Genomic DNA, 57671 nt, shown 5'->3' with positions numbered 1-57671 from the left:
GTTCTCGACGACCTCCGCCTTGTGGAGGAACACGAGCCCGACCGCGCGCTCGACGCTGCACACCGAGAGCGCTTGGTAGTCCTGGTTGAGGACCAGGACGTGCCCGGCAAGCGCGCTCATGACCGCCCCGCCCTGGGCGGGGAGTCTCCTCGGAGGAACGCGGTGGGGGACGACGTTGGGAAGGCGCGCGTCGGCTGCGGGCCGGCACCGTCGCCGACCGCCCGCATAATACGGCGGCGCCCCCCGCACTCGTGTGCCGGGGGCGCCGTCGGGGACGTAAAGCGGGGCGCTACTGAACGCGCTCCCAGTACTGCGTCCGCCGCGTGAGTGGGGAGTCGAACCCGACGAAGCCCCACACCTTGAGGCGCCCGTCGCGCTCGACCTCCATCTTCGCCTTGTACGTCTTCCCGCTCTGGGGGTCCGTGATCCGGCCGCCCTTCCAGGTGTCGCCGTCGCGCTCAAAGTCGCGGAGGATCTCGACGCCCTTCATGTCGCTCCCGCGGTACTCCTCGTCACAGTCCTCGCAGACGCGGCCTTCGGGGAGGAGGCCGGCGATCTCGCCGTAGAGCTCCCCGTCGCGCTCGTAGATGCGGACGAGCGACTGAGGCTCGCCAGTGTCGTCGTTGATCGTCCGCCACGTGCCGACAGGCGTCGTCTGCGCGAGGGCGGGGAGAGCGAACGCAAAGAGGGCGAGGGCGCCGAGGGCGCGGAGGGAGAGTCGGGTCATTGTGTGAGCGGGTGGATGAGGCGGGGCGGCCGGACGGCGGCCGGCGAGAGAGTATCAAGAGCCGTTCCAGACGTTCGTCCCGGCGTTGCCGGCCTTAAACGAGTCGCAACCTGTGTTCGCATGTGCCGCCCCGTTCGGCCGCTGTCGCACGTGTGGACGGGGACGCCTAGCGATTTGAAGCGCCTTCGGGCTCGTCCTACACCGCCCCGCTCGGGCGGGCGGGGCGGGAGCCCGTGCGGGCGCGTGGCGCCGCCGTTCCTGACGCCGCGCCAGCCGCAGGCGTGCACGCCTGTGCTCGCCGCTGCCCTCATCACAGGACGGAGCGCCGCGAGGCGGCCGCACGAACTCGGGGGCGGTCCGCGTTCGCCGGCCCGAGCGATCTTGCCCCATGCCCCTCCCCCGCCCCGCCCTCCTCGCGCTCGTCCTCGGCGCCGCCGGGGCCGCCGCCGCACAGCCCCGCGACGCCGCCGAGCAGCGGGCCTACGTCGAGGGCCGGTTCGTCCGCGCGCTCACGTTCCACGCCGTCGGCGACGACGGAGCCGCTGCCGCCGCGCTCGACGAGGTCCTCGCGCTCCGCCCGGACGACCCGGCGGTCTACGACGCCCGCGCCGAGGTGGCGCTCGCGCGCGGCGAGGCCGCCGACGCCCTGTTCTACGCCGAGCGCGCCGCGGCGCTCGCGCCCGCCTCCGCCGACGTCCGCCTCGGGCTCGCGCGCGCGCTCGACCGGGCGGGGCGGCCGGTCGAGGCGGTCGAGGCCGCCGAGGCGGCCCGGTCGCTGGCGCCTGACGACCCGGCCGTGTGGGAAGAGCTCGCCGGCCTCTACGCCCGGGCGGGGCGGGGCGACGCCGAGCGCGAGGCGCTCGCCGCCGGGGTCCGCCTCCACGACACGGCGGCGGCCCGACTCCGGCTCTCGGCGCTGTACGAGCGGGCCGGCGACGCCGAGGCCGCCCTCGACGCGGCCCGGGCCGCCCAGCGGCTGGCCCCGGACGACCCCACCGCGCGCCGCCGCGTCGCCGCGCTCGCCGCCCCGCCCCGCCCCGACGCCACGGCGGACGCCGCCCCGCCCGCAGCCGAGGGCGGGGCGGTCGGAGGCGAGGCCGCCGTGGGCCAAACCGCCGAGGGCGGGGCGGAGTCCGTCGACGCGCTCCTGGCCACGGTCGAGGCCGACCCGCGGCGGCTCGACGTCTGGGCACGGGCCTTGCAGGCGCTCGCCGCGTCGGGCGACCCGCGCGCGGGCGCCGTCGCCGACGACGCCCTCCTCCTGTTCCCCGCCGTCCCCGCCGTCGCCACGCCGGCCGCCGAGGCGTACTTCGCCGCCGGCCGCCCCGCCGACGCCCGCCGCGCCGCCGAGCGCGCTCGCGCCGCCCTCGACGCGCAAGGTGATGCCCCCGACGCTGACGACCTCCGCGCGCGGCTCGACCGCGTCCTCGCCGCGACCGACGGCTAGCCCATGCCCCACGTAGCGCCGACCGTCGGGGTCCGCCCCGCCCTCGTCCTGCTCGCGCTCGTCGCCGCCGGCTGCGGCCCGACGGGGCCGCTCGTACGGGACGCTCCCGACGCGACGGCCGCGGGCTACCCCGACCACTCGGTCGACCAGGTCATCGGGGCCGTCGCCGCGTCCGTGGCCCCGGTCCAGAGCGCGGCGGCCGACGGCGACCTCGTGGTCGACGGCCCGGACGGGAGCCAGAGCGCCTCGTTCAGCTTCCGCGCCCGGCTCGCCGACAGCGTCGCCGTGGTCGTCCGCGGGCCGCTCGGCGTGGTCGCCGGGCGGGGCCTGGCCACGCCCGACTCGTTCTACGCGGCCGACCGGATCAACCGCCAGCTGTTCTACGGCCCCGCCGCGGCCGCCGAGCGCTACGTGCCGGGGGCCGGGTCGTCGGAGCGGCTGGCGCAGGCGGCGCTCGGCCTCCTCGTGCCCGACGCCGGCGTGGCGTGGTCGCTCACGGCGCAGGACGGGCTCTACCGGCTCGTCGGGCGCCTGCCGAGCGGGGCCGCCCGCGAGATCACCGTCGACCCCGCGCTGTGGCGGGTCGTTCGCGTGCGCGAGTTCGACGGGGCGGGGCGGTCGGTGGGCGGCGTCGAAGCCGAGGCGTTCGACACGGTCGACGGCGTGGTCCTCCCGCGCCGCGTCCGCCTCCGGGGCGGCGGCACCACGGTCACGCTGGAGCACCGGCGCCTCGCCGTCAACCCGCCCGACCTCCGGCTCCGGTTCGAGCGGCCGGCGGACTATGAGGCGTTCCCCATTCAGTAACCGGGCGGGGTGGAACGGGAGCGTCTCCCCCGCCCCGCTCGCTAGATTCGGACGCCGCCCCGCCCCCCGATGCGCCTCGCCCCGCTCCTCCTCCTCACCGCGCTCGTCGCCGCCCCGGCCTGGGGGCAGAGCCGGGCCGAAACCGAGGCGCGACTGTCGAGCCTCCGCGAGCAGGTCCGGGGCGTCGAGGGGCAGGTCCGGCAGGCGCGGAGCCAGGAGACGTCCGAGCTCCGCGCGCTCGAAGGGCTGGACGCTGAGATCATTCTCCGCCGGCAGCTCGTCGACGGCTACGAGACGCAGACGGCCTCGATCCGCGGCGAGACCCGCGAGCTCCAGCGGTCCATCGAGCGGCTCGAGTCCGAGATCGACGCGGCCAAGGCGTCGTACCGAGCGCGCGCGCGGCACGCCTACATGCACGGCCGCCGGAACAGCCTCGCGCTCATCCTGGCCGCGGGCTCGGTGAACCAGATGATCGTCCGCGCCCGGTACCTCCAGCAGTTCGCGAAGCAGCGGCGCGGGGAAGTCGAGCAGATCGGCCGGAAGACGGCCGTTCTCCGGTCGCGCGAGGAGGACGTGCGCGCCTCGCTCGCGGCGACCGAGCGGCTCCTGGAGCAGGGCCGCGCCGAGCGCGACCAGCTCGCCGCGAGCCGCCGCGAACGGGCTGGCCTCGTCGCCGAGCTGCGGACGCAGCGGGGCCGCCTCGAGACCGAGTTGGACCAGCGGCGGAGCGACGCCGACCAACTCGCCGGGCTCGTACGCGACCTCGTCGCCCAGGAGCGCGCACGCGCCGAGGAGGCCCGGCGTCAGCGCGAGGCCGCCGAGCGCGCCGAAGCCGAGCGCCGCGCCGAGATCGCCCGCCAAGCCGAGGCAGCCCGACAAGCCGAAGCCGCCCGCCAGGCCGAGGCCGAGCGCGTCGCCGAAGCGGCCCGCCAGGCCGAGGTCCAGCGGCGCGCCGACCAGGCCGCACGCCGCGCCGCTGAGGCCGAGTCGTTCCGCCGCCGCCCCGCCCAGCGCGCCGCCGAGCCCGCCGCCCCGCGCCCGGCGCCGCCCCGCCCGCAGCCCGAGGCCGCCCGCCCCGCCCCGACACCGGCCGCCGAGCCGTCGGCGCCCATCGCCGAAGCCCGCCCCGCCCCGCGTCCTGCGCCTCGGCCGGCGCCCCGCCCCGCCGCGCGGCCTGCGCCCCGCCCCGAGCCCGCCGCCGAGCGGGCGGTCGACCTGACCGGCTCGTTCCGCCAGAACCGCGGGCGCCTCCCCCGCCCCGCCAGCGGCACCGTCGTCGGCGCGTTCGGGAAGCGGACGGACCCCGTCTACGGCACGGCCGTGTCCTCGATCGGGATCGACATCGCCACGGCGCCGGCCGCGCCCGCGCGCTCCGTCTTCGACGGCGTCGTCGAGCGCGTGGGGACGATGGCCACCTACGGCACGTTCGTCATGGTCTCGCACGGGGGCTACACGACCATCTACGGCAACCTTTCCGGCGTCTCGGTCCGCCAGGGCCAGCGGGTCCGTGCGGGGCAGGCCGTAGGCCGGGCGGGGACGGCCGGCTCGCGGCGCGGGAGCCAGCTCTTTTTCGCGCTCTTCGAGGGCGGGGAGGCCGTCAACCCCACCCGCTGGCTCCGCTAGGCCGCCGGGGGCGGGGCGGACACTTCCTCCACCCCGCCCGGACGCGCGGGCGGGGCGGCACGGTCGACCGCGACGGCGTCAGCGGCCCTAGCCAACGGCGAGGAGGACAATCACCGCGATCACCAGGAGGGCGAGGAGGATCCATCCGAGCATCGCCCAGGCGGGCTTGCGCGCCGTTGCAGGCGCTTCTTCAGCAGCGGGCGGGGCGGCGGGAGCGCGGTCGGCCGCACGTTTGCGGTCCGCCGCTGGCTGGGGCTCGGGGGCGGGCTCAGCCACGGGCGGCTCGGCCACGGGCGGAGTGGGCTCGGCCACGGGCGGGGCGGGCTCGACGGGCGGGGCGGGCGGCTCCGCGGCCACCGGCTCTACGTCCACGGGCTCCGTGGTCACGGGCTCTGCGGGCGGCACCGTTTCGGAGTCCACAGGCGGCGCGGTCTCCGCAGCCGCTCCGTCGCCCGCGGGCGGGGCGGCGGCCTCGCGCTCGGCGAGCTCCCGCTCGACCCGCTCCAGGCGTTCCCGCTCTTCCTGCTCGCCGTGGCTCTCGTCCAGCGAGTACCGGAGGAGCGCGGCCACCCCGCCCGCGTCGGTGAGCGCGGGGAACGGGTCGGTAAAGTCGACCTCGGCCCCGGTGCGGACGGCCTGCTCGGTCATGGCCTCGACGAGGTCGACGCGGAACACGTCGCTCGAGCCGCACACGCCGCAGGTGTCGGGCGTCCCGTGCGCGACGTGCTCGCAGGTCCGGCACTTGGTGCCGGCGATCTCGGCCTCGCGGTCCACCAGCACGGCCTCCACGCGGGCTTGGCGGAGCGCCTCCATCACGTCGGTCGCCCCGAACGCGGCGAGGCCCGGCCCCACGCCCTGCTCGCGGATCGCCACCCACAGGTCCTCCTCGTCCTGGCGCTCGCCGGCCTCGGCGACCTCGGCGGCCGTGTCCAAAAGCTGGTCCTCGCTTGCGTCCGCCGACACGGCCCGCGTGCCGACGAGCTTGTCCTGGAGCGGGGTGGCGAGCGCCTCCTCGACGGCGCGCACGGGCTCGTCGGAGCCCAGGAGCACGAGGCGCGAGAACGGCCGCTCGTGGTCGAGCGCCTGGAGGTCGCCCGCGATCTCGGCGGCGTACTGCTCGATCTGCTTTTCGCGGCGCCGCGCGTAGCGCTTCTGGCTCCACCCGCCCTTTTTGACCCGGTTCTTGACGTCGCCCCGCACGCTCCCCTCCTCGTCGACCTCGTCCGGCGCGACGTAGTAGATCTTGGCCGACGTGTTGTCCACGACGGCGACGGCGAACGTCTCGTGCTCCTCCAGGAGCTCGTACGCCGGGCGGACGTACGGCGCGTCGCCCATCCACACGCGCGTGCCGACGGGCTCGGGGAGCGGGTACGCCTTGGCGAGGTCGGCGGCCCACCCCGCGAACGCGACGACCGCCCCGCCCGCCGGGGCGCTCTGGCCGTCCAGGAGCTTGCCCACGACGGCCAGGTTCTGCTCGAAGTGCTCGGTCTCTTCGGGCTGGTCGGCCAGCAGCGAGCGGACGCGCGCGAACCGCTCGTCGAGGACCGAGCGCTCGTCGTCGGCGTCGAGGTAGACGGTGAGGAACGCGCGCTCGGGGCCGGCAAGGTCGGAGAGGGCGCGGAGGTGGTCGGCGTCGAGGGTCAAGGGCGGGGCGGGGGGAGAGCCGCCTCCTACGCCGAGGCGCGGCAGGGGCTCCCCCACCTGGAGCCGCTCCGCCCCAGCGCCGCCACGACGGAGGGCGGGGCGGGACGACGCCCACCCCGCCCGGGGCGCTCGTAGGGATACGGCTCGCCGTGTCCGGGGCGGGCGGAACGCCGACGTTCCGGCACCACCCCGCCCGCCGAGCGCGCGGGGGCGGGGCGGCCTGCGACGCCACCCCGCCCCAACAAAAAAGCGGCGGCCCCCGGAGGGGCCGCCGCCGTTCCGACGGGCGGGGCGGGGCGGTTACGCCTTGTCGTCCTCGTCCGTGTCCTCGCCGCGGAGCGCGTCGAGGTCGCCCTCTATGGTCGCGGACGCTCCGCCGAGCTCGGTGTCCGGCTCCGGCGCGTCGTCGGTGCCGAGGGCGTCGGCGACGACCTCGCCGGCCGGCTTCTCGAGCACCTCGGGGACGTCAACGTCGTCGACCGAGTCCACGTTCGGGCCGACAAAGTCGGGCTCGGTCGTGACAGCGGTCGTCGGCGTCTCCTGGCCCGTGGCCGTCTCGACGGCGCTCGCGAGCGAGCCCTCCGCCGGCTGGCCGCCGGACTTGAAGGTGGCCTCCGAGTTCTCGGCCGACGGCAGAGCCGCCCCCTTGGGCTGGCGCTGCGACGTGACCTCGTCAGACCCGCGGGGGGCCGTCTCGTCGGTCTGCTCGACGACGCGGTTGGCCTCGCCGACGGTCCCTTCGAGCTGCGACGTGGCCTTGCCGCCCACGACGGGCGGCTCGTTCGTGTCCTCGTCGGAGACCGCGTTGGCCTCGGCCTCCGCCATCTGCTGGCGGAGCGCCTCCAGACCCGAGATCTCGCCGAGCGTGGCGGGGCCAGACTGGCGGCTCCCGTACGACTCGACCTGGCGGCGCTCCTCGCGCTGCTGGGTCTGGCGCTCCCGGTTCTCGGCGCTGCGCTCGGCGCGCTCGGCCGACCGGACCTTGGCCGTCTCGGACATGACCAACTCGCGGTCCTCGCGGTCCATGCGGATCACCTGGAGCTCGAGCTCGTCGCCGATCTGGTACGAGTCCATCGGGCGGCCCGAGCGCTGGAGGTGGCTCGCCGGGACGAACGCCTCGACGTCGAGCGGGAGGTCGACGACGACGCCGCCGTCGTTGATCTCCGCGACCGCGCCGACCGCGTCGGCGCCCTCGGTGTACACCTCGGCCACCTTCGCCCACGGGTCCGTCGAGACCTGCTTGTGGCCGAGCGAGATCCGCCGCTGGGCGATGTCGATGTCGAGGACGATGACGTCGAGGTCCATCCCCTTCTTGACCACTTCAGACGGGTGCTTCACGCGCCGCGTCCAGCTCAAGTCCGAGACGTGGACGAGGCCGTCGATGCCGGGCTCGATCTCGACGAAGGCGCCGAAGGTCGTGATGTTGCGGACCTTGCCGCGCGTGATCGTCCCGACCGGGAACCGCTCCAGGAGCCCCTCCCACGGGTCGGGCTCGAGCTGCTTCATGCCGAGCGAGATCTTTTTCGAGTCCTCGTCGACCTTGAGCACCTTCACGTTGACCGTCTGGCCCAGCTGGACCTTCTGAGTCGGGTGCTTGACGTGCTCCGTCCACGACATCTCGGAGATGTGGACGAGCCCCTCGATGCCACGCTCGACCTCGACGAAGGCGCCGTAGTCGGTGACGGACACCACGCGGCCCTCGATCTCCATGCCCTCGACGAGGCGCTCGGCGAGGTCGTCCCACGGGTGCTTCTGGAGCTGCTTGTAGCCCAGCGAGATCCGCTGGCGCTCCTTGTCGTAGTCGAGGACGACGACGTTCAGCTTCTGGTCGAGCTCCAGCACCTCGGACGGGTGGCCGACCCGGCCCCACGAGATGTCCGTGATGTGGAGGAGCCCGTCGACGCCGCCCAAGTCGACGAAGGCGCCGAAGTTGACGATGTTCTTGACCTGGCCCTCGAGCACCTGGCCCACTTCGAGCGAGTCGAGGATGTGCTCGCGCTGCTCCTGGAGGTCCTTCTCGATGAGCGCCTTGTGCGAGATCACGACGTTCCCGTTGCCCGGGTTCGTCTTGACCACCTTGAACTCCATCGTCTTGCCCAGATAGACGTCGAAGTCGCGCACGGGGCGGACGTCGACCTGGGAGCCGGGAAGGAAAGCCTCCGAGCCCAGCAGGTTGACGATCATGCCGCCCTTGATGCGCTTGACGATCTCACCCTCGATCACCGCCCCGCTCTCAAGAGCACCCTCGAAGATGTTCCAGCGGAGCTTGTCGTTGGCCTTCGCGTAGCTCAGCGTGAGCTGCCCGCGGCGGTCCTCCAGGCGGTCGACGTAGACGTCGATCTCGTCGCCCATCTCGGGCACCTCGCCGAACTCGTTTTTGGCGACGACGCCGTCCGACTTGAACCCGATGTCGACGACGACCTCCTTCTCGGTGAGGCCGACGACTTTGCCGGTCACGATCTGATCCGCCTCGACGGCCGACATGGACGACCCGTAGAGGGTCTCCATCTCGTCGGGCTCGGCGCCGCGGTCCATGACCTTGGCCGAGGCCCCGATGCCGGAGACGCCAGCGTTCTTAGCGTCGGCGGCGTTGAGGTCGTCGATCGAGATGGTCCGGCCGAGGTCCTTGCCGGTGTAGCCGAGCACGGGCGCGCCCATGGCGCCGTCGCCGGACGCGCCGTCGCCGGACGGGGCGCCGCCCTGCGGGGCGTCCTCGTCGCCTTCGACGAGGTCGGTGACGACGTCGGCCACGGTGTCGGCGACCGTCTTGGCCGCGTCAGCCGCGGTCTCCACGGCCGACTCGACGGCGTGCGTCACGGTGCTGAGGAGGCCGCCGCCCTCGCCGTCGTCGGAGGCGGGCGGGGTGACGTCGGGGGCCGCCTCGGGGGCGCCGTCGGCCTGGGGGGTGGAGGCGTCGTCCGACGTCTCGGGGGTGTTGGGTTCGTTAGCCATAAAGGGGAGCAACGGCGACCGCCCAGACGGGCGAGAGGCGAGGGGCGCCGCGGTGGGGTTTAGGAGTGAGAAAAACGTCCCGCGTCGCGGCCTCTCGTCGGCAAGCCGACGCGGCGCGGGAGGGGATAAACGGGAAAACGGGTCGGATCGCCTGCGCTAGCGGTCGCGGACGGCGCGAAGCACCTCGTCGACCTGGTCCTCGACCGAGAGCGCCGTCGTGTCCAGGCGCCGGGCGTCGGGGGCGGGGCGGAGCGGGGCGAGTGCCCGGCTCTCGTCACGCCGGTCGCGCTCGGCGATCTCGGCGCGGACCTTCTCGAACGCCGCGGGGTCGCCGCCGGATCCCGCCCCGCCCGCGTCGGACGCGGCAAAGTCGGCGAGGCGGCGGCGGGCGCGGGCGTCGAGGTCAGCGACCAGAAAGAACTTGACGTCGGCGTCGGGGAACACGACCGTGCCGACGTCGCGGCCCTCGGCGACCACCCCGCCCGCGTCGGTCTCGCGGGCGACGGTCCGCTGGAGCGCCACCATGGCCTCGCGGACGGGCGCGAGCTTGCTCACGCGGCTGGCGTCCTCGGCGGCCTGCGCCGTCCGGATCCGGTCGGTCACGTCGACGCCGTCGAGGGCGACGCGCGTGCGGTCGGGGGCGGGGCGGAGGCGGACGTCGAGGGCGGGCAGGAGGTCGCGGGCGGCGGCGGCGGTAAACGGGAGGCCCCGGTCGCGGAAGGCGACCCCGACGGCCCGGTACATGGCGCCGGTGTCGAGGTAGAGCCACCCGAGCCGCTCGGCCACGCGCCGGGCCGTCGTGCTCTTGCCAGACCCGGCGGGGCCGTCGAGGGCTACGATCACGGGCAGAACGGGGGCGGGGCGGCGGGGAGCCCGTCAAGGTAGGCGCCCGCCCCGCCCCGCCCTAGCGGCGGGGTGGGAAGACGGCGTGGAACGTGGGCGGGGCGGGCGCTACTCGCCCTTCCAGGCGGCGTCGCACCGCTCAAAGTCGCCGGTCGTGTTAAGGCACTCGATCATTTCTCGGACCGCCGCCGCCGGGCGGATGCCCCACCGCGCTCGCTCCTCGTCAGAGACGGCGTCGAGGTCCGCGTTCCCGAGCGACCACACAAGCTCTGCCCCGCTGTTGTCTGTTGGGTCGTGGTCCGTCGTGTCTCGGGGAGAGCCGAACGCCTGCGTGCCGTAGACTTGGGGCCGGCCAATCGACTGCTGCCATCGATCGTACGCACGGGGCACCAGCCATCGAGCATCCTCGTTGCCATCCTCTTCGTACGCCCGCCGGGAGAGCGTGTAAGCCCGGTAGAGGCTGTACGGCGTGATGTCGTGCTGGAACACGAGCGCCGCGTGGTAGAGGTCGGCGCCGGTGCGGAGCCGCCCCGCCCCGGTGAGCGCTTCCACACGTGCGAGGCGCATGGAGTCCGCTGCCGCGACGACGCTCCACGGCATCGTCCCATCCATGTTCGCCTGCCGGTCGGCCTGATCCGCGTCGGCGAGCGCTTTCAGTTCGGCGCTCACGGCGCCACCCGACTGCGCCAGCGCGGGCGAGGCAAAGACGAGGAGGGCGAGCACGAGCGGACGTCTCATAACGTACCGGCCGTACAGGCTGGTGAGGGACGTCACAGACGATCCGCCGCCCCGCCTGTTCCCAGCGGGCGGGGCGGCTAGCGCTGCGCCACCGGCCCCGCCCCGCCCAGCGACTCGGCGAAAAAGTCCGTCAGCAGCGTGTACAGGTGGAGCCGCGTGCCCCCGCCGTAGATGCCGTGGTTCCGGCCCGGGTAGATCATGAGGTCGAACTGCTTGCCGGCCGCCTGGAGCGCGTCGACCATCGCGTAGCTGTTCTGGACGTGGACGTTGTCGTCGGCGTCGCCGTGGACGATGAGGAGGTCCTGGCCCGGCGCGAGCCGGTCGGCGTAGGTCGTGGGGCTGCCCAGGTCGTAACCCCCGGGGTTCTTCTGCGGCGTCGAGAGGTAGCGCTCGGTGTAGATCGTGTCGTACTGGCGCCACGACGTGACCGGCGCCACGGCCGCGCCCGCGTGGAAGGTCTCGGGGCCGTCGTCATAGGTCATGGCGAGGAGCGTGAGGTATCCGCCGTAGCTCCACCCCCAGATCCCCATGCGGTCGGAGTCCACGTAGGGCATCGCGCCGAAGTGCTGGGCGGCGGCGATCTGGTCCTCGGCCTCCAGGATCCCGAGCCGGTTCTGCGTCTCCGTCTTGAACGCCTTGCCGCGGCCGCCCGTCCCCCGGTTGTCGACGCCGGCAACGAGGATGCCGTGGGTCTCGGCGAGGTACTGGTGCCACAGCCGCTCCGTGCCGGCCCAGCGGTCGGTCACCTCCTGCGAGCCCGGCCCGCCGTAGGTGTGGATGAGGAGCGGGTACTCGCGCGACGCGTCGAAGTCGCTCGGGCGGATCACGTACGCGTTCAGCGGCTCGCCGTCGGCGCCGGGGACCGTCGTGAACTCGGGGGCCGGGAGGCCGTAGGCCGCGATCCGCTCGGCGAGGTCCTCGTTGTCGATGAGCACCGCCACCTCCTCCCCGCTCGTCCGGTAGAGCGTGGTCGTGGGCGGGGCGGTGGCCGTCGAGTAGGTGTCGGTGAAGTAGTCGAAGTCGCGCGACAGGTCGACGCTGTGCCACCCCGCCCCGCTCGTGACCTGCTCGGGCTCGCCGCCGCCGAGCGGGACGCGGTAGAGGTGGCGCTGGAGCGGCGACGCCGCCGTCGTCGTCACGTAGGCGACGCCCTCGGCCTCGTCGACGCCGTGGAAGTCGGTGACGTCCCAGGGGCCGCGCGTGACCTGGCGGACGAACGCGCCGTCGTTGTCGTAGAGGTAGAGGTGGCCGTAGCCGTCGCGGTCGGAGCGCCACACGAAGTGGTCGCCGTCGTCGAGGTAGGTGATCGTGCCGGTCGCGACGTCCGAGAAGCCGGTCTCGACCTCGATGTAGCTGTCGTTCTCCTCCTCCAGGACCTGCTCCACGTCGCCCGTCTCGGGGTCGCCGTAGAGGAGGTCGGCGTGGTTCTGGTCGCGGTTGAGGCGGAGCATCCAGACGTCGGCGCGGCCGTCGTCCAGGGCCGGCGTCCAGCCCATGCCGGCGAGGTACTCGGTCTCGTCGCCGCCCTCGAACCAGGTGTCCGTGTCGAAGAACGTGGTCTCGCCGGTCGCCACGTCGACGACGCCCACGCGGACCTCGGCGTTGGCCTCGCCGGCCTTGGGGTAGCGGAAGCTCGTGGTCTCGGGGTAGAGCGTGCGGAAGTCGGTCATCTGGAAGTCCCGCGTCGCGCTCTCGTCCAGCTGAAAAAAGGCGATGTAGCGGCCGTCGGGGCTCCAGCGGAACCCGTCGCGGAGCCCGAACTCCTCCTCGTAGACCCAGTCGAACGTGCCGTTGATGACGGCGCCCGGGCCGCCGGACGTCGTCAGCGCCCGCTCATCGCCCGTGGCGAGGTCGACGACGTAGAGGTTCCGGTCGCGGACGAACGCGACGCGCTGGGCGGCGGGGTCGAACTTGGCGAACATCTGGAGCCCTTCGGAGCGGTCGGCGACCGGCCGGAGCGCGTTCGTCTCCAGGTCGAACACGTAGTAATAGCCCTTCGTGTTGAGCCGCCACACGCGCTCCGAGTCGGTGTAGAGGAGGGCTTTGGAGCCGTCGGCGGAGTAGGCGTAGTCCTCGATCTGGACGAGCCCCTCGCCGTCGGGCTTAGCGAGCACGCTCCCGTCGATGAGGACGCGGCGGCCGTCGTTCTCCAGGTCCATCTCGACCAGGTTCGAGGTGCCGGCCTCGCGGTCCTGGTCCACGTAGAGGAGGCGCGCCCCGCTCTCGGCCCACCGGCCGCCCTGGAACGACTCGGCCGCGAACTCCGGCGACGCGAACAGCTTCTCGAGCGTGAGCTCGGCGGCCGCCGTGGCCCGCGCCGGCACGCGGCTCTCCGACACGGGCGGGGCGGCGGCGGGCGGGGCAGCGGGCGCCGCCGGCTCCGTGGACGCGCAGCCGGCGATGACGAGGAGGGCGACGAGCAGGAGCGAAGGGCGCATCGGGCGGGGCGGGGTGGGGAGAGGCCGAACGGGACCGCGAGGTCGCAAAGTACGCGGACGGCCGCCCCGCCCGGCGCGGGAGGAGAAGAGGACTGGAGGAGAAGAGGGCCGGATGAGAAGAGGACTGGAGGACACACGCCCCGCCTCTTCTCGTCTTCCCCCTCTACTCCTCTTCTCGCCTCTCCCCCGCCCCGCCCTACTCCACGCCGGGCAGCGGGTAGTCGCGCGGGGTGTGCTGGACGGACACCCACTGGACGGTCGAGAAGGCGTCGAGCGCCCACTGGCCGCCGAACCGGCCGAGCCCGCTCGCGCCCCGCCCGCCGAAGGCCACGTGCGGCTCGTCGTTGACCGACATGTCGTTGACGTGGATCATCCCCGTCCTGACGCGCCGCGCGAAGGCCACGCCGCGCTCGATGTCGGCCGTGAACACGGCGCCCGAGAGGCCGTAGTCGGTCGCGTTCGCGATCGCCAGCGCCTCGTCGTCGGTCTCGAATGAGAGGACCGGGGCGACGGGGCCGAAGATCTCCTCCTCGGCCGCCGGCATGTCCTGCGCCACGCCCGTGAGGACCGTCGGCGGGACCACGCGGCCCTCGGGCTCGCCGCCCAAGGCGACCGTGGCCCCGGCGTCGACCGTCCGCTGGAGCACGTCGAGCACCGACTCCAGCTGGTCGTCGTCGATGATCGGGCCGACGAACGTGGCCTCGTCGCGCGGGTCGCCCGCCTGCAGCTGGCGCACGACGTCGAGGAAGCGCTCGACGAACGCGTCGTGGACCGACGCGGCAACGGCGATCCGGTTGATGGCGATGCAGATCTGGCCCTGGTGGAGAAACTTCCCGAACGCCGCCGCGCGCGCGGCCTGGTCGAGGTCGGCGTCGTCGAGGACCACGAATAGGTTGTTGCCGCCCAGCTCCAGCTCGACCCGCTTGAGGTGCTTGCCGGCCAGCTCGGCGATGCCCCGCCCGACGGGCGTCGAGCCCGTAAACGAGATCACGCGCGGGGCGGGGTGGGCCACGAAGGCGTCGCCGATCTCCGACCCCTTGCCGGGGACCACGCCCACGAGCCCCGGCGGCACGCCGGCCTCCTCGAAGATGGCCCCGAGCAGCGTGCCGCCCGTGACCGGCGTGTTCGAGGCCGGCTTCAGCACGACCGCGTTGCCCGCGCCCAGCGCCGGCGCCACGCTCCGCATCGAGAGGTGGAACGGGAAGTTCCACGGCGAGATCACGCCGACGACGCCGACCGGCACGCGGTAGACGCGGTTCTCCTTGCCCGCGACCGTCCCCGGGAACAGCGAGCCCTCCATGCGCAGCGGGAACGTCGCGGCCTCGGTCGTGATGCCGACCGCGTTGCCCAACTCGGCGCTGGCCTTGACGTGCGTGCTCCCGGACTCGGTCACGAGCCACTCGATGATCTCGTCGTGGCGGTCGCCCATGACCTCGACGGCCTTCGCGAGCACCGCCTGCCGCTCCGTGGGGAGCCACCCCGCCCACTCCTCCTGCGCGGCGGCGGCGGCCGTGTAGGCGTCGTCGACGTCGCTCTCGGTCGCCTGGGCGACGTCGAGGAGCGTCTCGTCGGTGTACGGGTTGGCGGTCGGGGCGGTCTGGCCGTCAGAGCCATCGCGCCATTCGCCGGCGACGAAGAGCTGACCGAGGTGACTGTAGCGGGACATGGGCGGGGTGGAGTCGGTGGGCCGGGCTCACGGGTCCGGCGGGCCGTCGTTCCCGCGGAGCCCCCGAGCGCCGGTCCGGCCTCGCCCGATGCCGCCCCCGCCCCGCCCCGCGAGGCACGTGCGGGTCCGCCCGGCTACTTGTAGACCGCGTCGGCGTCGAAGACCGGCGCGTCCGTCTCTTCGAGGGCCCCGTCCTCGACGCGGCGGTAGAAGCACGAGCGGTGGCCGGTGTGGCACGCCGCCCCGCCCGCCTGCTCGACGCGGAACAGGAGCGCGTCGCCGTCGCAGTCGACGTAGGCCGACTTCACGGCCTGCGTGTTCCCGCTCGTCTCGCCCTTGACCCAGACCTTCTGGCGCGACCGGCTCCAGTAGGTCATGACGCCGGTCTCGAGCGTCTGCCGGAGCGTGTCGCGGTTCATGTAGGCGAGCATGAGCACGTCGCCGGTCGCGTCGTCCTGGGCGATCGCGGCGACCAGGCCGTCGTCGTCGAATTTTGCGGCGTCGAGGAGGGGCTGGAGGTCCATCTGCGTAAGGGTGCGTGGGCGGGGTGGGCCGCCCAAGGTGCGCGGGCGTGGGCGGCGGGCGGGGAGGATAACGCGGGAAAGATCTCCGCCGGCCGGCGTACACCGCCCATGCTGGCTCACCCCGCTCTCGCCCTCGCCGTTCTCTTTGCCGCCGCCTCGGGCTGCGAGCCGGGCGGGGCCGCCCCGCCTGACCTCCCCGTCTACCGGGGCGACTTCGCGCCCGTCGACGACGGGGCCGACGCGCCCGCCTTCGCCGCCCTCCGCGAGCACCTCCTGGACGTCGTGGCCCGGCGCGACACGGCCGATCTGCTGGCGCTCGTGGCCCCGGGCGCCCGCGTCGCCTTCGACGACGGGCCGGGCGGGGCGGACGCGTTCCGGCGCCTCTGGTTCTCGGGCGACTCGCCGGCCGGCGCGCCCGTGTGGAGCGTGCTCGGCGCCGCGCTCGGCGCGGGCAGCGTGGAGGAGGACGGCGCGTTTACGGTCCCCTTCGTCGCCGGCCTCTGGCCCCACGACCTCGACCCGTTCGCGCACGTAGCCGTCGTCGGCCAGGACGTGCTGGTCCTGGACGCGCCGGGCGGGGCGCCGATCGCGCTCGCCAGCGAGATCGTCCTCCCGGTCCTCGCCCCGCCCCTCGACGGGTGGTGGCAGGTGGGGCTGCCGGGCGGGGCGGCCGGGTTCGTGCCGACGGGCGAGGCGATCAGCCCGGTCGGCTACCGCGCCACGTTCTGGGACGACGGCGACGGACTCCGGCTCCAGTCGTTCCTGGGCGGCGACTAGCCGCCCCGCCCGCGCCTCCGTCCGCCCCCGGCCGCCGCCCCGCCCTCAGGCCGCGGCGGCGGCCGGTTCGGGGTCGTAGGCCAGCACCGGCCCGAGCCACCGCTCGACCTCGTCGACCGGGACCGCCTTGCGCGCCGCGTAGTCCTCGACCTGGTCGCGCCCGACCGGCCCGAGGTTGAAGTACGCCGCGTCAGGGTGCGCGAGGTAGACGCCGCAGACGGCCGCCGGCGGCGTCATGGCGAGGTGCTCCGTGAGGTCAGCGCCGGTCCGCTCGCGGGCGTCCAGCAGGTCGAAGATCGTCACCTTTTCCGTGTGGTCCGGCTGCGCCGGGTAACCGGGGGCGGGGCGGATGCCGCGGTACCGCTCGCGGACGAGGTCGTCGTGGTCCAGGCGCTCGCCCGGCGCGTAGCCCCAGGCCTCGCGGCGGACGTGGGCGTGGAGCCACTCGGCGCAGGCCTCGGCGAGCCGGTCGGCCAGCGACTGCGCGAGGATCGCGCGGTAGTCGTCGCCGTCGGCACGGGCGGCGTCGGCCAGCGCCTCGGCGCCGTGGATGGCGACCACGAACGCGCCGGCGTGGTCGCCCGCCCCGCCCGCGTCGGGCGGCGCCACGAAGTCGGCGAGCGCGCGGTTGGGCTTGCCAGGCGTTTTTTGGGTTTGCTGCCTCAGGGTGTGGAGCACGACCGCCCCGCCCTCGCCCGCCGCCCCGCCCTCACCGGCGGGCGGGGCGGGGTGGAGCACGATGTCGTCGCCGTCAGCGTGGGCGGGGAACAGGCCGAACGCGCCGCGCGCCGTGAAGAGGCCGCCCCGCTCGATCTCGTCCAGGAGGTCGTTCGCCTCCTCGAACAGCGTCCGCGCCGCCTCGCCTTTGTCCGGGTCCTCGAGGATGGCCGGGTACGACGCGCCGCGCATCTCCCACGCGATAAAGAACGGCCCCCAGTCGATCCACTCGCGCAGCTCGGCCACGGTCGGCGCGACGGAAAAGACGCCGAGGCGGGCGGGGGCGGGGCGGTCGACGGCTTGCCAGTCGGTCTCGAAGGCGTTCGCGCGGGCGTCCTCCAGGGGCAGCAGCGCCTGCGACCGCTGGCGGGCCGCGTAGCGCTCGCGCGTCGTCTCGTAGTCGGCGGCGACCTGGGCCAGGAACCCGCCCCGCCCGTCGGCCGAGGTCAGCGCTGAGACGGCGGGGACGCTTTTCGAGGCGTCGAGGACGTGGACCGTCGGGCCGCCGTACTGCGGCGCCACCTTGACGGCCGTGTGGACCTTCGACGTCGTCGCGCCGCCGATGAGGAGCGGGAGCCTCAACCCCGCCCGCTCCATCTCACGGGCGACCGCGACCATCTCGTCCAGGCTGGGCGTGATGAGGCCGGAGAGCCCGACCACGTCGACGGCGTGCTCGCGGGCGGCCTCGACGATCTGCGCCGACGGGACCATGACGCCCAGGTCGATCACCTCGTAGCCGTTGCACCCGAGGACCACGCCCACGATGTTTTTGCCGATGTCGTGGACGTCGCCCTTGACCGTCGCCATGAGCACGCGCGTTTTGGCCGTCGCCTCGACCTGCTCGGCCTCGATGTAGGGCGTGAGCACAGCGACGGCCCGCTTCATCACGCGGGCCGACTTGACCACTTGCGGGAGGAACATCTTCCCCGCCCCGAACAGGTCGCCCACGCGGTTCATGCCGTCCATGAGCGGCCCCTCGATCACGTCGAGCGGGCGGTCGTAGGCCTGCCGCGCCTCCTCCGTGTCGGCGTCCACGTAGTCCGTGATGCCCTTGACGAGCGCGTGGGCCAGGCGCTCCTCGACGGGCGCGTCGCGCCACGCCTCGGCCTGCGCCTCGCGCTCTGGGCTCGTGCCGCGCAGCGTTTCGGCGAGGTCGACCAGGCGCTCGGTCGCGTCGTCGCGGCGGTCGAACAGGACGTCCTCGACGGCCTCCTTCAACTCGGGCTCGATGTCGTCGTAGACCGCGAGCTGCCCCGCGTTCACGATCCCCATGTCCATGCCGGCGCGGACGGCGTGGTAGAGGAACGCCGAGTGCATGGCCTCGCGGACCACGTCGTTGCCGCGGAACGAGAACGACAGGTTCGACACCCCGCCCGAGACGCGGGCGTGGGGCAGGTGCTCCTTGATCCACCGCGTCGTTTCGAGAAAGTCGATGGCGTAGCGGCGGTGCTCCTCCAGGCCCGTCGCCACGGCGAACACGTTGGGGTCGAACACGACGTCCTCGGCCGGCACGCCGACCTCGTCGACCAGGATGCGGTAGGCCCGCTCGCAGACGGCGATCCGGCGCTCGACCGTATCGGCCTGGCCGTCCTCGTCGAACGCCATCACGATGACGGCGGCGCCGTAGTCGCGGGCGCGCTCGGCCTGCTCGCGGAAGGCGTCCTCGCCCTCCTTGAGCGAGATCGAGTTGACGACCGGCTTGCCCGGCACGCACTTCAGCCCGGCCTCGATGACCGCCCACTTCGACGAGTCGACGACGACGGGCACGCGGGCGATCTCGGGCTCGGACATGGCGAGGAGCAGGAACCGCTCCATCGCCGCCTCGCCGTCCAGCATCCCCTCGTCCAGGTTCACGTCGATCATCTGCGCCCCCGCCTCGACCTGCTGCCGCGCGACCGCGAGCGCCTCGTCATAGTCACCCTCCAGGATCAGGCGCGCGAAGCGGCGCGAGCCCGTCACGTTCGTCCGCTCGCCGACGTTGACGAAGTTGGTGTCGGGGCGGACCGTGAGCGTCTCCAGCCCGGCCGCGCGGAACGTGCGGGGCGGGGCGGCGGGCACGCGCGGGGCCGCCCCGCCCACGGCGTCAGCGATGGCGCGGATGTGCTCGGGCGTGGTCCCGCAGCAGCCGCCGACGAGGTTGAGCAGGCCGTCCTGGGCGTAGGCCCGCGCCTGCTCGGCCATGAACGCCGGCCCCTCGTCGTAGCCGCCGAGCTCGTTCGGGAGCCCGGCGTTGGGGTAGAGGCTCGTGAACACGGGCGCCACCCCGCTCAGCTCCTCGATAAACGGCCGCATCTGGGCGCTCCCGAGGGCGCAGTTGAGGCCGACCGACAGCAGCTCCGGCGCGTGCGCGAGCGAGTGGTAGAACGCCTCGACCGTCTGGCCCACGAGCGTCCGCCCCGACTGGTCCACGACGGTCCCCGAGAGCATGACCGGCGGGAGCGAGCCGTGCGCGCGCCGGTGCTCGCGGAGCGCCACGACGCAGGCCTTGGCGTTGAGCGTGTCGAAGATGGTCTCGACGAGGAGCACGTCCGCCCCGCCCTCGACGAGCCCGGCGATCTGGGTCGCGTAGGCCGCGCGGACCTCGTCGAAGGTGACGGCGCGCGAGCCCGGGTCCTCGACGTCGGGCGAGAGCGAGAGCGTCCGGTTCATCGGCCCAATCGAGCCGGCGACGAACCGGGGGCGGCCGTCGACGGCGGCCGCGTCGCACGCCTCGCGCGCCAGCCGCGCCGCCGCTTGGTTCAGCTCGTGCGCGAGGCCGCCCAGGCCGTAGTCGGCCAGCGAGACGGCCTGCGCGTTGAACGTGTTCGTGGTCACGACGTCGGCGCCGGCCGCCAAGTACGCCGCGTGGATCTCGCGGACCACGTCGGGCTGCGTGAGGACGAGCAGGTCGTTGGCGCCGGCCAGCGACTCGGGCCAGTCGGCAAAGCGCTCGCCGCGGACGTCGTCCTCGGTGATCCCGCGCGCCTGGACCATCGTCCCCATCGCGCCGTCGAGGACGAGGATGCGGTGGCGAAGGGTCTCGCGGAGGCGGTCGAGCGGGGTCATGCCGGGGCGGGGCGGGGTGACCGAACGTACGGAGCGGCGGCGGGCGGAAGATGCCCGCCCCGCCCGCAGCCAGGGGCGGGGCGGCCTGCGTAGCGCCGTTGCATGCAACGGCGTGGCACCGCGGCGCACTGCGGGCGGGGCGGTCTGGGAGGGAGCCGCCCCGCCCGCAGAACGCAGGGGCAGACGCCGCCCCGCCCACGCGTCGTACGGGACCGCGGGCGGGGCGGCCGGGCGGGGCGGGCTACTCGCCCCGCTCGAACACGAGGGCCGCGCTGTCACCCGTGCGGAGGCGGAGGCGGTCGCCGTCGACGGCGTAGCGCTCCGTCTGGCCCAGCGTGGCCAGGAAGCGGCCGCTCAGCGACGGCCCCGGGCACGCGGCGAGCGTGGCGGCCGTCTGCTCGAAGCCGATGCGGCCGCCGTCTTCGGCCTCGTAGCGGCCGGAGTAGGCGTTGCAGTCGGCGCGGCCGTTGAAGCGACCGTCCGCCCCGAGCGTGAGCGTGAGCGTCTCGTCGGCGCCGGGCGCCACCGCCCCGCCATCGTGCGCCTCGATCTGCACGAGCCGCCACGTCGGGCCGACGAGCGCGCTGGCGACCGCCGAGGAGTCGGCGGCCCCCGCCTGCACCACGCGCACCTTGAGCCCGTCCGCCGACGCCCCCTGCGTGAGGGCGGGCACGTCGGGGTCCGTCACCCACTGGAGCGCGCCGCTGCCGTCGCGGATCTCGGCGTGGACGACGTAGCGGCGGCTGGAGTCGATGCGGGCGGGGTCGTAGCGGAGCGTGAACGAAACCGGAACCGACCGCCCCTCGACCGCGATCGTCTCTTCGGCGAGCATCTCGGCGGCGCCCGCGTCGTCCAGGCGGACGTGGACGACGGCGTCGGGCGGCAGCGCGATGCGGGGGAGGTAGAACACCTCGCCGGTGAGCACGGCGTCGGACTCGGCCGCGCCGGGCTCGGCGGGCACCCGGCCGTCGGCGCACCCGACCAGGGCGAAGAGAAGAACGGCGACGCAGACGGAGAGCGGGCGCATGGCGGTAGAGCCGGAGAGAGGGCACTCGGGGAAGCAGAGCAACGGGCGGCGTCCGCCGAACGGTGCGCCGCCCCGCCCGGACCGCGTGCGGGCGGGGTGGCCTCGCCGGTCCGCGACCGCCCCGCCGCTACAGTCCGAGCGCCTTCGCCAGCCGCGCACCGCGGAGCGTCACCGACGGCACGACAACGACGTTCTCCGTTCCCCGGAGCGGGGTGGGGCTGTAGAACACGCCGACTTCGGGGCTGACCGCGAGGTCGGGCCACCCGAGCCGGGCGCCGAAAAAGCCGCCGACCGCCGGCTGCGTGTTGAGCGCGTCGCCCGAGAACGGCGTGAGGTCCTGCACGCGGGCGCCGAAGTACGGCGTCACGCGGCGGGCGAACGACAGCGGCCCCGGCGAGGCGACGACCGTGCCCTCGATGTGGAGGTGGCTCGTCCCGACGACGCCGCCGCCGACGATGAAGGCCGCCCCGCGGTCGGCGCCGGGCGCTCCCAGAAACTGGCGCTGGTACGTCGCCACGATGCTGCCCAGGCCGAGGATCTGGAAGCCCACGTCGGAGCGGTCGTCGAGCCCGAGGCGCGCGCCGTTGCCGATCATGAGCTGCGCGCCGCCCGGCCGGTCGTCCTCGTCGAGCGAGCGGTCCTCGGACGCGATCTGGAACACGACGCTGGGGCGGACCTCGCGGGCCGGCGTCGTCGCCGGCGTCGTCCCGACGGCGTAGGGGACGCACGCGGCGAGCGCGGGCACGAGGCAGGCGAGGGCAAAGAGGCGAAGGCGCACGGCGGGGCGGTCCGGGGGGAGGCCAAGCTACGCCGCCCGACCGCCCCGCCCCGCCCGCGCGTCGAGGAGGAGAGGACGGGGACGCCGAGCAGCGCCTCCGCCCCGCGCTACGACCGGAAGCGGCGGACGAGCGCGTCGATCTCGCCCTCCGGCAGCGGCAGCGCGTCCGCCCCGCCCCGCTCCTCCGGGCGGGGCGGCCCCTCTCCCACCCCGCCCCGCTCGGCGCGGGTAGCTGCGCCATCCTGACGGGTGGCTGCGCCCACCTTTCGGTTGGCTGCGCCGACCTCCTGGTTGCCCGCGCGGGCGACGAGCCGCGCCTCGATCTCGTCCATCCACGAACCGTCGCCGGACGGGTGCGCGGCCGCGCCGTTCGTGCGCTCGGGGCGGGGCGGGGTGGCGCGGGCGGGGCGGGCGCGCTCCGAGCGGGCGCGCTCGGAACGGGCGGCCGAGCGGGGCGGGGCGGCGCCCTCGGCGAGCGGCTCGCCGTGGTCGTCGTTGAGCGGGGCGGTCTCGAACGCGACCCGCTTCAGGTTGACGAGGTGGAGCGGCGTCACGTTGTCGCTCGTGATCGAGCCGCCCAGCGTGCCCGGCCCGAGCGTCATGGCCGGGAACAGGTCGGTCGTCATGCCGACCGAGCCCAGCGCGGCGACCGTGTTGACGACGATGCGCATGGACGGCTTTTTCAGCGCGAACTGCTCGATCACGCGGTCGCTCGTGGCGTGGAGAGCGAGGGTGTGGCCGATGCCGCCGAACTCGAGCACTTCGAGGCACCGCTCGCACCCGGCCTCCCAGCCGTCGGCGACGTAGAACGAGAGGATGGGCGAGAGCGTCTCCATCGAGAGCGGCTCGTCCGGCCCCACGGCGTCGACCTCGGCGACGAGCGCTCGGGCGCCGTCGGGGACCGAGAAGCCGGCCATCTCGGCGATCCGGCGCGGGCTCTGGCCCACGAGGTCCGTGTTGAACCGGCCGCCGGGCTTGATGATGGCCCGGAGCTTCCGGGTCTCCTCGTCCGAGCACACGTGCCCGCCCCGCTCGCGGAGCGCGTCGAGCATCCGCGAGCGGACGGGGCTGTCGGCGACGACCGAGCGCTCGGTCGAACACAGCGTGCCCCAGTCGAACGAGGTGCCCGTGAGGACGTCGGCCGCCGCCTTCTCGACGTTCGCGCTCCGGTCGACGTAGACCGGCACGTTGCCCGAGCCCACGCCGTAGGCCGGCTTCCCCTTCGAGTACGCTGCGCGCACCATGGCCCCGCCGCCCGTCGCCAGGATGACGTCGACGTCCGGGTGTTCGAGGAGCGCGTCGGTCCCCGCGATCGTCACGCCCGCGTCGGTCCGCCCGAGGCAGGCGAGGAGGTGGGGGGGCGCGCCGGCGTCGGTCGCGGCCTGGGCGATCACGTCGAGCGCCTCGGCCGTGCAGCGTGCCGCGCGCGGATGCGGGCTCATGACGATCCCGCACCGGGCCTTGAGCGCGATGAGTGCCTTGTAGAACGCCGTCGCCGTCGGGTTCGTCGACGGCACGAGCGCCGCGACGACGCCCATGGGCGTGGCAACGGTCCAGACGTTGCCGTCGTCGCTCTTGCCGACGATGCCGGCCGTCCGCATCCCGTCCATCTGGGCGGCCAGCGTGCGCGTGGCGAACAAGTTTTTCTGCTCTTTCGACTCGGGCCTCCCGAACCCGGTCTCGTCGTGGGCCAGCTGGCCCAACCGCTTCGCCTCGGCAGCGCCGGCCTCGACGCACGCCGCGACGATGCGGTCCACGTCGTCCTGCGTGGCGGTCTTAAATTGCTTCTGGGCGGCGGCGGCGGCCTGCGCGGCGTCGCGGGCTTCCTGGATCGAAACGAGGTCGGCGTCCATCGGTCGCAAGGGTCGGGGGCGGGGCGGTGAACGTACGGACGGCGGCGCTGTGCCGGCCGCGTTACGAAGTCGCCCCGGCATCGGTCGAAGGTTCCCGCCCCACCCCACCTCCCGCGCGCCCGGGCGCGGGTCCACCCCGCCCCGCCCGGCGGTACGGCGTTTGTCGTCGGTCACGCGGACCCCTCCCCTGCCCATGTCCTCCGTCCTCACACTTTCGCCCTCCGGCCTCCCTGCCGTCGACCGCCAGTGGGGCGGGTTCGACGCCGGCGCCACGTACCTCCTCGTGGGCACCGGCGGGGCGGGGCGGTCCGCGCTCCAGGCCGCCCGGGCGACCGTCGACGGGGGGGGCGCGTGCCTCCTCCTATCGCCCCGCTCGCCGGACGAGCTCGCCGAGACCGGCCGGGGCGTCGGGTTCGACCTCGCCGCGGCCCACGGCTCGGGGCTCCTCCACCCCCTCCGCATCCCAACGGCCGCCGCGCTCGCCGAACGTGGGTCGGACGACCTCGAAGCGGCCTACCGCGGCCTGATCGGCCTCGTCCGCTCCCAGTCTCCGGCCCGCGTCGTCGTCGAAGACGCGACGCCGCTCGTCCAGTTCGACTCGGCCGAGCGCCTGGAGGAGGCGTTTGCGGGCCTCGCCGCGAGCCTCCGCGCGCTGGGGTCGACGCTCGTCGTCGGGCTCGGGGCGCCGGCCGACGGCGCCTCGGACGAGGCCCTCGACGTCGTGCGCCGCGTGGCCGACGGGGTGGTCCGGGTCGGGGAGGACGGGGAGCTCACGCTCGACCCAGCGCCCAACGCCGCCCCGCCCGACGACGAGCGGGTCGGGACGCCGTTCCTGTCCGAAGTCGTCTTCGACGCGCCGGCCGACGGCGCCCGCTCGGGCGGGGCGGTGAGTCCTCAGGGGGCGGGTGCCAAGGCCGCGCCCGCGCCCCCGGCCGCCGTCATCGCCCCGCCCGCCGTCGACCCCGCCCTCCTCCACGCCGGCGACGGGCTGCCCGGAGTCGACCCTGCCGACGCGCTCCTGGAGCAAGGCTACCTCGCCGACTCCAGCGGCGACGGTCAGAGCTCGCCGCCGGCCCCCGCCCCGCCCGCAGTGGCTCCCGCCCCGCCCGAGCCGGCTCCCGAAAGTCCCGACGCCGCGTTCCGCAGCGCCCTCGCCGATGCGTTCCAGGCCCGGAGCGCCGACGCCCCGTTCCTCGTCGTCGCCGTGCGGATGGAGCCCGCGGCGCCCGAGGCCGCCCACTTTGCGGACGTGGCGGCGGCCGTCGGCCGCTCGCTCCCCAACGCGGCCCACCTGCTGACCGACGACGACCGCAAGCGCCTCATCGTGCTCCTGCCGGCGGCCGGGGCCGAGGCGGGCCAGGCGCTCTTCGAGGCGCTCCGAGCCGACCTCCGCCAGTCGGTCGGCGCGCCCGCCGAGGCCACGCTCCGCGCGATCTCGGCCGTGACAATTCCCGACGCTCAGCCGTTCGAGACGCCCGCGGACCTGATGGCCTACGCCTTCGACAGCTAGCGGGCAGCGGGGGCAAAATGCACCACCCTGCCCGCGCCGGGGGCGGGGCGGCCGTCGTAGCGGCGTTGCATGCAACGCCGTCGGGCCGCGGCGCCCGGGCGGGGCGGATCCGTAGGGACACCACGCGTGGTGTCCGCATCGGGCACACCGCCCTGCCCGCAAGACGTGGGGCGGGGCGGGCGCAGTCTGGGGCACACCGCCCGCCCCCGGCGCGCACGAGGGACGGGCCGCGACGGGCGGGGCGGCTCCTACAGCCCCTCGGCCTCCTCCCCCCGCGCCGTCATCGTGTACCCCGACTGCACGCGCGGCGTGACGAGGAGCTCGGCCACGTTCACACGCTCCGGCGCGTGCGCGCAGTAGACGACGGCGTCGGCCACGTCGTCGGCCGTGAGCGCGTTCGTGTCGGCGTAGACCGCGTCCGCCCGCTCGGCGTCGCCGTCGAAGCGGACGAGCGAGAAGTCGGTCTCGACCAAGCCCGGCGAGACGGCCGTCGCGCGGAGGGGCGTCCCGTGGAGGTCCACCTTGAGGCCCTCGTTGATGGCGAGGAGCGCGTGCTTGGTCGCGCAGTAGACCACCCCGCCCGCGTAGACGGCGTGGCCGGCCGTCGAGCCGATCGTGACGACGTGGCCCCGCCCGCGCGCGAGCATGTCGGGCACGAGCGCGCGGATCCCATTGAGGACGCCCTTCACGTTCGTGTCCACCATCTGGTCGACCTCCCTAGAGGTGTTCTCCCACACCGGCCGCAGCCCCTTGGCGAGCCCCGCGTTGAGGACCGCCACGTCGACGGCGTCGAACGGGGCGGGGAGGTCGGCGACGACGCGCGCGTGGGCCTCGGCGTCGGTCACGTCGAGGGCGACGGCGAGCGCGGTGTCGTCGCCGTGCGCCGCGTTGAGCTCGTCGGCGAGCGCGGCGACGCGGTCTTCGGAGCGGGCGGCGAGCACGACGCGGTCGCCGGCGGCGGCGAAGGCGCGGGCGCAGGCGGCGCCGATCCCGGCGGAGGCGCCGGTGATAAAGACGACGTGGGGCATGGACGGGGCGGGGTCAAGAGAATGGAACGTGAGCACGCGCTCCACCCCGCCCGTGTGCCCGGGCGGGGCGGAACTGACCCCCGCGTCCGCCCTGGCCGCGCGAGCGGGGCGGCTAGCGCGACGTGAGGAGCACCAGGCCGACCGCGCACGCCGCCACGCCGGCCCACTGCCGCACCGTCAGCACCTCGCCAAAGGCCAGCAGCCCGATCGCCACGAGCACCGCCGCGACGGCCGCGTTGACGCCCAGCGAGGCCGTCGAGATCGGCCACCCCGCCCGGTAGGCCAGGAGGTAGCCCGCCTCGACGCCGAGCGCGCCCAGCCCGATCCCCGCCGCCTGGCGCCACGCCACGCGCACGCCGCCGGCCACGTCCGCCCCGCCCCAGACCACGACGCCCGCGCACACGGCCGCGCCGACGGCGTACGCCAGCCCGACCACGACGAACAGCGACGCCCGGTCCGGGACCGACTTCTGGGCGATGTGGTAGACGACGGCCCCGGCCACGGCGAGCGCCAGCGGGAGCGGGGTGGCCGTCACGCGGCGTAGTCGTAGAAGCCGCGGCCCGACTTCCGCCCGAGCCGCCCCGCCGTCACCATCTTGCGCAGCAGCGGGCACGGCCGGTACTTGTCCTCGCCCAGCTCGCGGTGCAGGACCTCCATGATGGAGAGGCACACGTCGAGGCCGATAAAGTCGGCCAGCGTGAGCGGCCCCATCGGGTGCGCCATGCCCAGCTTCATGACGGTGTCCACGGCCTCGGGCGTCGCCACGCCCTCCTGGACGCAGAAGATGGCCTCGTTGATCATCGGCATGAGCACGCGGTTCGAGACGAACCCGGCCGCGTCGTTGACCTCGACCGGCGTCTTCCCCAGGCTCTCGGCCAGCGTCTGCACCGTCTCGTACGTCTCGTCCGACGTCGCCAGCCCGCGCACGACCTCGACGAGCTTCATGACGGGGACCGGATTGAAAAAGTGCATCCCGATCACTTGCTCCGGCCGGTCGGTCGCCGCGGCGATCTGGGTGATCGAGATGGACGACGTGTTCGAGGCGAGGATCGCCGTGGGCGGGGCGGCGTCGTCGAGCTGGTCGAAGATGCGGGCCTTGAGTTCGGCGTTCTCCGTCGCCGCCTCGACCACGAGGTCGGCGTTTGCCACGCCCTTGACGAGGTCGGTCTCGGCCTTCAGGCGGTCGAGCGTCGCGGCCTGGTCCTCGGCCGTGATCCGCTCCTTGGCGACCATCCGCCCGAGGTTCTTGTCGATCGTGGCGCGGGCGGCGCCCAGCCGGTCGTGGTCGAGGTCGACGAGCGTGACGTCGTGGCCGGCCTGGGCGAACACGTGGGCGATGCCGTTGCCCATCGTGCCGGCGCCGATAACAGAGAGGTTCATGGTGTGGGGGGACTGGGGACTACAAGGGACTGGGGACTGGAAGGGTGCTCGGACTGGGCTCCCCCAGTCCCTGGTCACCAGTCCCTAGTCCCGCTCCAGGATCATCGCCGTGGCCTCCCCGCCCCCGATGCAGATGGCGGCGAGGCCGCGCTTGGCGTCGGTCTCCTTCATGGCGTGGAGGAGCGTGGTCAGGATGCGGGCGCCCGACGCGCCGATGGGGTGGCCGACGGCGACCGACCCGCCCCGCACGTTGAGCTTCTCGTCCGGGATGTCGAGCGCGTCCTGCGCGGCGAGCGCCACGACGGCGAACGCCTCGTTGACCTCGAACAGGTCGATGTCGTCCATCGTGAGCCCGGCCCGGTCGAGCACCTTGCGGACGGCCTCGATGGGCGCCGTCGTGAACTCCATCGGCGCCTGGCTGTGCTGGGCCGACGCGACGACGCGCGCGAGCGGGGTGGCGCCGTTCGCCTCGGCCCACTCGGACGAGGCGACGACGAGCGCGGCGGCGCCGTCGTTGATCGTGCTCGCGTTGGCGGCCGTGACCGTGCCCTCCTCGGAGAACACGGGCCGGAGCGACGGGATCTTGTCGAAGTTGGTCCGCGCCGGCTCCTCGTCCGTGTCGACGACCGTGTCGCCCTTGCGGCCCTTGACGGTCACCGGCACGATCTCCTGGGCGAACGCGCCATTCTCCGTCGACGCCTGGGCGCGGCGGTAGCTCTCGACCGAGAACGCGTCCTGGCGGTCGCGCGGGACGTTGCACGAGACGCCGCAGGCGTCGGCCGCGACGCCCATCGCCACGCCGTCGTAGGCGTCGCGGAGGCCGTCGTGGAATAGGCCGTCGACGAGCTTGCCGTCGCCGTAGCCGTAGCCGTAGCGGGCCTTGGGGAGGTAGAACGGGACTTGGCTCATGTTCTCCATGCCGCCCGCGACGACGACCTCAGCGTCACCGGCGCGGATGGCCTGGTCGGCCAGCATGACCGCCTTCATCCCGCTCCCGCACACCTTGTTGATAGTCATGCACGCGACGGACTGCGGGAGCCCGGCGCCGAGCGCCGCCTGCCGCGCCGGCGCCTGCCCCTCGCCGGCCGTGACCACGTTGCCCAGGATGACCTCCTGGACCTGGTCCTTGTCCACCCCGCCCCGCTCCAGGGCGCCGGTGATGGCGGCGGCACCGAGGTCGGGGGCCGAGACGGTCGAAAGCGCGCCGCCGAACGAGCCGACGGGCGTGCGGGCGGCGGAGAGGATGACGGACTGGGGCATCATACGGCGGGGCTAGAGGGCGGGGCGGAAGCGTTTCCGACAAGCTATCCCGCCGCCCCGCCCAACGGTTGACGGACGGGTGAAGGCAGCGGGCAGCGGGCAGCGGGCAGCGGGCAGCGGGCGCAAGATGCACCACCCCGCCCATGCCGCGGGCGGGGTGGCGGTTGTAGGGGCGACCGGCGGTCGCCCGTGGGCGGGGCGGGCACGCTGGCGGGGCGGATTCGTAGGGACACCACGCGTGGTGTCCGCATTTGCGGGCAGTGGCCACCCCGCCCGCGCCGTGGGGCGGGGCGACACCGGACGCCCCTCCCCTACCGCCCCGCCGGCACGTCCTGGCTGAGACAGTGACACGCACCCAGGCCCCACACGAGGTCCCGCGCCGGGATGCGCGCGACCGGTCGGTCGAGGACGCGCTCCAGGACCGCCGCCGCCCGGTCGTCCTCGGGCACGCCGAACGACGGCATGAGCGTGGCCGCGTTGGCCACGAGGAAGTTGGCGTAGCTCGCCGGCAGCCGCTCGGCCGCCCCGCCCCCGGGCGCCCCGCCCTCGGGCGTGTGGAAGAGCGCCGGCGGCATGGGCAGCTCGACGACCTCCAGGCCGCGCCCGTCCCGCCCGCGCCACGCCCTCAGGCGCGCGAGGTTGTCGGCGAGCGGCTCGTGGTTGGCGTCGTCCGGGTCCGGCTCGACGGCCGTCACGACGGTCCGCTCGCCCACGAACCGCGTCATGTCGTCAACGTGGCCGTCCGTGTCGTCGCCGGCGATCCCGTCGCCCAGCCAGACCGTCTCGGTCACGCCCAGGCCGTCGAACAGGACCCGCTCAACGTCGGCCTTGCCCATTCCCGGGTTCCGGTTCGGGTTGAGGAGGCAGCTCTCGGTCGTGAGCGCGAGGCCCGCGCCGTTGACCTCGACCGACCCGCCCTCCAGCACGACCGGAAAGGCGACGCGCTCGACGTCGTAGGCGGCTGCCATCGCCGCGGGGACGGTGTTGTTCCGCTCGGTCCGGTCGTACTTGCCGCCCCAGGCGTTGAACACCCAGTCCGTCGCGAGCCGCCGCCCCGCCCCGTCGCGCACGAAGAGGGCGCCGTAATCGCGGACCCACTCGTCGTCGGTCGGCACGACGCGGAGGCGGACCGGCGTGCCGTCGCCGCTCGCCACCCCGCCCGCGCGGAGCCGGTCGGCCACGGTTGCCGCGTGGTCGTCCGAGAGCACGCACACGTTGACCGTCTCGCCGTGCCGGAGCGCGTCGATCATGGCGACGTAGGCCGGCTCGACGGCCTCGGCGAGCACGACGCCGGGCCACGTGTCCTGGCAGTGCGGCCACGTCAGCCACGTCGCCTCGTGGCGGTCCCACTCGGCGGAACGGCGGTACCCGAGGGCGCCGGGCGTGGGCGGGGTGGGGGTCATAGACACGTCGGGGGTACGAGGTACGGGGTGCCGGGTACGGCCTGAGGCCGCCCCGCCCGCCGCATGGGCGGGGCGGGGCGGGCCGTCCGTACCGGCGGCGTTCGGTGCGGGCGGGGCGGCGTACCCCGCACCCGGTACCTCGTCCCCCTCACCGCCCGTAGCGCTCGGTGACGCCGCCGTAGGCGTCGACGCGGCGGTCGCGGAGGAACGGCCACCCGTGGCGCTGGTCGCCGATGGCGCCGAGATCGGCCTCGACCACGAGCACGCCCTCCTCGTCCTGCCCGAGCTGGCCCAGGACGCGGCCGTCCGGCCCGGCGACGAACGACGAGCCCCAGAACTCGATGCCCCGCCCCGCCCGCTCGGCGTCCGGGTCGTCGAGCGTGACCGGCTCGAAGCCCGTCCGGTTGACGGCGACCACGTAGACGCCGTTGGCGATGGCGTGGGCGCGCTGGGCCGTGATCCACGCCTCGCGCTGCGCCTCGCCGTGCTCGTCCTTTTCGCCCGGGTGCCAGCCAATCGCGGTCGGATAGAAAAGAACCTCGGCGCCCTGGAGCGCCGTGAGCCGCGCGGCCTCGGGGTACCATTGGTCCCAGCAGACGAGCACGCCGAGGTCGCCCTTCGAGGTCTCCCAGTTCAAAAACCCCAGGTCTCCCGGTGCGAAGTAGTATTTCTCGTAATACAGAGGATCGTCCGGGATGTGCATCTTCCGGTACTTGCCCTGGTAGCCGCGCGGCCCGTCGATCACGGCCGCCGTGTTGTGGTAGAGCCCGCGCGCGCGCCGCTCGAACAGGCTCGCCACGACGACGACATCGAGCTCGGCCGCGAGCGGCTCCAGCGCCTCGGTCGTCGGCCCGGGCACGGGCTCGGCCCAGGCGAACGGCTCCGGGCTCTCGGTCTTGCAGAAGTACGGCGAGAGGAACAGCTCGGGCAGGCACACGACGCCGGCGCCCCGCCCGGCCGCCTCGCGCACGAGGTCCTGGGCGCGGGCGAGGTTGGCGTCGCGGTCCGTCGTCATCGACATCTGGACCAGGCCGATCTTCAAGGGGTCAGGCAAAACGGGTAAAGAGTGAGGAGTGACGGGTGACGGGCAGGAGGAGGACGGGCGGGGCGGCGAAGGGCCTTTTGCCCTTTACTCGTTACCCGTCACCCGTCGCTCGCATCGAGGTACGTCGAGGCGTCGAACAGGGCGCGGTAGTCGGCGAGGATGGCCTGGGCCTGCTTCGGGCGGACCACCCCGCCCTTCGTCTTCTCGCGGAGCAACGCCTGCACGCGCGTCTGGAGCTCGGACGGGAAGTACTGGACGCGGGCCAGCATCTGCTCGACCGTCGTGCCCGGCAGCGTCTCCTCGACGTAGTAGCCCGAGGGCTCCGTCTCGTCGAGGTAGACGTGGGCCTCGGCGACGCCGCCGAACAGGTTGTGCGCGTCGCCCAGGATGTCCTGGTAGGCGCCGACGAGGAACACGCCGAGCCGGTACGGCCGCCCCGCCCCGCCCTCGCCCCCGATGTCGTGGACTTCGAGCGCGTGCTTGTCGCCCTCAGGCGAGACGAACCGGGCCACCTCGCCGTCCGAGTCGCACGTGATGTCGACGAGCCGCGCGCGCCGCGTCGGCCGCTCGTCGAGCCGCGCGATGGGGACGATGGGGAAGCGCTGGCCCAGCGCCCAGTGGTCCATGAGCGACTGGAAGACGGAGAAGTCGCAGAGCACCTGGTCGGCGAGCGCGTCGCCCAGCGCCTCCAGCTCGGGCGGGGTCCAGTCCGGGTCCGCCGCCTCGACGCGGGCGTGGACGGCCCGGCAGACGGTCCAGTACAGGCGCTCGGCGAGCGCCATCGGCCCGATGTCGAGGTAGCCGTACTGGAACAGGGCCTCGGCCTTTTCGCGGGCCTCGGTCGCGTCGTGGACGACCTCCAGGAGCTCGCCCAGCCCGACCGCCCCGCCCGCCGACGCCCGGAGCGCGTCGAGGTCGCGGACGACCGGGTGGGCGTCGGCCGGGAGCGCGAAGTCGTCGGCGACGCCCGGCTTCTCGGTCTGCTCGAGCGCGTCCACCACCAAGACCGAGTGGTGCGCCGTGACCGCGCGGCCGTTCTCGCTCACGAGGTGGGGCGGGGCCACGCCCTCGGCCTCGCACACCTCGCCCACCGCGTAGACGATGGCGTTGGCGTACTCCTGCATCGAGTAGTCGACGCCGCCCCGCCCCGCCCCCAGCGGGAGCGCCTCGTAGTTCACGCCGAGCCCGCCGCCCACGTCGAGGTACGGGATCTCGAGGCCGCGCTTCGTGAGGTGGGCGTAGACGCGCGTGATCTCGCGGACGGCCGTCTTGAGCGCGCCCACGTCGCCGATCTGGCTGCCCACGTGGAAGTGGAGGAGCCGGAGCGCGTCGGCGCGGCCCGTCGCCAGCAGGCGGTCGGCGACGTCGACGACCTCGGGGAGCGAGACGCCGAACTTCGAGAGCGTCCCGCCCGACTTCGTCCACGGCCCCGGGGCCACGGCCGAGAGCTTGACGCGGAGCCCAAACCGGGCCGGCTGCCCGGCCGCCTCGGCGAGCGCGAGGAACTGGTCGAGCTCGGCCGTCTTCTCGACGATCGGGAGCACGCGCCGGCCCAGCCGCTGGAACGTCAGGATGAGCCCGAGCATGGCCGCGTCCTTGTATCCGTTGACCAGGCACAGCGTGTCGTCGGACTCGAGCCGCGGGAGCGTGGCCACGAGCTCGGTCTTCGACCCGCACTCGAGCCCGAACCCGTACGGCCGCCCCGCCTCGACGATCTCGTCGACCACCTCGCGGAGCTGGTTCACCTTGACCGGGTAGACGCCCGTGTAGGCGCCGCCGTAGCCGGCCTCGGCGATCGCCGCCTGGAACGCTTCGTTGAGCTGGCGCACACGCGTGTCGAGCAAATCCTGGAACCGGACGACAGCCGGGAGCCGCAGCCCGCCGGCGACCACCTCGTCGACGACGGCGGCCAGATCGATCTCGCCCTCGCGCCGCGGGTCCGGCCGGCAGACGACGTGGCCGGCGTCGTTGACCCCGAAGTACCCCTCGCCCCAGGCGCCCATGTGGTACAGGCCGACGGCGTCGGCGGGCGCCCACGCGGCCTCGGGCGGGGCGGTCTCGGAAACGGTCGGGGCGTCGATCTGCAACGGCGGGCGGGGCGGGGTGACGGGGCGCTCGGACGCGAGCGGGGCGGGGCGGTTCGGGCGGGGGCACCGCCCCGCCCGAGTCGGGAACGAGGCGCGCGTGGGGCGGTGGGAATGCACCCCCCGTTTGTGCGCCGGGAGCGAGGCGACCTGCCGGAAAGCGGGGGGTGAGCTCGGGCGGGGCGGCGCAGGCTACAGGAGCGGGCGGGGCGGCCTGGAGAGCCGGCGAAAAAGCTACGACGGCGGACCGCCCGCGCTCCCGTGAACGTCCCGAGGCCACCGTCCGCATCTCCCCGACCACCCCGCCCCGCCCGAGCCGTGTCCGACCGCCCCGTCTCCGACTTCCTCCGCCACCACTACCGCCACTTCAACGCCGCCGCGCTCGTCGACGCCGCCGAGGCGTACCGCGCCCACGTCGACGGCGGCGGGCGGATGCTCGTCGCCCTCGCCGGCGCCATGTCGACGGCCGAGATCGGGCTCTCGCTCGCGGACATGATCCGCCGCGGGCACGTCCACATCGTCTCGTGCACGGGCGCGAACCTCGAAGAGGACCTGTTCAACCTCGTCGCGCACGACCACTACGAGCGCCTCCCGAACTGGCGCGACCTCACGCCGGCCGACGAGCAGGCGCTCCTGGAGCGCGGCATGAACCGCGTGACCGACACGTGCATCCCCGAGGAGGAGGCGTTCCGCCGCATCGAGGCCGCGCTCGTCGACGAGTGGCGCGGGGCCGAGGAGCGAGGCGAGCGTCTGTTCCCGCACGAGGTGCTCTACCGGATCATCCGCTCGGGCCGTCTGGAGGAGTTCTACCAGATCGACCCCAAAGACAGCTGGCTCGTGGCCGCCGCCGAGGCCGACCTGCCGATCGTGACGCCGGGCTGGGAGGACTCGACGACGGGCAACATCTTCGCCGCGCACGTCCTGGCCGGCGACGTCAAGAGCCCGCACACCGTCAAGCACGGGGTCGAGTTCATGACGTGGCTGGCCAACTGGTACACGGCCAACGCCGACGGCGCGGGCATCGGCTTTTTCCAGATCGGCGGCGGCATCGCCGGCGACTTCCCGATCTGCGTGGTCCCCATGCTGGAGCAGGACCTCGACCGGCGGACGCCGCTGTGGGCCTACTTCTGCCAGATCTCGGACTCGACCACGAGCTACGGGTCGTACTCGGGCGCCGTCCCCAACGAGAAGATCACGTGGGGCAAGCTCGGCCCGGACACGCCGCGCTTCATCGTCGAGTCGGACGCGACGATCGTGGCGCCGCTCATTTTCCAGTACGTGCTCGAACGGTCGGAGCGGGGCGGCGCCTGAGCGGGCGGGGCGGCCGGGTTTGTGCGCCCACCCCACCCCACCCCGCCCCGCCCAGAGCGCCCGCCCGCCCGCACCCCGTCCGCCCGGAGCCCACCCCGCCCGGGCGGGGCGGCGTAGACTGCGGGGACGGTCCCCCCGCCCCGTGCACTCATGGCTCAGGCCCCGCCCGGGCGCCGCCCCGGCAAACAGGCCATCCTCCGCGAGGTCTACGAGACCAACCGGACCGGCACGCCGCCGCCCCGCCGGCGCCGCCCCGCCCCCACGCCGCCGCCGCCCGAGCGGGGCGGGGCGGGGCGGGCGTGGGTGGCCGTCGCCGCGGCGCTCGCCGTCGCGCTCGCCGCCGTGGGGGCGTGGGCGCTCGCGCGGCCCGAGCCCGCCCCGCCCTCGCCCCCCGCCGCGGACGCGGGCGCGCTGGAGGACCCCGCCCCGCCCCGCCCCGCCGGCTCGGGCGGCGTGGCCGACGTGCTGGGCCTCGACGTGCGGACGATCGTGGTCGACCCCGGCCACGGGGGCTACGACCCCGGCGCCGTCGGCCCGGGACGGCTGGAGGAGAAGGCCGTCACGCTCGACGTGGCCCGGCGGCTCCGCGACCGGCTCGAGCGGGGCGGCGACTACCGCGTGCTCCTGACGCGCGACGACGACCGCGCCGTGTCGCTGGCCGAGCGCGTCGCGTTCGCCGACCGCGCCGGCGCCGACCTCTACGTCTCGGTCCACGTCAACGCGCTGCCCGACCCGGCGCTGGCGCCGGTCGAGACGTACTACTTCGGCGTCGAGGCGGACTCGACGGCGCGGGCGCTGGCGCGAGCCGGCAACGCGGGCGGCGGGTTCTCGGTCGCCGAGTTCAACGCGGCCGTGCGCCGGGCGGGCATGGCCGTCAAGCTCCAGGAGTCGCGGGCGCTCGCCGAGTCGGTGCAGCGGGCGCTCGTGGACCAGGGCGGCCTCGTGTCGCGGGCCGACTGGGGCGCCAAGCCGGCCCCGTTCGCCGTGCTCCTGCACACCGAGGCGCCGGCGATCCTGGCCGAGATCACGGCGCTCAGCAACCCCGCCGAGGAAGACCGCCTGCGCACGGCGGCCTACCGCGATGCGATCGCCGCCGCGCTCGAAGCGGGCGTCCTCACGTACCTTCAGGGCTCCCCCCCACCCGCCGCCGCCGATGCCCCCCGCGAAGAAGACCGATAAGACCTCCGCCCCGCTCCACGTGGGCATCGACCTGGGCACGTCGCGGAGCGCGGCGGCCGCCTCGAACGAGAAGACGACGTGGGTCGAGAGCTACGTCGGCTGGCCCAAGGACTTCGTCTCCCGCAAGATGCTCGGGAAAGAGGTCCTCTACGGCGCGGACGCCGTCCGCCACCGGATGTCGCTCGACCTCGTGCGCCCGCTCGAGGGCGGGGTGATCCGCGAGGGCTCCGAGCGCGACCACGAGGCCGTGCGCGAGCTGATCCGCCACCTGCTCGAAGCCGTCCAGACCGAGGACGACCAGCCCGTCCGCGCTGCGATCGGCGTGCCGGCCGAGGCGCTCCACGCGAGCAAGGCGGCCGTCCGCGACGTCGTCGGCGACCTGGCCGAGGCGCTCATGATCGTGTCCGAGCCGTTCGCGGTCGCCTACGGGATCGACGCGCTCGACGGCGCCATGATCGTCGACATCGGCGCCGGCACGGCCGACCTGTGCGTCATGCACGGGACGATGCCGACCGAGGAGGACCAGCGGACGCTCACGCTGGCCGGCGACGCCATCGACCGCCAGCTCGCGCGGCGCCTCAGCGAGCGGTACCCGTCCGTCCGCTTTGGCGAGACCACGCTCCGCCAGGTCAAGGAGGCCTCGGCGTTCGTCGGCGAGCCCGAGGGCAAGGTCTCGGCGCGCGGCGCCGACGCCTCCACGCTCGGCGACTACGACGTGACGGACGACCTCCGGGCCTCGTGCGAGAGCATCGTCCCGGCCCTCGTCGAGGCGGCCGCCGACCTCCTCTCGCGCTACGAGCCCGACTTCCAGGAGACCGTCCGCAAGAACGTGTACCTCGCCGGCGGCGGGGGCCAGATCCGCGGGCTCGCCGAGATGCTCGAGGCCGAGCTCGCCAAGACCGGCCCCGCCCGCGTCCGCACCGTCGACGACCCGCTCTACAGCGGCGCCCAGGGCGCGCTCGCGCTCGCGCAGGACATGCCGGCCGAGTACTGGGAGGACCTGTAGCCGAGGGATGAGGGAGGGATCGGGGATGGAGGGACGGGCAGACAAACGCTCGTCCCTCCGTTCGTTTTCGCCCGTCGCCGCCGCTCCCTCATCTCGGTTCTGACACGGGATCGCTGAGTTTGCAAGGCATTCGCCACCCCGCCCGTGTCCCCGCCCCTCGCCCAGAGGAAGAGGGCGGGGTGGGCGTGTCGCAACCACTCGGCAACCGGGTGTCAGCGCCCCCGCTACGCCGGCAGGTCCGCCACGGCGACGGCGTGGGCGAACGCCTCGGCCCGCGCCCGGTCGCCCCGCCCGACGCCGAACGAGACGGCGCCGCGCGGCCGGCCCGGGAGGTCGCGGAGGCCGCCCCGCTCCATCGGCGTCAGCCGGAGCGTGCCGCCCCAGCGCCCCGGCTCCCACCGGACGTCAAGCACGTCGTCCAGCGAGTAGACGCGCCGCCGCACCGGCAGCCGGAGCCCGCCGAACAGCGGGTGCGGCAACTCCACGCCGAGCCGGTGCGCGCCCGCTGCCGTCCGGTGGAGCGACAGCGTCCCCGCCACGGACAGCGCGCCGTCCCCCAACCCGCCCAGCGTGACGGGCACGTCGGCCAGGCGGACGCCTGGGAAGGCCGCGTCCACGACGGGCGGGGCGGCCAGCTCGCGCCAGACCAGCCGCAGGAACGCGACACTGGACGGCACGAGGGGCGGGGCGGCGAGACGCACCGGGAGCGGAGCCTTGGTCATGGGGCGGGGCGGCGGTTCGGGGCGCCCGTACGGCGCTCGGAGAAGCGGGTTACGCCGGGGCCGCCCCGCCCTCGATCTCGGCCCGCCCCGCCCGTGCGGGAATCGTCCGTTTAGAAGCCGGGGTCTGCCCGTGAACGTTTCGGGCCGAGCGGGGCGGACGGCGCTCCCACCCCGCCCCCGGCGGCGCGGGGCGGGCGCCCGCGGCGGAGAGGGCGGGGCGGCTCACGGCACCGGCCGTAGCTTCGCGGCCAGGCAATCTCCCCCTCCACCCCGCTCTCATGGCTCACCACGCCGTCACCCCGCACGAAGGAAAGCTCCTCGTGCTCACGCCCGGCCTCGGCGCCGTGGCCACCACGTTCGTCGCCGGCGTCGAGATGGTGCGGCAGGGGGCGGGGCAGCCCTTCGGGTCGCTCTCGCAGATGCAGACGATCCGCCTGGGCGCGCGGTCCGAGAACCGGACGCCGCTCATCCGCGACTTCTGCGACATCGCCCCGCTCGGCGACCTGGAGTTCGGGGCGTGGGACGTCCACGCGGCCGACGCCTACGACGCGGCGCTCCACGCCGGCGTGATCGACAAGCACGAGCTGGCGCCCATGGAGAGCTTTCTGCGGACGGTGAAGCCGATGGAGGCCGCCTTCGACCAGCAGTACGTCCGCCGCCTCGACGGCCCGAACGTGAAGCCGGAGGGGACCAAGAAGGAGTGGGCCGAGGCGCTCCGCGCCGACATCCGCCGGCGGCTCGACGAGACCGGCGCCGCGCGCGCCGTCATGGTGTGGTGCGGGTCGACGGAGGTGTACCTCCGCCCCGCCCCGTGCCACGAGACGGTCGAGGCGTTCGAGAAGGGGCTCGAGGACGACGACCCGGCCATCTCGCCGTCCCAGCTCTACGCCTACGCCGCCATCATGGAGGGCGTCCCGTACGCGAACGGCGCCCCCAACCTCTCAGCCGACGTGCCGGCCCTGGAGCAGCTCGCCGAGGAGAAGGGCGTCCCGCTCGCGGGCAAGGACTTCAAGACGGGCCAGACGCTCATGAAGACGATCCTGGCCCCGGGCATGAAGGCCCGGATGCTCGGCGTCAACGGCTGGTTCTCGACCAACATCCTGGGCAACCGCGACGGCGAGATCCTCGACGACGCCGACAGCTTCCGCGCCAAGGAGGTGACGAAGACGGGCGTGCTCGACTCCATCCTCCAGCCCGACGTCTACCCCGACCTCTACGAGGACCTCTACCACAAAGTCCGCATCAACTACTACCCGCCGCGGGGCGACGAGAAGGAGGGCTGGGACAACATCGACATCTTCGGCTGGCTGGGCTACAAGATGCAGATCAAGGTCGACTTCCTGTGCCGCGACTCGATCCTGGCGGCGCCCATCGTGCTCGACCTCGCGCTCTTCCTCGACCTCGCCGCGCGGGCGGGGCGGTCGGGCGTCCAGGAGTGGCTCTCGTTCTACTTTAAGAGCCCGCACGTCGAGGTCGGCCACGTGCCCGAGCACGACCTGTTCATCCAGCACGTCCGACTCAAGAACACGCTCCGCGTGATGATGGGCGAGGAGCCGCTCACGCACCTCTCGGAAAACGACGAGATCTACGAGAACGCGGACGCCTCGTGAGCGCCGCCGGCCACCCCGCCCCGGCGGGCACGGGCGGGGCGGGGCGGGAGCCCGCAGGGCGGGCGGGGCTCGTCCTCGCCGCCGGGTTCGGCTCGCGCCTCGCCGGCGTCGACGCGGGCACGGCGCTCAAGCCGCTCACGCCGGTCGCCGGCGTCCCGCTCGCCGCGCGGACGCTCCGCGGCCTCGAACGGGCGGGGTGCGCCCGAGCCGTCGTGGTCCTGGGGTTCGAGCCGGACGAGGTGCGCGCAGGCGTCGAGGCGGCCTACGACGGGCCGCTGGAGCTGGCGTTCGTGGTCAACGAGCGGTACGCCGACTCGAACGGCGTCTCGGTCCTGGCCGCGCGGCCGCACCTCGACGGCCCGTTCGTGCTCACGATGGCCGACCACGTCGTGGGCGACGAGGTGTGGGACCTCGTGCGCGACCACCGCCCCGCCCCGGACGGCGCGACGCTGCTCGTGGACTACAAGCTGGAGACGGTCTTCGACATGGACGACGCGACCAAGGTGCAGACGGCGAACGGCCGCGTCGTGGCGATCGGGAAGGAGCTGGAGGCGTTCGACGCCGTCGACACGGGCGTCTTCGTGTGCACGGACGCCCTCCCGGACGCGCTCGCCGCCGTCGACCGCGAGCGGGGCGACGCCGCGCTCTCCGACGGCGTCCGCCGCCTGGCCGAGCGGGGCCGGATGGCGGCGCTCGACGTGGGCGACGGGTTCTGGCAGGACGTGGACACGCCGGCCATGCTGGCGCACGCCGAGCGCCGCCTCGGCGAGCGGGGCGGGGCGGCGTAGCGACCACCCCGCCCCCGCTGCCGACGTGCGGTGGCGGGTCTGGCTGCTCCCACGGCGGGCGGCCGCTCAGACGGGCGGGGCGGCCGGACGAGGCTGGGGTCACAGGGCTGGGGCCGTCCAAGACCGCCCCGCCCGCCCCAGACACGACGCGTCGTGTCCCTATGGTGCTACGCGGGCGGGGCGGCCTCGGGCGGGGCGGCGGTCGTCCCTACGACACACGGCGGGGTGGCCGGAACTTTTCGCGGCGCCCGCCCCATCCCCCATCCCCCATCCCCCATCCCCCATCCCCCATCCCCCATCCCCCATCCCCCATCCCCCATCCCCCATCCCCCATGACCCTCGACGTGTTCGCTGACATCGCCTGCCCGTGGTGCTACATCGGGGAGGCGCGCCTCGCGGCCGCCCTCGACGCCCGGCCGCACCTGGGCGTCGAGCGGCGGTGGCGGCCGTTCCAGCTCCAGCCCGGGCTCCCCCGCGAGGGCGCCCCGCGTGAGCCGTTTTTCGAGCAGAAGTTCGGCGGCGCCGACGCCATGAGCGCCGCCTTCGACCACGTCACGCGGGCGGGGCGGGAGGCCGGGCTCGCGTTCCGGTTCGACCGGCTGGCCGGGGCGCCCAACACCACCGACGCCCACCGCCTCGTGCTCCTCGGCGCCACTTACGACCGCGCCTTCGAGACGGCCGACGCCCTGTTCGAGGGCTACTTCTCCGACGGCCGCGACCTGAACGACGCCGAGGACTTCGTAGCCATCGCCGAGCACGCTGGGCTCCCCGCCGCCGACGCCCGCGCGCTGCTCGGCGACGACCGCTTCGAGGCTGACGTCCGGCGGAGCCAGGAGATTGCCGCGCAGTCCGGGATCTCGGGCGTCCCGCTCTACCTGTTCGACGGACAGTTCGCGCTCTCGGGCGCGCAGCCGGTCGAGGCGTTCGTGCAGGCTCTCGACCGGGCCGCCGAGGCGGGGATGGAGGACGCCGCGGGCGCTCCGTAGCTTCCGCCCCCCCCCGACCGCCCCATGCAGACCGCCCCGCCCGCCCCCGACTCGGCCGCCGTCGACTCGCTCGTCCTCCAGCCCCTCGACGTGAGCGACGCGGCGTCGGGGCTGTGGATCAAGCTGGGCGAGTGGTACGAGGGGCTCGTCGTGCTCCTGCCGAACCTGTTCGTCGCCGTCCTCATCGTCGTCGCGGCCGCGTTCCTGGCCCGGCTCGCTCGGCGCGTCGTGTCGGCCCTGCTGCTCCGGGTGACGGACCACGCGCCGCAGGCCCGGAACGTCGTCGAGCTGCTGAGCACGCTGGCCTACGTGGCCGTGCTCGCCGTCGGGCTGTTCCTGGCGCTCCGGGTCATCGGCCTCAGCGGCGTCGTGACGACCCTCCTGGCCGGGGCCGGGATCGTCGGGCTGGCGTTGGGGTTCGCGTTCCAGGACATCGCGGCCAACTTTATCGCCGGCGTCCTCATGGCCGTGCGCAACCCGTTCGTGGTCGGCCAGATCATCGAGTCCAACGGGTTCATGGGCACCGTCAAGGAGATCTCGCTGCGGTCGACGGTGATCGACACGTTCGCGGGCCAGAAGGTGATCGTCCCCAACGCGAAGGTGTTCGGGGACCCCATCGTGAACTACTCGGCCCGGCTCGACCGGCGCGTGGACGTGGCGTGCGGCGTGGGCTACGGCGACGACCTCGAGCACGCGGAGCGGGTGGCGGTCCGGGCCATCGAGGGGCTCGACGGGATCGCCCGCGACAAGCCGGTCCAGCTCTACTACAGCGAGTTCGGCGACTCGTCGATTAACTTCACGCTCCGGTTCTGGGTCTCGTTCGGAAAGCAGACCGACTTCCTGGACGCGCAGTCCCGGGCCATCAAGGCCATCAAGGCGGCGTTCGACGCGAACGGCGTGACGATCCCGTTCCCCATCCGCACGCTCGACTTCGACCCCAACGGCGGCGTCGACCTCCGGTCCGCCCTCAAGGGCTCCGGGGGCGGGGCGGCGGACGGCCCGCAGGACGACGACGACGGACGCTACGACGATGCGTACGGCGACCCGTACGACGACGGCGGGCGCTGACTCACCCCGCCCGCTCCAGTGCTCGCGGGGAGGCCGATCCCGCCCCGCCCCGCCCGCGAGCGCCGCCTCTAGCTGGAGGCCGACTTCGCTCCGCTCAGTTCCACGGCAGCTCCGCCACAACGTCCTCGTGGAGCGCCGCGCGGACGTAGCCGACGAGCGCCCGCCGGCCCGGGCCGTCGCGGTGGACGCGCCCCTCGTCGGTCCGCATGCGGACGCGGCAGACGGGGAGGCCGGGGATCACGACCACGCCGTCGATGAGCGCGCGGCCGTCGCCGTCGCCGGCCGTCGTGATGAGGACGAACTCGGGCGTCGGGTCCGGGAACCCGAACTGAGCAAAGTCGCCGGAGGGCGAAGAGAGGGACATGGAGCCGGGGTCGGTGTCCCCTTCCTATCGGCCCGCCTCGCCCCCGGGTAAAGGGCGGGGCGGGATCCGAGGCGCGAAAGCCAAGCGCCATCCCGCGGCGGTCGGGGCGGGGACCGCGTCCCACCCCGCCCGCTTCCTGGGCGGGGCGGGCGGTCCGCAGCGTCCGCGCGCGCGCCGGTCCAGGCGCACGGTCGTCCTGCGCGCGCCGCCCCGCCCTACGCCGCCGCCACGGGGGCGGGGCGGCCCAGACCGGCCGCTTTGGCGAGCGCGTCGCGGAGGCCGTCGAGGGTGACGGGCTTGGTGAGGTAGTCGTCGGCGCCGGCGTCCAGGCACGTTTCGCGGTCGCCGCGCATGGCGTTCGCCGTCAGCGTGAGGACGTAGGGCTGGCGGTCGGGCGGGAGGTCGGCCCGGATGCGGCGCGTGGCTTCGAGCCCGTCCATCCGCGGCATCTGCACGTCCATGAGCACGAGGTCGTAGGGGCGCAGGGCCAGCGCGTCGAGGGCCTCGACCCCGTCGGCCACCACGTCGGCCGTGTGGCCGAGCCGCTGGAGCAGGCGGAGGGCCACCTTCTGGTTGACCACGTTGTCCTCGGCCAGCAGGATGCGGACAGTGGGCGGAGCCCGCTCCGCCCGGACGATGAGCGTGCCGCCCGCGTCCGGGGTATCGCCCACATCTGGGGCGTCGCCCACCCCACCGTCGTCGTCGGGGCAGGGCGAAGCGAGCGCGTTGGTGAGGGCGCCGAAGAGGGCGTCCGGCTTGACCGGCTTGTAGAGCACGGCGCAAGCGCCGGCGGCGAGCGCCTGCTCGCGGACCGCGCGGTCGCGCGTGATCGACGTGAGCATGACGACGGCCGGGCAGTCGGCCCCGTCCGGGCGCGCGGCGAGCGCCTGGGCCACGTCGAGCCCGCTCATCCCGGGCATCTGCGTGTCGAGGACGACGACGTCGACCGGCCGCCCCGCCCCCGCCGCGCGGTCGACGGCGGCGAGCGCCTCCGGCCCCGACGCCGCCTCCTCGACTTCGCCCCCCCACCGGGCGACAAGGTGCGCGAGGACCCCGCGGCCCACCCCGTTGTCGTCGACGACGAGCACGCGGCGCCCCCCGAGCGTGGCGTCCCGGCGGGCCAGCGGGCGGGGCGGGCGCGCGACGCCGAGCGGGACGGTGAACGCGAACGTGGACCCCACGCCGGCTTCGCTCTCGACGCCGATCTCGCCGCCCATCAGCTCGACGAGCCGCCGGCTGATGGCGAGCCCCAGCCCGGTCCCCCCGTACTCCCGCGTCGTCGAGGCGTCGGCCTGCGTGAAGCTCCCGAACACGTGGTCGAGCTTGTCAGAGGCGATCCCGATGCCCGTGTCTTCGACCGCGAACCGGAGCGCGACCGCCCCGCCCTCGCCCAGCGCGTCGGCCTCGGGCGGGGCGGCCTCGGGCGGGGCGGCCTCGGGCGGGGCGGCCTCGGGCGGGGCGGCCTCGGGCGGGGCGGCCGAGACGCGGACGCACACGCTCCCCTCGTGCGTGAACTTGACCGCGTTCGAGAGCAGGTTCACCAGCACCTGCCGCACGCGCGTCGCGTCGCCGACGACGGCGGCCGGGACCTCGGCATCGACAAGGTGGACGAGCTCGACGCCCTTCTCGGCCGCCGGCCGGGCCACGAGGTCGAGCGCGTCCTCGACCACCTGCCGCACATCGAAGGGGGCCTCCTCGAGGTCGAGGTGCCCGGCTTCGATCTTCGAGAAGTCGAGGATGTCGTTGATGAGCGTGAGGAGCGCGTCGCCGCTCGTGCGCACGGTCTCGACGAACTCGCGCTGCTCGTCGTCGAGGGCCGTGCCGAGCAGGAGCGACGTCATGCCGACGACGCCGTTCATGGGCGTGCGGATCTCGTGGCTCATGTTGGCCAGGAACTCGCTCTTCGCCCGCGTCGACGCCTCGGCCGCCTCCTTGGCCGCGACCAGCGCGCTCTGGGCCTCCCGCTCGACCGTCACGTCGCGCGTAACGGCGATGACCCCGACCGCCCCGCCCGCGGCGTCGCGGAGCGGGACGTGCGTGGTCTCGGCCGTACGCCGGTCGCCGGTCCCGTTGAGGAGCGGGTGCTCGAACGGGCAGCCCGGCGCGTTCCGTTTGAGGACGGCCTGCATCCGGCCTTCGATGTCGCAGGCGAGCGCCGGGGGGAGCGTGTCGGCCGCCCGCTTCCCGATTATGTCGCTGGGCGCCGCGACCGGATTGTACCGGCTGGCGTCGGCGTTGGCGAGGGCGACGCGGAAGTCGGCGTCCATGACGAGGACCGAGAGCGGGAGCGCGTCGACGGTTGCCTGGAGCAGCCGCTTCTGGTCCTCGACGGCAGCCCGCGCGCGGCGCTCGTCGGTCACGTCGCGCGTGACGCCGACCACGCCGACGACCGCCCCGCCCCCGTCGCAGAGCGGGACCCGCGAGGTTAGCCCTGTCCGCTCCTCGCCGTCGGGACGGGCGAGCGGGTGCTCCACGTCGAGGATGGCCTCGCCCGACTCCAACACGGGGAGGCGGCTCCGGAAGATCTGCTTGGCCATCGAGCCGACAAACACCTCGAACACCGACCGCCCCACGGCGGCCTCGACCGAGTCGACCGTCGCGTCGGCGAGGCTGGCCACGTTGGCCGCGAGGACGCGGCCGTCCCTGTCAATCGCGACGACGACGTCGGGGACCGTGTCGATCACCGCGCGGAGCAGCGCGTGCTGCCCCTCCGCCTCGCGCTCGCGGGCCTCGGCCGCCCGCTTCGCCTCGCGGAGCGCGGCCTCGGCGGCCCGCGCCTCGGTCACGTCGCGGAAGATGCCGACGAGCCCAGCGACCTCGCCGTTGGCCTGCCGGAGCGGGACCTTCGACGTGTGGAACCACCGCTCCTCGCCGGCGATGGTCAGCGACTGCTCGTCGCTCAGCGTCTCGCCCGTCTCCATCACGTGGACCTGCCGCTCCCAGTCGTACCGGGCCACCGGCTCGGGGAGCACGTCGAACGGCGTCGTGCCCAGGCCGTCCTCGACGTGGTCGTACCCCAGCATGGCCGAGCACGAGGCGTTCCGCGTGACGCACCGCCCCGCCCGGTCGTTGACGTAGACGTAGTCCGGGAGGCTGTCGATGACGGTCCTGAGGAGGACCCGCTGCTCCTCGGCCTCGCGCCGCTCGTCTTCGGCGGCCTCCTTGGCGGCGACGAGCGCGGCCTCGGCCCGCTTCGCCTCGGTCACGTCGCGCGAGACGCCGACGAGCCCGACGACCGCCCCGCCCTCGTCGCGGAGCGGGACCTTCGTCGTCGAGAGCCACACCTCGCGGCCGTCCGAGGTTGTGTAGAAGTCCTCCTGGTCGTGGACGGCCTCGCCGGACGCCATCACGGCCTGGTCCCCCGCCGCGACCTCGGCGGCGAGCGGGGCGGGGAGCGTGTCGAACACGGTGAGCCCGATTGTCTCGGCCGGGTCGTCGTGCCCGATCAGCCGGGCGTCGGCGACGTTCCGCACCACGCACCGGCCCTCGGCGTCGCGGACGAAGATGGCGTCGGGGATGGCGTCGACGAGCGTCCGCAGCAGCCGCTCCCGCGCGGCCACGCCGTCCCGACTCCGCCGCAGCGCCCGCGTCACGTGGACGTGGACAGCCCCGGTAATCGCGATGAGCGAGGCGATGACGGCGAAGTTCGACACGAGGAGGAGAGCCTCGCCGACCGGCGCCCCGGCGACGGCGAGCGTAGCGGCCATGGTCGCCACGAGCGCCCCCACCCCGCCCCACACGGACCGTGTCGACGGGGAGTACAGTGCGATGATGATGGCCGGCCCGCTCCCCACGACGAAGATCCCCATGGTCCACGGTCCGTCCAGCCCGTTGAGGACTCCCAGCCACGTGAAGTACGCGACCAGGCCGCACGCCACGACGACCGAGACGGGGTAGATCCTCCGGCGGACGCCGGCGGAGACGAGGGTGAGCGCGATGACCGCGGAGCAAACCGCGGCGCACGCGACTCGGTAGGCGAGAGGGTCGACGTACGTCGGGTCCAGGAGCCGGTACGGGAGCCAAAAGGCGACGCTCGCGACGGCGCCGATCCCCATCATCCACCGGAACTCGGCGAGGGCCTTCCCCCCGGCTTCGTGGTGGGGGCGGGGTGGCAGGGCGGGGGGCAGCGGCATGGCGGCGGAGGGGCGCCCGTCGGGTATCGGCCGGGCGGGGCGGGACTATAGAAACCGCCCCGCCCACGCGCAGCGGGGCAGACCGCCCCGCCCTCGCGCGGCAGGGCAACCGGGCGGGGCGGCTGAGCGGGGTGTGAGGGCGGGGTGGTCCTGCCGGCGCTACGCGGGCAACGGGTCCGCCTCGGAGGCCGCCGGCCCCGCCGCGACGGACGCGATGGCCGCCGCCAGGGACTCCCGGTTGACCGGCTTCGAGAGGTAGCTGTCGCACCCGGCGTCCAGGCACAGCTCGCGGTCGCCGCGCATCGCGTTCGCCGTGAGCGCGATGACGCGGGGCTGGTGGATGTTGGGGTCGGCGCGGATGCGGCGCGTGGCTTCGAGCCCGTCCACGTGGGGCATCTGCATGTCCATGAGTACGACGTCGTAGGCCTGCCGCTGGACGGCGTCGACGGCCTCGGCGCCGTCGGCGACGACGTCGGCCGTGTAGCCGATGCGGTCGAGCAGGCGGAGGGCCACCTTCTGGTTGACCGCGTTGTCCTCGGCGACCAGGATGCGGAGGGGCCGCGCAGCGGAGCCGGCCGCCGCCCCGCCCGGCCGAGCCACCCACGCCGTCCGCCGCTCGGGCGCCGCGTCCGGCCCGTCGGAGCCGCCCCCGAACAGGCCCAGGACCGTCCGGTGGAGGGAAGCCGGCTTGGTCGGCTTGTAGAGCACGGCCTGGACGCCGGCCGCCGCCGCCCGCTCCCGGAGCGAGGCGTCCCGGTTGATCGACGTCAGCAGGACGACGGCGGGGCCGTCGCCGGCCTCGGCGCGCCGCGCCTGGAGGTGCTGGGCCGTCTCCACGCCGTTCATCTCGGGCATCTGCATGTCGAGGAGCACGAGGTCGTACGGCCGCCCCGCCCCGTCCGCCTCGGCCACCGCCGCGAGCCCCGCCCCGCCCGAGGCGACCGCGTCCGCCGTCATGCCCCAGCGCTCCACCACCCGCGTCAGGATCTCGCGGTTGACGGCGTGGTCGTCGACGACGAGCACGCGGCGGCCGTCGAGCGCCGGCTGCTCGCGCTGGAGGAACGCCTGGCGCTCGCCTGCCACCACCGTGACGGCGACCGAGAACGTGAACGTAGACCCCACGCCGGCCTCCGACTCGGCCCCGATCTCGCCGCCCATCAGCTCGACGAGCCGGCGGCTGATGGCGAGCCCCAGCCCGGTCCCCCCGTATTCCCGCGTCGTCGAGGCGTCGGCCTGCGTGAAGCTCCCGAACACGGCGTCCACCTTGTCGGCGGCGATCCCGATGCCCGTGTCCTCGACCGCGAACCGGAGCGCGACCGCCCCGCCCTCGCCGGGCATGACCGGCCCGCTCTTGCCCAGCACGTCGGCCTCGGGCGGGGCGGCCTCGGGCGGGGCGGCCTCGGGCGGGGCGGCCGAGACGCGGACGCACACGCTCCCCTCGTGCGTGAACTTGACCGCGTTCGAGAGCAGGTTCACCAGCACCTGCCGGACGCGCGTCATGTCCCCGACGACCTGCTGGGGGACGCCGTCTTCGACGTGGTAGGCCAGCTCAACGCCCGTAGCCGCCGCGCGCTGCGCGACGAGGTCGAGCGCGTCCTCGACCGCCTGCCGCACGTCGAACGGGTGGGCTTCGAGGTCGAGGTGCCCGGCCTCGATCTTGGAGAAGTCGAGGATGTCGTTGATGAGCGTGAGGAGCGCGTCGCCGCTCGTGCGCACGGTCTCGACGAACTCGCGCTGCTCGTCGTCGAGGGCCGTGCCGAGCAGGAGCGACGTCATGCCGACGACGCCGTTCATGGGCGTGCGGATCTCGTGGCTCATGTTGGCCAGGAACTCGCTCTTCGCCCGCGTCGACGCCTCGGCCGCCTCCTTCGCGGCGAGGAGCGCGGCCCGGGCCTCGTGCTGCTCGGTCACGTCGCGCGTGATCCCGACGACGCCGACCACCCCGCCCTCGCGGTCGTACAGGGGGACGCGCGTCGTCGAGACCACGCGGGCGCCCCCGCCCACGTCGGGGTAGACGTGTTCCGTGTCGAAGATGGCGCGGCCCGTTTCGAGGACCGGGAGCCGCCCGCTGTGGATCAGCGACGCGACGGCCGGCGAGAACACGTCGTGCGCCCGCTTCCCGACCAGGTCACAGAGGGCATCGACTGTCGACTGAGCGACGCTGACGGCGTTGGCGGTGACGAACCGGCCCTCGCGGTCGACGACGAAGATGGCGTCGGGGAGCGCGTCGAGGAGGGTCCGCAGCACCCGCCGGTTCTCCTCCGTCTCGCGCTGGTGGGCCGCCACCTGGCGGCTCGTCTCCGACAGCTCCTGGATCGCCCGGAGCCGCGCGGCGGCCATGACGTAGGTGCTGATCCCGATAAAGACGAAGGCTCCGACGGCCAGCGCCGGCTGAATCCCGGGCTCGGGTGTGAGGAGAACGAACGCCGAGTTGAGGGCCGTGAGCCCCACCAGCAGCCAGCCCGTGCGCCGGGCGCTGTCGCTCATGAACCCCACCACGAGGGCGCAGGCGAACGTGGGGAACATCTGCCCCACCGCCCACGGCCCGTCGTACCCGTTGCGGAGCGAGACCCACCCGAAGTACCCGACGACGGCGTAGGCCACCGGCACGACGACCAGGCCCGGCCGCCGCTGTACCCGACTGCTCACGAACGTCGCAACGACCAGCCCGAGCGGCAGCGTGGCCAGAGCGAGCCGCCCGACGAACGGGTCGTCGTAGCTCGGGTCCTGGAGGTAGAACGTGATCCAGAAAAACGGGATCGCGACCGCGGCCGCCGAGGCCACCCACCGGACGCCCATCAGCGTCGGGTGAACGTCGGCTCTGCTCATCGAGAGTGGGCTCATGGGCGTGACGGCGCTACGCGAGGAGCGGGTATCGGCAGGCCGCCCCGCTCCTAAATCGCCGCGCTCTTTCCACCTGACATTCCGCCCCGCCCGGGTCCGCCCCGCTCCCGCGGGCGGGGCGGCAGACGGGGCCGCCGACTCTTTCCCAATAACGGCTGCCATGGTGGCAGCCGCCCCGCCCCTGGCACGGCCTTCGCCGATGGAGGGGAAACGACTCTGATCCGCCGGCGTCCGCCACTCTGACCGCCGAACCGACCACCCCGCCCATGAACCTCCAGAAGTTTACCGTCAAGGCCCAAGAGGCCGTCCAGGCCGCGCTCGAGATCGCGCAGGCCGAGAACAACCAGGGGCTCGAGCCGCCCCACCTGCTCAAGGCGTTCCTCCAGGACGAGGGCGGCCTCGTGCCCACGCTCCTCTCGCGGCTCGGGGCCAACGCCGAGACGCTCTCGGCCCTCGCCGACCGGGCCATCGAGAAGCTCCCGACCGTGACCGGCGCGTCGGTGTCCGGCCAGTACGTCGGCGACGCGCTCAACCGCGCGTTCGACGCCGCGCTCCAGGAGGCCGAGGCGCTGGGCGACGAGTACGTCGCGTCGGAGCACCTGCTCATGGCCCTCGCCGAGGGCGAGGGCGGGGTGGCCAACGCGCTCCAGAGCCAGGGCGTGACCAAGGACGCCGTGCTCGGCGTGCTCCAGCAGGTGCGCGGCGGGCAGCGCGTGCAGGACCCCTACGCCGAGTCCAAGTACGACGCGCTCAACCGCTACGCCCGCGACCTCAACGAGGCCGCCCGCAAGGGGCGCATCGACCCGGTCATCGGCCGCGACGAGGAGATCCGCCGCGTGCTCCAGATCCTGAGCCGCCGCACCAAAAACAACCCAGTCCTCGTCGGCGAGCCCGGCGTGGGCAAGACGGCGATCGCCGAGGGGCTCGCCATCCGCATCGTCGAGGGCGACGTGCCCGAGGGGCTCCGCTCGAAGCGCATCCTCGCGCTCGACATGGGCGCGCTCATCGCCGGCGCCAAGTACCGCGGCGAGTTCGAGGACCGCCTCAAGGCGGTCGTAAAGGAGGTGGCCGACTCGGACGGCGAGGTCGTCCTGTTCATCGACGAGATCCACACGCTCGTGGGCGCCGGGGGCGGGGAGGGCGCCATGGACGCGGCCAACATCCTCAAGCCGGCGCTCGCGCGCGGCGAGCTCCGCGCGATCGGGGCGACGACGCTGGACGAGTACCAGAAGTACTTCGAAAAGGACAAGGCGCTCGAACGGCGCTTCCAGATGGTGCTCGTGGCCGAGCCGTCGGTCGAGGACACCGTCGCGATCCTGCGCGGGATCAAGGACCGCTACGAGCTCCACCACGGCGTCCGCATCACGGACGGGGCGATCGTGGCGGCGGCCGAGCTCTCGGACCGCTACGTCACCAACCGCTTTCTGCCCGACAAGGCCATCGACCTCGTCGACGAGGCGGCGTCGCGGCTCCGGCTCGAGATCGACTCGACGCCCGAGGAGCTCGACCGCGTCGAGCGCGAGGTCCGCACGCAGGAGATCGCCCGCGAGGCCGTCAAGCGCGAGGGCGACGAGGGCGGGGTGGAGGAGATCTCGGCGCGCCTGGCCGACCTGGAGGAGGAGCGCGACCGGCTCCGCGCGCGCTGGGAGCAGGAGCGCGACCTGGTCATGACGATCAAGGAGTCGAAGGCCGAGATCGACCGGCTCAAGACCGAGGCGGCCGACCTGGAGCGCCAGGGCGAGTTCGGCCGCGTGGCCGAGATCCGCTACGGCCAGATCCCCGAGCTCCAGGAGACCATCGACGCCACGACGGCGCGGCTCGCCGAGGTCCAGGAGGGCGGGGCGATGCTCAAGGAGGAGGTCGACGCCGAGGACATCGCCGACGTCGTCTCGCGCTCGACGGGCATCCCGGTCTCGCGGATGCTGGCGACCGAGCGCGAGAAGCTCCTGCACCTGGAGCGCGAGCTCGAAAAGCGCGTTGTCGGGCAGCCCGAGGCCGTCGAGGCCGTCGCGAACGCGGTCCGCCGGAGCCGGGCGGGGCTCCAGGAGGCGAGCCGCCCGCTGGGCTCGTTCATCTTCCTCGGAACGACGGGCGTGGGCAAAACCGAGCTGGCGAAGGCGCTCGCCGAGCAGCTGTTCGACGACGAGAACGCGCTCGTGCGCATCGACATGTCGGAGTACCAGGAGCGCCACACGGTCTCGCGCCTCGTCGGCGCGCCTCCCGGCTACGTGGGCTACGACGAGGGCGGGCAGCTGACCGAGGCCGTCCGCCGCCGGCCGTACTCGGTCGTGCTCCTGGACGAGTTCGAGAAGGCGCACCCCGAGGTCTACAACGTGCTCCTGCAAGTGCTCGACGACGGCCGCCTGACGGACTCGAAGGGCCGCGTGGTCGACTTTTCGAACACGCTCATCATCATGACCTCGAACCTGGGGTCGGAGCTCATCACGCAGCAGCTCGGGCAGGGCCAGGACGTGACGGAAGACGAGCTCGACCGGCTCCGCGACGAGCTCCTGGCGCTCCTGCGCACGCGGCTCCGGCCCGAGTTCCTCAACCGGATCGACGAGACCGTCGTGTTCCGCCCGCTGGGCCGCGACCAGATCCGCCAGATCGTCGCCATCCAGTTCGACCGGACGCGGCGGATGGCCGAGAAGTCGCACGGCCTCCGCCTCGTGCTGACCGACGCGGCCGCCGACGCCGTCGCGGCCGAGGGGTTCGACGCCGCGTTCGGCGCACGCCCGCTCAAGCGCGTGCTCCAGCGCCAGGTGGCCAACAAGCTGGCCGAGCAGATCCTGGCCGGCCTCGTCTCCGACGGCGACACGGTCACGGTCGTCGCCGCGCCTGGGGGCGGGGTGGCGCTCGAAACCTCGCGCGGCCGCCCCGCCCCGCCCGAGGGCGACGGCGCGGACGTGCCGATGGCGCCGGCGGGCGAGGCGTAGCGCGGGCGGGGTGGGTGTACGTTGCCCCGCCCGCGCCTCGGACCGATGCCTGCGGTCTCCTTGCTACTACGGCCTCGTCGTTTACCTGTACTTCTACGACGAGGGTCAGCACCACGAGCCCCACGTCCACGTCAAGTACCAGGGGGAGGAGGCCGCCCTGCGCATCCCGGACGGCGAGGTTCTCGACGGAACCCTCCCCCGCGGTAAGCTGAAGCTGGCCCAGGCCTGGATGGAGATCCACGCTGAAGAGCTCGAAGCCAACTGGGCATTGGCGGCGGCCGGCGAGCCCGTGTTCAAGATCGACCCCCTCCGCTGATGGCCCTCCGCACCATCGTCTCGGCCCGCCCCGCCCATGAGGGGGTTCTGCACGTCCGGTTCGCGTCCGGCGAGGAGCGACTGTTCGACACCCGGCCGTTCCAGCGGAGCGACTTTTTCCAGCGCCTCGCGGACCCCGGCTACTTTGCCCAGGTCCGCGTCGAGGCGGGGACGGTAACGTGGCCGGAGGGGCACGACTTCGATCCCGGGACGGTCTTCGCGAGAGGCGAGGAAGTCGGCGCCTCCGCCGGAAGGGCTCGCTGAGGGCGGGGCGGCGTTCAGAACCGCCCCGCCCGAGGGCACCGGCCGGCGAGGCGTAGCGCGGGCGGGGTGGTCCGCCGCCCCGCCCTGGCGGCCCCGCACGGGCGGGGCGGTTCTTGGCTCGCGTGACCGGCCGGGGCCGCAAACTCCGTGGTAGAGGGTGGACCCCCACGACCACCCCGCCCATGCGCCACCGCCCCGCCCCGCTCCTCCTCGTCGCCGTCCTCGGCCTCTCCCTGGCCGGCTGCGCCGCGGGCGACCGCATCATGGACCGCGCGGGCCAGGCCGCCGAGCGCGCCCTCAACCGTCAGATCGACAACCGGACCAACCGGGCCGTCAACGGCGCCATCGACGGAGCGTTCGCGGCCGGCGAGGACGCCGTCCGCTGCGCGTTCGACGACGACGCGTGCGTTCGCCAAGCGACGGGCCGCGGCGAGAACGTGGTCCTGGTTGACCGCGACGGGACGCCCGTCGACCGCAACGGCAACCCGGTGGACGCCGACGACGTCGAGGGCGCGATCGTCCGCGCGCCCGGCTCGGCCGGCCCGCCGCGCCCCGGCGTCACGAACACGGGCTTCGACTTCGAGCCCGGCGCCCGCACGCTCTTCGAGGACGACTTCGAGGGCACGCGGACCGGCAACGTCCCCGGCTCCATCCGGTTCATCAAAGGCGAGATGGACGTCGTCGAGGACCGCGGCAACAAGGTGCTCCGCGTGCTGCGCGAGTCCATGTTCGGCGTCCCGATGGGCGAGCGGCCGGACCTGTTCACGATCGAGTTCGACGTCTACATGGAGCCCAACGCCGCGCTCTGCATCACGACGACGAAGATCGACGAGTACAGCCGGCTCGACGGGATGCGCTCGTGCGAGCAGGCCGTGGCCTGGATGGACATGACCGCCTTCCGGATCGCCAGCGGCACGGGCCGCGTCCCGCATCAGACCGGGTTCATCGCTCCCGATGGCAGCTCCAGTGGTACGGGCGCGTTCGGAGGGTACGCGCCCCTAGCCGAGCGCTACGTCCCCGTCCGCGCGACGATGGACGGGACCTACCTCAAGGTCTACCTCGACGAGACGCGGGTGGTCAACATCCCAAACGCCCAGCTAGCGCCGGGCTCGGAGCTCATCTTTTTCGTCCAGAGATACTCGGGCTCCTACGCCGAAGAGACGGTGTACATCGACAACCTGCGCGTGGGCTCCGGCGGCCAGGAGACGGGCTACGGCGCGCTTTCGACCGGCGGCCGCGTGACGGCGCGCGGCATCCTGTTCGAGAGCGGGAGCGCCCAGCTCACGGGCTCGTCCACGGCCGAGCTGACCCAGCTGCTCGCTGCCCTCGAAGACGCCCCCGGGCTCCGCGTCCGCATCGAGGGCCACACGGACGCCTCGGGCGGGGCGGACACGAACCGGCGCCTCAGCCAGCAGCGCGCCGACGCCGTCGCGGCGTGGCTGACGGGCCGCGGCGTCTCGCCGTCGAGGCTCGAAGCCGTCGGCATGGGCGAGGACCAGCCCATCGCCTCGAACGACACGGCGGCCGGGCGCGAGCAGAACCGGCGCGTCGAGATCGTCGGTTTGTGAAGCCTCCGCCCCGCCCGGAGCCCGGGGCGGGGTGGCCTACACTGAGTCAGACGAGGGTGCGGGCGGGGCGGCCTCGACGTCGGCGGCCCGCCGCTCGCACTCCCGCGTCTTCTCGTGGTCCGGCCCGAGCACGCGGCGGAGGCGCGGGAGCAGGCGCGCGGCCCGGGCGCGGGCCGCCCCGCCCCGCCCGGCGCGGTCGAGGTTGGTGATCCAGCGGCGCTCGGCCGCGAGCGCCGTCGGGTGGTCCGGCCCGAGCGCACGGGCGAGCGTGGCGACGCCGTCGGCGACCTCGTCGAGCCCGCCGGCGTCGCCCTGGAGCAGGCGGATTTCGCCGAGCAAGAGGAGGCTGTTGCCCACCGAGGCGTGGTCCGGCCCGAGGTGCGCGCGGCGGCCGGCGAGCGCCTCGCGGTAGAGCGGCTCGGCGTCCGCGTAGCGGCCTTGCGTCTGGAGCGCCCACCCGAGGTGGCTCAGGCTCTGCGCCACGTGCGGGTGCGAGCGGCCCAGGAGCCCGCGGCGGACGGCGAGCGCCTCGCGGTGGGCGGCCGCCGCCCCGCCCACGTCGCCCAGGTCGGCGAGGGCCGCGCCGTAGTCGCTCAGCGACTGGGCCGTGAGGATGTGGGCGCCGAGCGCCCGCCGCCGCCCCTCGATGGCCCGACGGAAGAGCGGGGCGGCCTGGGCGGGGCGACCCGCCACGTGGTGGAGCGTAGCGAGCGCGCTGACCGAGGCGTACACCTCGGGGGCCTCGGCCCCGAGCGTCGCCTCGCGGATGGCGAGCGCCTCGCGGACGAACGGGACGCCGCCGTCGGGGTCGCCGGCCGCCCGGCGGAGGAGCCCGCGGCCCTCGATGGCCTCGGCCGCCGTCGGCGTCCGCCGCCCCTCGGCCGCCGTCTCCACGTCGAGGGCCGCCGCGTACAGCGAGTCGGCCGCGCCGTAGTCGCCCTGCGCGAAGGCGAGCCAGGCGAGGTGGTTGAGGCTCTCGGCCACCTCGCGGTGCGCGCGGCCGTAGAGCGCGCGGCGGGCGTCGAGCGCCCGCCGGAGCAGGCGGCCGGCGTCGTCGTAGCGGGCGTAGGTCTGGTAGATCTGGCCGACGTGGTCGTAGAGCCGGGCCTGGACCGCCGGTTCGCCGTCGAGGTCGGCCTCGACGCGGCGGACGGCGCGGTCGAGCACGTCGCCGGCGTCGAGCCGCTCGGCGCCGGCCTGGTTCGGGTCGAACTCGCCGAGGAGCCCGACCATGAACGCCGCCGCCCGCTCGGCCCGGTCCCGCTCGGCCGTCGCCACGCGGCCCTGCCAGACGGCGAGCGCGAGCCCGGCCGCCAGCACGAGCACGCCGGCCGCCGCCCCGCCCACGCCGAGCCGGTGGCGCCGGACGAACGAGCCCGCGCGGTACCGCACGGTGGCGGGCCGGGCCTCGACGGGGAGCCCGCTGCGGTGGCGGGCCACGTCGGCGGCGAGCGCCGCGGCCCCGTCGTAGCGCCGCTCGGGCTCCTTGCGGAGCGCCTTGAGCACGATCTGGTCGAGGTCGCCCGCGAGCCGGCGCGCGAGCCGCTCGGGCGCCCCGGGCGGGGCGGCTCGGGCCGGGGCGCCCTCGGGCGGGGCGGCGCGGACGGCCACGCTCGGGCGGGGCGGCGCGTCGCTGAGCACCGCCCGCTCGACGTCCGCGCGCGTGGCGCCGGCGTGGGGGCGCCGGCCCGTGAGCAGCTCGTAGAGCAGGGCGCCGAGGGCGTAGACGTCGGTCGCCGTCGTGACCGCCCCGCCCGCGACCTGCTCCGGCGCCGCGTAGGTCGGCGTCCGCGGGGCCGACCCGGCGACCGTCACGTCCGGGTCGTCGAGCGCCTTGGCGATCCCGAAGTCGAGGAGCTTGACGCAGGCCGCCCCGCCCCCGTCGCACACGAGCACGTTCGACGGCTTGAGGTCGCGGTGGACGACGAGCCGCGAGTGGGCGTACTGGACCGCCGCGCACACGTCGGCGAACAGGTCGAGCCGCGCCTCGACGCCCAGCCCGCGGCGGGCGGCGTAGTCCGTGATCGGCTCGCCCGCGGCCAGCTCCATCGCGAAGAAAGGCCGGCCGTCCGGGGCCAGGCCGCCGCCGTAGAGCCGGGCGATGCCCGGGTGGTCCAGCCGCGCCAGCGTCTGGCGCTCGGCGAGAAAGCGTCGGACGTCGCCGCCTCCGAAGCGGAGCACCTTGAGCGCGACGGTCCGCTCGAACGCGCCGTCGGCCCGGGCCGCCCGGTACACGACGCCCATCCCGCCCTCGCCGATGCGCGCCTCGACGCGGTACGGCCCGACGCGGGCGCCCGGCGCGAACACGTCGGGCGGGGCGATCCGGCGGACCGCGCGCTCGAAAAAGGCGCCGGCGCCGTCGTGGGCCGCCAGCAGCGACGCGACCTCGGCCCGGAGCGCGGCGTCGCCGCCGGCCTCGCGGTCGAGGAGCGCAGCGCGGGCGTCGCCGTCGAGGCCGAGCGCCCGGTCAAACAGGGCCTCGACGCGGAGCCAGCGGGCGCGGTCGGTGTCTGTGAGGGCGGGGTCCATGCGGGCGGGGCGGCTAGACGGGGTCCGAGAGCGCCCGGTAGAGCCACGCCCGCGCGAGCCGCCAGTCCCGCTGGACGGTCGCGGCCGAGACGCCGAGCGCGGCGGCCGTCTCGTCGACGCTCATCTCGCCGAAAAACCGGCACTCGACGACTCGCGCCTTCCGGCTGTCGAGGGCCGCCAGCTGATCGAGCGAGCGGTCGAGCGCGAGCACGTGGGCGTCCGGCGCCGCCCCGCCCCCGTCGGCCAGCGTCTCGGAGAGCTCGACGCGGGCGAGGCCGCCGCCCCGCTTCTGCGCCCCCTGCCGCCGGGCGTGGTCGACGAGCACGTGGCGCATGGCCTTGGCCGCGACGGCCAGAAAGTGGCTCCGCCCCTCGAAGTCCGACGAGCCGCCGCCGCCGGCCAGCCGGAGGTAGGCCTCGTGGACGAGCGCCGTCGTGTTCACGGTCTCGCACGACGGCCCCCGCCGGACGGCCCGGGCCAGCGCCCGGAGTTCCTCGTAGACGACCGGGAGCAGCCGGTCGAACGCGCCGCCGTCGCCCTCGCGGAGCGCCGCGAGCAGGCGGTCGACCTCGGCCGAGGAAGCGGGCGGAGACATAGGGGTGGAGCCGGTCCTGACGCCCGAAAGGTAGGTCATCAAACGCCTTACGCCACCCCGCCCCTCCACGCCGCCCGACGAGCCTGCGCGGGCGGGGCGGCTAGTTGGCCGAGAGGGCCGGCCCGGCGTCGGGGATGACG

At 74.3% G+C, this 57671-nt stretch carries 43 protein-coding genes (2 of these 43 cut by a window edge); 16 read left to right on the top strand and 27 right to left on the bottom strand.

Annotation, left to right across the window (positions count from 1 at the left end; translation table 11 throughout):
• Window positions 1–120 carry the 5' portion of an HNH endonuclease gene (locus tag RM540_RS04360; protein WP_311662312.1) on the bottom strand. The gene continues 390 nt to the left of window position 1, outside the view, so 120 of the gene's 510 nt are visible here — the first part of the coding sequence; its start codon is at window positions 118–120; its stop codon lies off the left edge, out of view.
• A gap of 169 nt (window positions 121–289) precedes the next feature.
• Window positions 290–727 carry a DUF2147 domain-containing protein gene (locus tag RM540_RS04355; protein ID WP_311662311.1) on the bottom strand — a complete coding sequence of 146 codons (438 nt, stop codon included), beginning with the start codon at window positions 725–727 and terminating at the stop codon, window positions 290–292.
• 388 nt (window positions 728–1115) lie between these two features.
• On the opposite strand from RM540_RS04355, the gene RM540_RS04350 reads away from it, so the two are divergent.
• The 3 genes from RM540_RS04350 (at window position 1116) to RM540_RS04340 (ending at window position 4601) form a co-directional block, all read left to right on the top strand.
• Window positions 1116–2174: a tetratricopeptide repeat protein gene (locus tag RM540_RS04350; RefSeq protein WP_311662310.1), complete on the top strand. Its 1059-nt coding sequence runs from the start codon at window positions 1116–1118 to the stop codon at window positions 2172–2174.
• A gap of 3 nt (window positions 2175–2177) precedes the next feature.
• Window positions 2178–2978, top strand: coding sequence for a DUF4292 domain-containing protein (locus RM540_RS04345; RefSeq protein WP_311662309.1), 801 nt, complete (start codon window positions 2178–2180; stop codon window positions 2976–2978).
• A 69-nt stretch (window positions 2979–3047) separates the two neighbouring features.
• Window positions 3048–4601, top strand: coding sequence for a murein hydrolase activator EnvC family protein (locus RM540_RS04340; RefSeq protein WP_311662308.1), 1554 nt, complete (start codon window positions 3048–3050; stop codon window positions 4599–4601).
• A gap of 87 nt (window positions 4602–4688) precedes the next feature.
• On the opposite strand, the gene RM540_RS04335 is transcribed toward RM540_RS04340, so the two are convergent.
• The 7 genes from RM540_RS04335 to hisI all read right to left on the bottom strand — a co-directional run bounded on the left by RM540_RS04335 (window position 4689) and on the right by hisI (window position 15406).
• Window positions 4689–6245, bottom strand: coding sequence for a baeRF10 domain-containing protein (locus RM540_RS04335; RefSeq protein WP_311662307.1), 1557 nt, complete (start codon window positions 6243–6245; stop codon window positions 4689–4691).
• 300 nt (window positions 6246–6545) lie between these two features.
• The gene (gene rpsA, locus RM540_RS04330) at window positions 6546–9197 is read right to left on the bottom strand and encodes a 30S ribosomal protein S1 (RefSeq protein ID WP_311662305.1); all 2652 of its coding nucleotides are present in this window, start codon (window positions 9195–9197) and stop codon (window positions 6546–6548) included.
• Between the two features lie 156 nt (window positions 9198–9353).
• A complete protein-coding gene (gene cmk / locus RM540_RS04325) occupies window positions 9354–10040 on the bottom strand; it encodes a (d)CMP kinase (protein ID WP_311662304.1) in 687 nt (228 codons plus the stop codon).
• Between the two features lie 108 nt (window positions 10041–10148).
• A complete protein-coding gene (locus RM540_RS04320; RefSeq protein ID WP_311662303.1) occupies window positions 10149–10778 on the bottom strand; it encodes a hypothetical protein in 630 nt (209 codons plus the stop codon).
• 77 nt (window positions 10779–10855) lie between these two features.
• The gene (locus tag RM540_RS04315; RefSeq protein ID WP_311662302.1) at window positions 10856–13216 is read right to left on the bottom strand and encodes a S9 family peptidase; all 2361 of its coding nucleotides are present in this window, start codon (window positions 13214–13216) and stop codon (window positions 10856–10858) included.
• 196 nt (window positions 13217–13412) lie between these two features.
• The gene (locus tag RM540_RS04310) at window positions 13413–14882 is read right to left on the bottom strand and encodes an aldehyde dehydrogenase family protein (RefSeq protein ID WP_311662301.1); all 1470 of its coding nucleotides are present in this window, start codon (window positions 14880–14882) and stop codon (window positions 13413–13415) included.
• A 134-nt stretch (window positions 14883–15016) separates the two neighbouring features.
• The gene (gene hisI / locus RM540_RS04305) at window positions 15017–15406 is read right to left on the bottom strand and encodes a phosphoribosyl-AMP cyclohydrolase (protein WP_311662300.1); all 390 of its coding nucleotides are present in this window, start codon (window positions 15404–15406) and stop codon (window positions 15017–15019) included.
• A gap of 108 nt (window positions 15407–15514) precedes the next feature.
• Between hisI and RM540_RS04300 the strand changes: the two genes are divergently transcribed.
• Window positions 15515–16183 (top strand): hypothetical protein, encoded by a 669-nt coding sequence (locus tag RM540_RS04300; RefSeq protein ID WP_311662299.1) that lies wholly within the window; start codon window positions 15515–15517, stop codon window positions 16181–16183.
• Between the two features lie 45 nt (window positions 16184–16228).
• Here the strand turns inward: RM540_RS04300 and metH are convergent, their stop codons facing one another.
• The 4 genes from metH to RM540_RS04280 all read right to left on the bottom strand — a co-directional run bounded on the left by metH (window position 16229) and on the right by RM540_RS04280 (window position 23603).
• Entirely contained in the window at window positions 16229–19945 is a 3717-nt protein-coding gene (gene metH / locus RM540_RS04295; RefSeq protein WP_311662298.1) for a methionine synthase, read from the bottom strand.
• A gap of 241 nt (window positions 19946–20186) precedes the next feature.
• On the bottom strand, window positions 20187–20972 hold the full coding sequence (locus tag RM540_RS04290) for a YbaY family lipoprotein (protein WP_311662297.1): 786 nt from the start codon (window positions 20970–20972) through the stop codon (window positions 20187–20189).
• A 127-nt stretch (window positions 20973–21099) separates the two neighbouring features.
• Window positions 21100–21750, bottom strand: a complete 651-nt coding sequence (locus RM540_RS04285; protein ID WP_311662296.1) for a hypothetical protein — start codon at window positions 21748–21750, stop codon at window positions 21100–21102.
• A 107-nt stretch (window positions 21751–21857) separates the two neighbouring features.
• Window positions 21858–23603, bottom strand: coding sequence for an aldehyde dehydrogenase family protein (locus RM540_RS04280; RefSeq protein WP_311662295.1), 1746 nt, complete (start codon window positions 23601–23603; stop codon window positions 21858–21860).
• A 193-nt stretch (window positions 23604–23796) separates the two neighbouring features.
• Between RM540_RS04280 and RM540_RS04275 the strand changes: the two genes are divergently transcribed.
• Window positions 23797–25113, top strand: a complete 1317-nt coding sequence (locus tag RM540_RS04275; protein ID WP_311662294.1) for an ATPase domain-containing protein — start codon at window positions 23797–23799, stop codon at window positions 25111–25113.
• A 248-nt stretch (window positions 25114–25361) separates the two neighbouring features.
• Here the strand turns inward: RM540_RS04275 and RM540_RS04270 are convergent, their stop codons facing one another.
• The 7 genes from RM540_RS04270 to speA all read right to left on the bottom strand — a co-directional run bounded on the left by RM540_RS04270 (window position 25362) and on the right by speA (window position 33433).
• A complete protein-coding gene (locus RM540_RS04270) occupies window positions 25362–26141 on the bottom strand; it encodes an SDR family NAD(P)-dependent oxidoreductase (protein WP_311662293.1) in 780 nt (259 codons plus the stop codon).
• Between the two features lie 112 nt (window positions 26142–26253).
• Window positions 26254–26676 carry a hypothetical protein gene (locus RM540_RS04265; protein WP_311662292.1) on the bottom strand — a complete coding sequence of 141 codons (423 nt, stop codon included), beginning with the start codon at window positions 26674–26676 and terminating at the stop codon, window positions 26254–26256.
• Entirely contained in the window at window positions 26673–27521 is an 849-nt protein-coding gene (locus RM540_RS04260; protein ID WP_311662291.1) for a 3-hydroxybutyryl-CoA dehydrogenase, read from the bottom strand. Before RM540_RS04260 ends, RM540_RS04265 begins: the two co-directional genes overlap by 4 nt.
• A gap of 84 nt (window positions 27522–27605) precedes the next feature.
• On the bottom strand, window positions 27606–28784 hold the full coding sequence (locus RM540_RS04255; protein ID WP_432280801.1) for a thiolase family protein: 1179 nt from the start codon (window positions 28782–28784) through the stop codon (window positions 27606–27608).
• 308 nt (window positions 28785–29092) lie between these two features.
• Window positions 29093–30184: an agmatine deiminase family protein gene (locus RM540_RS04250; RefSeq protein WP_311662289.1), complete on the bottom strand. Its 1092-nt coding sequence runs from the start codon at window positions 30182–30184 to the stop codon at window positions 29093–29095.
• Between the two features lie 148 nt (window positions 30185–30332).
• Window positions 30333–31238, bottom strand: coding sequence for a carbon-nitrogen hydrolase (locus RM540_RS04245; RefSeq protein WP_311662288.1), 906 nt, complete (start codon window positions 31236–31238; stop codon window positions 30333–30335).
• An 89-nt stretch (window positions 31239–31327) separates the two neighbouring features.
• Window positions 31328–33433 (bottom strand): biosynthetic arginine decarboxylase, encoded by a 2106-nt coding sequence (speA, locus tag RM540_RS04240; RefSeq protein ID WP_311662287.1) that lies wholly within the window; start codon window positions 33431–33433, stop codon window positions 31328–31330.
• A gap of 198 nt (window positions 33434–33631) precedes the next feature.
• Here speA and RM540_RS04235 point away from each other — a divergent pair, with 198 nt between their 5' ends.
• The 3 genes from RM540_RS04235 (at window position 33632) to RM540_RS04225 (ending at window position 36809) form a co-directional block, all read left to right on the top strand.
• Window positions 33632–34624: a deoxyhypusine synthase family protein gene (locus RM540_RS04235; protein ID WP_311662286.1), complete on the top strand. Its 993-nt coding sequence runs from the start codon at window positions 33632–33634 to the stop codon at window positions 34622–34624.
• Window positions 34625–34774: 150 nt separating this feature from the next.
• The gene (locus tag RM540_RS04230; protein WP_311662285.1) at window positions 34775–35803 is read left to right on the top strand and encodes an N-acetylmuramoyl-L-alanine amidase family protein; all 1029 of its coding nucleotides are present in this window, start codon (window positions 34775–34777) and stop codon (window positions 35801–35803) included.
• On the top strand, window positions 35778–36809 hold the full coding sequence (locus RM540_RS04225) for a rod shape-determining protein (RefSeq protein WP_311662284.1): 1032 nt from the start codon (window positions 35778–35780) through the stop codon (window positions 36807–36809). The genes RM540_RS04230 and RM540_RS04225 overlap by 26 nt, the downstream gene beginning before the upstream one ends.
• A 224-nt stretch (window positions 36810–37033) precedes the next feature.
• Here the strand turns inward: RM540_RS04225 and RM540_RS04220 are convergent, their stop codons facing one another.
• Entirely contained in the window at window positions 37034–37531 is a 498-nt protein-coding gene (locus RM540_RS04220; RefSeq protein WP_311662283.1) for a hypothetical protein, read from the bottom strand.
• Window positions 37532–37809: 278 nt separating this feature from the next.
• On the opposite strand from RM540_RS04220, the gene RM540_RS04215 reads away from it, so the two are divergent.
• The 4 genes from RM540_RS04215 to RM540_RS04200 all read left to right on the top strand — a co-directional run bounded on the left by RM540_RS04215 (window position 37810) and on the right by RM540_RS04200 (window position 41983).
• On the top strand, window positions 37810–39141 hold the full coding sequence (locus RM540_RS04215; protein ID WP_311662282.1) for an inositol-3-phosphate synthase: 1332 nt from the start codon (window positions 37810–37812) through the stop codon (window positions 39139–39141).
• Window positions 39138–39929 carry a phosphocholine cytidylyltransferase family protein gene (locus RM540_RS04210; RefSeq protein WP_311662281.1) on the top strand — a complete coding sequence of 264 codons (792 nt, stop codon included), beginning with the start codon at window positions 39138–39140 and terminating at the stop codon, window positions 39927–39929. The genes RM540_RS04215 and RM540_RS04210 overlap by 4 nt, the downstream gene beginning before the upstream one ends.
• 332 nt (window positions 39930–40261) lie before the next feature.
• On the top strand, window positions 40262–40915 hold the full coding sequence (locus tag RM540_RS04205; RefSeq protein WP_311662280.1) for a DsbA family oxidoreductase: 654 nt from the start codon (window positions 40262–40264) through the stop codon (window positions 40913–40915).
• Window positions 40916–40939: 24 nt separating this feature from the next.
• Window positions 40940–41983, top strand: a complete 1044-nt coding sequence (locus RM540_RS04200) for a mechanosensitive ion channel family protein (RefSeq protein ID WP_311662279.1) — start codon at window positions 40940–40942, stop codon at window positions 41981–41983.
• A gap of 94 nt (window positions 41984–42077) precedes the next feature.
• Here RM540_RS04200 and RM540_RS04195 read toward each other — a convergent pair whose 3' ends face one another.
• The 3 genes from RM540_RS04195 to RM540_RS04185 form a co-directional block, all read right to left on the bottom strand.
• Window positions 42078–42347 carry a hypothetical protein gene (locus RM540_RS04195; RefSeq protein WP_311662278.1) on the bottom strand — a complete coding sequence of 90 codons (270 nt, stop codon included), beginning with the start codon at window positions 42345–42347 and terminating at the stop codon, window positions 42078–42080.
• A gap of 215 nt (window positions 42348–42562) precedes the next feature.
• Window positions 42563–46480 (bottom strand): PAS domain-containing hybrid sensor histidine kinase/response regulator, encoded by a 3918-nt coding sequence (locus RM540_RS04190; RefSeq protein WP_311662277.1) that lies wholly within the window; start codon window positions 46478–46480, stop codon window positions 42563–42565.
• 159 nt (window positions 46481–46639) lie between these two features.
• Window positions 46640–49324, bottom strand: a complete 2685-nt coding sequence (locus RM540_RS04185) for a response regulator (protein WP_311662276.1) — start codon at window positions 49322–49324, stop codon at window positions 46640–46642.
• 266 nt (window positions 49325–49590) lie between these two features.
• Between RM540_RS04185 and clpB the strand changes: the two genes are divergently transcribed.
• From clpB to RM540_RS04165, 4 genes are all read left to right on the top strand, one after another.
• Entirely contained in the window at window positions 49591–52260 is a 2670-nt protein-coding gene (clpB, locus tag RM540_RS04180; RefSeq protein ID WP_311662275.1) for an ATP-dependent chaperone ClpB, read from the top strand.
• A 10-nt stretch (window positions 52261–52270) separates the two neighbouring features.
• Window positions 52271–52576: a DUF4160 domain-containing protein gene (locus RM540_RS04175; RefSeq protein ID WP_311662274.1), complete on the top strand. Its 306-nt coding sequence runs from the start codon at window positions 52271–52273 to the stop codon at window positions 52574–52576.
• Window positions 52576–52839, top strand: coding sequence for a DUF2442 domain-containing protein (locus RM540_RS04170; RefSeq protein WP_311662273.1), 264 nt, complete (start codon window positions 52576–52578; stop codon window positions 52837–52839). Before RM540_RS04175 ends, RM540_RS04170 begins: the two co-directional genes overlap by 1 nt.
• A 182-nt stretch (window positions 52840–53021) precedes the next feature.
• Window positions 53022–54407 (top strand): OmpA family protein, encoded by a 1386-nt coding sequence (locus tag RM540_RS04165; protein WP_311662272.1) that lies wholly within the window; start codon window positions 53022–53024, stop codon window positions 54405–54407.
• Between the two features lie 36 nt (window positions 54408–54443).
• On the opposite strand, the gene RM540_RS04160 is transcribed toward RM540_RS04165, so the two are convergent.
• The 3 genes from RM540_RS04160 to RM540_RS04150 form a co-directional block, all read right to left on the bottom strand.
• On the bottom strand, window positions 54444–56936 hold the full coding sequence (locus tag RM540_RS04160; RefSeq protein ID WP_311662271.1) for a serine/threonine-protein kinase: 2493 nt from the start codon (window positions 56934–56936) through the stop codon (window positions 54444–54446).
• 13 nt (window positions 56937–56949) lie between these two features.
• Complete coding sequence (locus RM540_RS04155) at window positions 56950–57531, bottom strand: sigma-70 family RNA polymerase sigma factor (protein WP_311662270.1); 582 nt, start codon at window positions 57529–57531, stop codon at window positions 56950–56952.
• Window positions 57532–57631: 100 nt separating this feature from the next.
• A protein-coding gene (locus tag RM540_RS04150) for a hypothetical protein (RefSeq protein ID WP_311662269.1) crosses the window boundary here: on the bottom strand, window positions 57632–57671 show its end. The gene runs 266 nt beyond the window's last position; the window shows 40 of its 306 coding nt (coding positions 267–306); the start codon falls outside the window, past its right edge; it ends in the stop codon at window positions 57632–57634.

The sequence above is a fragment of the Rubrivirga litoralis genome (genome assembly GCF_031846415.1).
Classification (GTDB): Bacteria; Bacteroidota; Rhodothermia; order Rhodothermales; family Rubricoccaceae; genus Rubrivirga; species Rubrivirga litoralis.
Note: the sequence above shows the minus strand (reverse complement) of the source record. Positions and strands in the feature narration are given on the sequence as shown.

What these genes read in the sequence shown, in the direction of transcription:
- RM540_RS04355 (WP_311662311.1), bottom strand. Translation starts at nt 727, where the DNA reads ATGACCCGACTCTCCCTCCGCGCCCTCGGCGCCCTCGCCCTCTTTGCG.
- RM540_RS04350 (WP_311662310.1), top strand. Translation starts at nt 1,116, where the DNA reads ATGCCCCTCCCCCGCCCCGCCCTCCTCGCGCTCGTCCTCGGCGCCGCC.
- RM540_RS04345 (WP_311662309.1), top strand. Translation starts at nt 2,178, where the DNA reads ATGCCCCACGTAGCGCCGACCGTCGGGGTCCGCCCCGCCCTCGTCCTG.
- RM540_RS04340 (WP_311662308.1), top strand. Translation starts at nt 3,048, where the DNA reads ATGCGCCTCGCCCCGCTCCTCCTCCTCACCGCGCTCGTCGCCGCCCCG.
- rpsA (WP_311662305.1), bottom strand. Translation starts at nt 9,197, where the DNA reads ATGGCTAACGAACCCAACACCCCCGAGACGTCGGACGACGCCTCCACC.
- RM540_RS04320 (WP_311662303.1), bottom strand. Translation starts at nt 10,778, where the DNA reads ATGAGACGTCCGCTCGTGCTCGCCCTCCTCGTCTTTGCCTCGCCCGCG.
- RM540_RS04315 (WP_311662302.1), bottom strand. Translation starts at nt 13,216, where the DNA reads ATGCGCCCTTCGCTCCTGCTCGTCGCCCTCCTCGTCATCGCCGGCTGC.
- RM540_RS04310 (WP_311662301.1), bottom strand. Translation starts at nt 14,882, where the DNA reads ATGTCCCGCTACAGTCACCTCGGTCAGCTCTTCGTCGCCGGCGAATGG.
- hisI (WP_311662300.1), bottom strand. Translation starts at nt 15,406, where the DNA reads ATGGACCTCCAGCCCCTCCTCGACGCCGCAAAATTCGACGACGACGGC.
- RM540_RS04300 (WP_311662299.1), top strand. Translation starts at nt 15,515, where the DNA reads ATGCTGGCTCACCCCGCTCTCGCCCTCGCCGTTCTCTTTGCCGCCGCC.
- metH (WP_311662298.1), bottom strand. Translation starts at nt 19,945, where the DNA reads ATGACCCCGCTCGACCGCCTCCGCGAGACCCTTCGCCACCGCATCCTC.
- RM540_RS04290 (WP_311662297.1), bottom strand. Translation starts at nt 20,972, where the DNA reads ATGCGCCCGCTCTCCGTCTGCGTCGCCGTTCTTCTCTTCGCCCTGGTC.
- RM540_RS04280 (WP_311662295.1), bottom strand. Translation starts at nt 23,603, where the DNA reads ATGGACGCCGACCTCGTTTCGATCCAGGAAGCCCGCGACGCCGCGCAG.
- RM540_RS04275 (WP_311662294.1), top strand. Translation starts at nt 23,797, where the DNA reads ATGTCCTCCGTCCTCACACTTTCGCCCTCCGGCCTCCCTGCCGTCGAC.
- RM540_RS04270 (WP_311662293.1), bottom strand. Translation starts at nt 26,141, where the DNA reads ATGCCCCACGTCGTCTTTATCACCGGCGCCTCCGCCGGGATCGGCGCC.
- RM540_RS04260 (WP_311662291.1), bottom strand. Translation starts at nt 27,521, where the DNA reads ATGAACCTCTCTGTTATCGGCGCCGGCACGATGGGCAACGGCATCGCC.
- RM540_RS04255 (WP_432280801.1), bottom strand. Translation starts at nt 28,784, where the DNA reads ATGATGCCCCAGTCCGTCATCCTCTCCGCCGCCCGCACGCCCGTCGGC.
- RM540_RS04250 (WP_311662289.1), bottom strand. Translation starts at nt 30,184, where the DNA reads ATGACCCCCACCCCGCCCACGCCCGGCGCCCTCGGGTACCGCCGTTCC.
- RM540_RS04230 (WP_311662285.1), top strand. Translation starts at nt 34,775, where the DNA reads ATGGCTCAGGCCCCGCCCGGGCGCCGCCCCGGCAAACAGGCCATCCTC.
- RM540_RS04225 (WP_311662284.1), top strand. Translation starts at nt 35,778, where the DNA reads ATGCCCCCCGCGAAGAAGACCGATAAGACCTCCGCCCCGCTCCACGTG.
- RM540_RS04220 (WP_311662283.1), bottom strand. Translation starts at nt 37,531, where the DNA reads ATGACCAAGGCTCCGCTCCCGGTGCGTCTCGCCGCCCCGCCCCTCGTG.
- RM540_RS04215 (WP_311662282.1), top strand. Translation starts at nt 37,810, where the DNA reads ATGGCTCACCACGCCGTCACCCCGCACGAAGGAAAGCTCCTCGTGCTC.
- RM540_RS04205 (WP_311662280.1), top strand. Translation starts at nt 40,262, where the DNA reads ATGACCCTCGACGTGTTCGCTGACATCGCCTGCCCGTGGTGCTACATC.
- RM540_RS04200 (WP_311662279.1), top strand. Translation starts at nt 40,940, where the DNA reads ATGCAGACCGCCCCGCCCGCCCCCGACTCGGCCGCCGTCGACTCGCTC.
- RM540_RS04195 (WP_311662278.1), bottom strand. Translation starts at nt 42,347, where the DNA reads ATGTCCCTCTCTTCGCCCTCCGGCGACTTTGCTCAGTTCGGGTTCCCG.
- RM540_RS04190 (WP_311662277.1), bottom strand. Translation starts at nt 46,480, where the DNA reads ATGCCGCTGCCCCCCGCCCTGCCACCCCGCCCCCACCACGAAGCCGGG.
- RM540_RS04185 (WP_311662276.1), bottom strand. Translation starts at nt 49,324, where the DNA reads ATGAGCCCACTCTCGATGAGCAGAGCCGACGTTCACCCGACGCTGATG.
- clpB (WP_311662275.1), top strand. Translation starts at nt 49,591, where the DNA reads ATGAACCTCCAGAAGTTTACCGTCAAGGCCCAAGAGGCCGTCCAGGCC.
- RM540_RS04170 (WP_311662273.1), top strand. Translation starts at nt 52,576, where the DNA reads ATGGCCCTCCGCACCATCGTCTCGGCCCGCCCCGCCCATGAGGGGGTT.
- RM540_RS04165 (WP_311662272.1), top strand. Translation starts at nt 53,022, where the DNA reads ATGCGCCACCGCCCCGCCCCGCTCCTCCTCGTCGCCGTCCTCGGCCTC.
- RM540_RS04160 (WP_311662271.1), bottom strand. Translation starts at nt 56,936, where the DNA reads ATGGACCCCGCCCTCACAGACACCGACCGCGCCCGCTGGCTCCGCGTC.
- RM540_RS04155 (WP_311662270.1), bottom strand. Translation starts at nt 57,531, where the DNA reads ATGTCTCCGCCCGCTTCCTCGGCCGAGGTCGACCGCCTGCTCGCGGCG.